The organism is Mycobacterium sp. E2699, from assembly GCF_001666745.1.
GTDB lineage: Bacteria > Actinomycetota > Actinomycetes > Mycobacteriales > Mycobacteriaceae > Mycobacterium.
This window is the reverse complement of the sequence record NZ_LZJH01000004.1, coordinates 1-51,939: the sequence shown is the minus strand read 5'-3', so window position 1 is coordinate 51,939 and position 51,939 is coordinate 1. Positions and strand designations below refer to the sequence as shown.

Sequence of the window (51,939 nt, the reverse complement as noted above, 5' to 3'; positions counted from 1 at the left end):
CCATCGGCGAGACCGACGAATACCTGCGCTGCCTGGACCTGCTCGACGACTGCGACCCGGCGGCCCGCGCGGCGCTGCGGATCCTGTCCGAGACGTCGCCGGCCCACATCGACGTGGAGGAGTTGCGCAGCGCGCTCGGCGCCGTCGACGGCGTCACCGAGGTGCACGACCTGCACGTGTGGACGCTGTCGCCGGGCAAGGACATGTGCACCGCGCACCTGACCAGCGACGGCGACTCGGCCCGGGTGCTGCAGGACGCCCGCGCGGTGCTGTCGGCGCGCGGGCTGGACCACGCGACCGTCCAGATCGAGTGCCCGGGCGGCGCCGAATGCTCGGAAAGCTATTAGGGAGCTACTGAAGCCCCAGCGCCGCGCGGGCCGCCGGGTCGCAGTCGTCGAGCAGGTCCAGGCAGCGCAGGTATTCGTCGGTCTCGCCGATGGTGTCGGCGGCCTTGGCCAGCGCCGCCACGCAGCGCAGGAAGCCGCGGTTGGGCTCGTGCGCGTAAGGCACCGGCCCGAAGCCCTTCCAGCCGTTTCGCCGCAGCTGGTCCAGCCCGCGGTGGTAGCCGGTGCGGGCATAGGCGTAGGCCGTGACGGCCGCGTCGACCGTCCCGGAAGCTAAAGCCGCCTCGGCCAGGGTTGCCCAGGCCACCGACGCCGACGGATGCGCGGCGGCGACGGAGCTCGGGTTTTCGTTGGCAAGCAGCTCCGCCTCGGCGTCGCTGTCGCCGGGCAGCAGGATCGGATCGGGTCCGAGGAGATCTCCCATCGACGTCATGGTGTCTATTTTGCCGTCCCCCCGGGACGGGTCGCTAAGCTCCTTGCATGCCCAATGCACCCGAGCCCGACCGCGGCCCCGCGCCGAGGCGCGGCGAACGGGCCTTCAACAGCGGCGAGGCGGCCGGTGAAGCGAGCGGCGACGAGGGGGCCGCGGGCCGGCCGATGGTGCCCAACGACCCCGAGACCGAGACCGTCGTGATCAACAAACCCGATCAGGGCAACGATCCCGAAGCGAATCCCGAAGGGGCGCAACGGGAACGCCGTTTCACCGCACCCGGCTTCGACGCGAAGGAAACCCAGATCATCGCGACCGCGGGGGAACCCGCGACGGAGGTGTTCGAGTCCTCGCCGGGCCCCGAGGGGGCGACGACGCAAATGGGCGTACCACCGAAAGCCGCTGTGCCCCAATCGATTCCGCCGCGACTCGGCGCGAAGCTGAAGACCACCCGGCAGGTCAACTGGGGCTGGGTGCTGGCGCTGGTGGTGGTCGTGCTGGCGCTGGCCGCGATCGCGATCCTGGGCACCGTGCTGCTGACCCGCGGCAAGCACTCGAAAGTCTCTGAGGAAGACCAGGTTCGGCACATCATCCAGCGGTACGACGTCGCGGTGCAGCGGGGCGACCTGACCGCCCTGCGCACCATCACGTGCGGGAACGCCCGCGACGGGTATGTGGACTACGACGAGCACGCGTGGCAGGAGACCTACCAGCGGGTGTCGGCGGCCAAGCAGTATCCGGTGATCGCCAGCATCGACCAGGTCGTCGTCAACGGCCAGCACGCCGAGGCGAACATCACCACCTTTATGGCCTACGACCCGTCGCTGCGCTCGACCCGCAGCCTCGACCTGCAATACCGCGACGACCAGTGGAAGATCTGCCAGTCCCCGAGCGGCTGACTTTCGATTGCGAGCAGACGCAAAAGCCCCCAATTCGTCGGCGTGTCGGGGGCTTTTGCGTCTGCTCGGCAATCTCAGCCGAGCGACCTGCCCGCGCAGTGCAGGTCGTTGCAGGCCTCCACGACGCGCGCGGTCATGCCGGCCTCGGCCAGCTTGAGGTAGGTGCGCGGGTCGTAGGCCTTCTTCACGCCCACCTCGCCGTCGACCTTGAGCACGCCGTCGTAGTTGCCGAACATGTGGCCCGCGATCGGGCGGGTGAACGCGTACTGGGTGTCGGTGTCGACGTTCATCTTCACCACGCCGTAGCGCAGCGCCTCCTCGATCTCCGACTTCAGCGAGCCCGAACCGCCGTGGAAGACGAAGTCGAACGGCTTGGCGTCATCGGGTAACCCGAGCTTGGCGGACGCCACCTGCTGCCCCCGGGCCAGGATGTCGGGGCGCAGCTTGACGTTGCCGGGCTTGTAGACGCCGTGCACGTTGCCGAACGTCGCGGCCAGCAGGTACTTCCCGTGCTCGCCGTGGCCCAGCGCGTCGATCGTCTTCTCGAAGTCCTCGGGCGTGGTGTAGAGCTTGTCGTTGATCTCGCCCACGACGCCGTCCTCCTCGCCACCCACCACGCCGATCTCGATTTCCAGGACGATCTTCGCGGCGGCGGCCTCCTTGAGCAGCTCCCGCGCGATGACGAGGTTCTCGTCGATCGGCACCGCGGAGCCGTCCCACATGTGCGACCCGAACAGCGGATCGCCGCCCGCGCTCACCCGCGCCGCCGAGATCGCCAGCAGTGGGCGCACGTAGCTGTCCAGCTTGTCCTTGGGGCAGTGGTCGGTGTGCAGCGCGACGTGGACGGGGTACTTGGCGGCGACGACGCGGGTGAACTCGGCCAGCGCGACGGCCCCGGTCACCATGTCCTTGACCCCGAGGCCGGAGGCGAACTCCGCGCCGCCGGTGGAGAACTGGATGATGCCGTCGCTGCCGGCGTCGGCGAAGCCCTTGATCGCGGCGTTGACCGTCTCCGAGGAGGTGCAGTTGATGGCCGGGAAGGCGTAGGAGTTCTGTTTGGCGCGGCCCAGCATCTCCGCGTAAACCTCGGGGGTGGCGACGGGCATGGGCTCCTCCTGGCGGCTGGGCCCATCCAGTATCGCAACAAAGGTATGTTGAAGCATCGTGAGCACCACCGTGACGGCCCTGCCGGACATCCTCGACCCGATGTACTGGTTGGGCGCGGGCGGCGTCTTCGGATCCGCGGTGCTGCCCGGCATCCTCGTCATCGTCTTCATCGAGACGGGGCTGCTGTTTCCGCTGCTCCCCGGCGAATCGCTGCTGTTCACCGGCGGGCTGCTGGCCGCGCACCCGAACCCGCCGGCGAGCATCTGGGTGCTGGCTCCGGCGGTCGCCGTGGTCGCGATCCTGGGCGACCAGTGCGGTTACTTCATCGGGCGGCGGATCGGGCCGGCGCTGTTCAAGAAGGAAGACTCCCGCTTCTTCAAGAAGCACTACGTGACGGAGTCGCACGCGTTCTTCGAGAAGTACGGGCCGTGGGCGATCATCCTGGCCCGGTTCGCCCCGTTCGTGCGGACGTTCGTCCCGCCGGTCGCCGGGGTGTCGTACATGCGCTACCCGGTGTTCCTCGGGTTCGACATCGTCGGCGGCATCCTGTGGGGCGCCGGTGTGACGCTGGCCGGCTACTTCCTGGGCACCGTGCCGTTCGTGCACCAGAACCTGGAGAAGATCATCCTGGGCATCCTGTTCGTGTCGCTGATCCCGGCGTTCATCGCCGCCTGGCGCGCCTACCGGGGGCGCCGGCGCCCGGCCGGACAGGAGCCCGAGTCAGGACACCCGACTTCTGCGGTACGCAACGAAAGCGTCTAGCAGGTCGGGCCGGTCGATCGAACTCTGCTGCACGGCCTCGTGCGGCGCGGTCCCGAGCAGGATCCGCTTGATCGGGATCTCCAGCCGCTTGCCGGTCAGCGTCCGCGGGATGCCGGGAACGTCGAGGATGTCGTCGGGCACGTGTCGCGGCGAGGCGTGCTGGCGGATCTCGGCGACGATCCTCGACCGCAGCGCGTCGCCGAATTCGACGCCGTCGGCCAGGTGCACGAACAGCGGCATCCAGTAGCCGCCGTCATCCTGCTCGACGCCGACCACCAGGCAGTCGGTCACCTCGGGCATGCGTTCGACGGCGGTATAGATCTCCGCGCTGCCCATCCGCACGCCCATCCGGTTCAGGGTGGCGTCCGAACGGCCATGCACCACAACCGATCCCCGGTCGGTGATGGTGATCCAGTCCCCGTGGCACCACACGCCCGGGTACTTGTCGAAGTAGGCGGCGCGGTAGCGACTGCCGTCGTCGTCGTTCCAGAAGAACACCGGCATCGACGGCATCGGCTTGGTCAGCACCAGCTCGCCCTCTTCCCCGATGACGGGGTTCCCCTCGCCCTGCCAGGCCTCGATCGCCGCGCCCAGGCACAGGCAGGACAGCTCGCCGGCCACCACCGGCAGGATCGAGCAGCCGCCGATGAAGGCCGTGCACACGTCGGTGCCGCCGCTCATCGAGGTCACCGGGACCGCTCGGCCGAGTCCCTCTTGCACCCAACGGAATCCGGACGCCGGCAGCGGCGACCCGGTGGATCCCACCGCACGCACGGCCTCCAGCGGGTACGACGCGCCGGGCTTCAATTCCTTTTTGGCACAAGCCAACAGGTATCCCGCGCCGGCGCCGAGCACCGTGACACCGGCCTCGGCGGCGACCCGCCAGAGGCCGTCGGTGCCCGGGTGCGTCGGGCTGCCGTCGTAGAGCACGATGGTCGCGTCGGCCAGCAGGCCGGACACCAGCAGGTTCCACATCATCCAGCTGGTCGACGAGTACCACAGGAAGCGGTCGCCGGGGTACAGCTCGAGTTGCAGGTTCAGGTATTTCAGGTGCTCGAGCACGACGCCGCCGTGCCCGTGCACGATGCCCTTGGGCTTGCCGGTCGTTCCCGACGAGAACATCACCCACAGCGGGTGCGCGAACGGGACCGCCGTGATGTCCAGGGGGGCCTCGTTTTCGACGGCCGCGGCCCACGGCACGATGCCGGCGGCGCCGTCGAGCCCGAGCCGCGGCACCACCACGGTGGCCTTCAGGGTGGGCATCGCCTGCCGGATCGTTTCCAGCTCGGCGCGCCGATCGATGCGCTTGCCGGCGTACACCGAGCCGTCGGTGGCCACCAGCACGGCCGGCTCGACCTGGCCGAGCCGGGCGATGACGCCGTCGACCGACACGTCCTGGTTGCACACCGCCCAGATCGCGCCGACGGCGGCCGCGGCAAGCGCGGCGACGACGGCCTCGCCGACGTTGGGCAGGTACCCGACGACGGCGTCGCCGGGCTTGACGCCGATGGTGCGAAGGTAGGCCGCGAACGCCGCCGTCTCGCGCTGCAGCCTCGCCCACGACCATTCGGTGAAGCCGTCCTCGCCGACGACGATCATGGCCGGGCGCTCACCGGTGGCGTGCCGGAATATCTCGGTGGCGTAGTTGAGCGTGGCGCCCGGGAACCACTCGGCGCCCGGCATGGACCGCTTGCCGAGCACCGCGCGGGGCGGGCTGTCCGCCCGGATGTCGAAGTAGGTCCAGACGGCGTCCCAGAACCAGTCGATGTCGTCCACCGACTTCGCCCACAGGGCCTGGTAGTCGCGGTACTCGCCACGCCCGGTCTCGGCCAGCCAGGCCATGAAGCGGGTGAGGTTGGCTTTGGCGAGCGTCGCCTCGTCGGGGATCCAGCCGCCGCCCAGTTCGCTCATGTCTCGCTCACGGCGGTGACGTTACAGGCGGCCTCCATCAGCATCCAGCCCGAAAGCTGCACCGACAGATCCCGCTCGGCGACCTCGGAGGCGTTCACCGCGCCCTCGACGAATTGCGCCTGTTCGCCGCCCGCGGCGTTTTCCGGGGGCAGTACGGCGTCGCGGTCCCAGAACGCGCCGAACAGCGGCAGCCCGTCGACCGTCTGCCGGTAGTCCCAGGCCGATTTCGCCGACGACAGCACGATGGTGCGTGCGGTGTCGCGGGCCACAGCGTCGTCGGCGGAGTCCCCCGGCAGGGCGGTGGCGACCAGCGCGAGGTAGCGGGCGGTGATGCCGGCGAACAGGCCGCCGTCCCCGCCGCCGGCGCCCCGCAGCACGCCCGCCGGCGCCATCTGCTCGCCGACCGCCGCGACCAGCCGGTGCACCCGGGCCCGGTGCCGGGTCCTGGCCTCCGCGCCGGTGCGCGCGGCGAGCTCCGTCTCCAGGCCCAGCACGACGCCCTGGCAGTAGGTGTATTGCGCGCGGACGAGCGAGCCGTCCTTGATGCCGTCGAACACCAGGTGCGTCTCGGGGTCGATCAGGGTGCGGTCGATCCAGTCGCTCATCTGGTCGGCACGTTGCAGGTGGTCGCCGTAGCGGGCGAGGAAGATGCCGGCCGGGCCGTTGGCCGGGGCGTTGAAGAACCGGTCCTGCTTGCGCCAGGGGATGCCGCCGCCGTGCTGGGGCGCCCACGCGGTGACGAACTGCTCGGCGAGCTTGGGCAGCGCGCGATGGCGCTCGACGCCGGCGAGCCGGGCGGCGCGTTCCAGCGCCAGCGCCAGCCACGCCATGTCGTCGTAATAGCTGTTGGTCCAACGCAGGTTGTTGCGTAGCCGGTGGGAGCGGACCTGACGGTTGATCATCGTGCGCCGGTGGGGTTGCGGGTCGCGGACCTGCGCGTCGGTCAGGCAGTCCAGCAGGTGCGCCTGCCACCAGTAGTGCCAGGTGCCGAACAGCCGGTCCTTGCGGTTCGACGGCCAGGCCACCACCCCCAGCTGGGTTCCGGGCAGCGCCCACAGCCGTTTCAGGTGTCGCTGCGCGACAGCGGCTTCGGAGCTGGCCGCCCGGTTGGCCCATAGCTGATCCATGTCTGCCGATCCTGCCCTAGCACGTCGCCGGAGGATGCTGGAGGCCATGGGAGAACTGACCGTGAATGGGCGTCGCCACGAGGTGGACGCGGAGGACGACACACCGCTGTTGTACGTGCTGCGCAACCACCTGGGGTTGAAGGGCACCCGGTTCGGCTGCGGGGTGGGGTTGTGCGGCGCGTGTTTCGTGCTGGCCGACGGCCGTCCCGTGTACTCGTGCGACACCCCGCTGTGGTCGGTGGCCGGCAAGTCGATCCGCACCGTCGAGGGCCTGGGCGACGACGGGCAGCCGCACCCGGTGGCGCGCGCCATGGTGGCCGGGCAGGCGGCGCAATGCGGGTACTGCATGTCGGGGATCGTGGTGGCCGCCGCGGCCCTGCTGGCCGACAACCCCGACCCGACGGAGGACGAGGTCCGTGCCGCCCTGGACTCCAACCTGTGCCGGTGCGGCTCGCACAACCGCGTGGTCGCGGCGGTGCTGCGCGCGGGGGCCGAGCTGCGGGGGTCGGCCCGTGCGTGACCTGCCGGAGTCGCTGGCGGCCAATCCCGTTTTGGGCGAATGGGTTCGGATCGGCCCGGACGGCATCGTGGAGGTGCGCTCGGGCAAGGTGGAGCTGGGCCAGGGGGTGTTGACGGCGCTGGCGCAGATCGCCGCCGAGGAACTCGACGTGGGTGTAGCGCGCGTGCGGATGACCGCCGCGTCGACCGATCGCAGTCCCGACGAGGGCTTCACCGCCGGGAGCCGGTCGATCCAGCAGTCGGGGGCGGCGCTGCGCCAGGCGTGCGCCGAGGTGCGGGCGATCTATCTGGACGCGGCGGCGGCCAAGCTGGCCGTCGCACCCGACGAGTTGGACGTCGTCGACGGCGAGTTCAGTGGCCCGCACGGCCTGGCCACCAGTTATTGGGAACTCGCCGACGATTCGCGGTTGGACCGCGTGGCGACCGGGGCGGCGACGCCCAAGCCTGAGTCGGAATACGCGGTCGTCGGCACCGAGGTCGCGCGGCTGGACCTGCCCGACAAGCTGACCGGGCGACCGCGCTACCTGCACGACCTGGTGCTGGAGGGGCAGCTGTACGGACGCATTGTCCGGCCGGCGTCGCGCGGCGCCCGGCTGCGGGATGTCGATACCGGCCCGACCCTGGCGCTGCCGGGCGTGGTGACCGTCGTGCGCGACGGCGAGTTCCTCGGTGTGATCGCCGAGCGCGAGGAGGTCGCGGTGCGCGCGGCCGAGCGGCTGCGCGCCGACGCCCATTGGGACCGGCGGCCGACCCTGCCCGACGAGGACGACCTGCCCGCGTTTCTGGTGTCGGCGGCGGCCGAGACGTCGGTGCTTGCCACGAAACAGGCTGGGGCGGTTGCCCGTACGGCGCGGTCGCACGCGGCCCGCTATCACCGCCCGTACCTGGCGCACGCCTCGATCGGCCCGTCGGCGGCCGCGGCGGTGTTCGGCGCCGACGGCGGCCTGGAGGTGTGGTCGCACAGCCAGGGCGTGCACGTGCTGCGGCGTGAACTGGCCACCGCGCTGGGCCTGCCGGTCGATGCGGTGGTGGTGCGCCACGTCGAGGGCGCCGGGTGCTACGGGCACAACGGCGCCGACGACGCCGCCATGGACGCCGCGCTGCTGGCGCGCGTGGTGCCCGGACGCCCGGTGCACGTGGTCTGGTCGCGGGCCGACGAATTGGCTTGGGCGCCTTTCGGTCCCGCCGCGGTTGTCGAGATAGCAGCCGACTGCGGCGACGACGGCGCCGTCGTCGACTGGCGCCACGAGATCTGGAGCGGCAGCTACATGGGTCGCCCCGGCACGACGCCGACGCCGGCGTTGCTGGCGGCGAGCGAGCGCGCCGGTGGCGAGCCGATCCGCGCGGGCGGCGAGCCGCCGGTCGAGTGGGGCGGCGGCACCGGGCGCAACTCGGTGCCGGGCTATGACTTTGCGTCCTACCGGGTGATCAACCACCTGCTGACCGAGATGCCGCTGCGCACCTCGGCGCTGCGTTCGCTGGGCGCGTTCGTCAATGTCTTTGCCGCGGAGTCGTTCCTGGACGAGTTGGCGCTGGCCGCGGGCCGCGATCCTCTCGAGTTCCGGTTGGCGCAGCTGTCGGACGAGCGCGGACGGGCCGTGCTGCGGGTGGCGGCTGAGCGGGCCGGCTGGGGTCACCGGACGCGGCGGGAGTCCGTCGGCCACGGCATCGGGTATGCGCGGTACAAGAATTCGGCCGCGTACTGCGCGGTGGTCGCCGAGGTCGAGGCGGTCGAGGAGGTCCGGGTGCGCCGGCTGGTCATCGCGGTGGACGCCGGGCTGATCATCAATCCCGACGGCGCGGCGAACCAGATCGAGGGCGGCGCGATCCAGGCCACCAGCTGGACGCTCAAGGAGCGGGTGCGGTTCGACGAGTTCAACGTCACCAGCGACACCTGGGAGACCTACCCGATCCTGCGGTTCTCCGAGGTGCCCGCGGTCGACGTCGAATTGGTTGCCGGACAAGGGAACCCGCCGCTGGGAATCGGCGAGTGCGCCCAGGGCCCGACGGCCGCCGCGATCGCCAACGCGGTGCACGACGCGCTCGGCGTGCGGGTGCGCTCTTTACCGCTGACGCCCGAGCAGCTCATCGCGGCGATCGACCGGCGTTAGGCCGCTGCCGCGGTTTCACCTCAGTTGCGGAAAGCCGAGGCTACGGCTGATCGTCAGCGCCGCCGTACGCACCGCCGATGCGACGCGGGCGGGCTGCATGCGGCCGGCCGGCCCGGTCACCGAAAGGGCGGCCACGCCGCGGTGCCCGTCGCGGCCGACGTAACCCTCGACCACGATCGGCGCGGCGACGCACACGATGCCGGCCGTCCATTCTTCACGGTCGTAAGCCACGCCGGCATCCCTGATCTTTTCCAGCTCGCGTGCCAACCGTAGCGGATCGGTGATCGTGGCGCCGGTCCGCTTCGGCATCGGCTCGGCGAGCGTCCGCTCCGCGGCCGACTCGTGGCTGTAGGCCAGGATCACTTTCCCCAGTGCCGTGCAGTAAGCGGGCAACCAGGAGCCGAAGGCCGCTTGCGCGGAACGGCGACCGGTGAGCCTTTCGATGCAGAGGATGCCCGTGCCCTCCAGGACACCAAGGTGCACGGTTTCGCCTGTCGCGGTGACCAGGTCGGACATGAAGGGTCTCGCGCTCGTTCGCAGGCGGCGTGAAGCGGGAACTTGCTGGCCGAGCTCGAATACATGCAGCCCCAACCGGTATCCGTAGGCGCCGCGTTCAAGCATGCGGTGAGCCAACAGATCGGAAGCCAGCCGGTGAACGGTCGCCTTCTTGATACCGGTCAGCCTGGCCAACTCGGTCAGGCCGACCTCGCCGGGCGCGGCCGCAACGGCGTCCATGATCAGCAGCAGCCTGTCACTGACGCTGCGCTGCTCATCGGCTTCCTCGGTGCTCAGCCGCATTCGCGCAGACTACCTCTCGGGTGACGGGAGTGTGTTCAACCGTTGTCTCAGAACCCTTTTGCCGCGAGCCACTGCAGGACGACGTCGGCCACCTCTTTCCATCCGTTGTCGATGGTCAGCGAGTGCCCGCGACCCTTGAAGGTGTGCAACTCGGTGTCCGAGTGCCCCTTCGCGTAAAGCCGATTAGTCGTCTTGGTGACCTTCAGCGGGACGACGTGGTCGTCGGTTCCGGAGGTCAGCAGCAGCGGGCCGCGGTCGGCGTTGCGGATGTCGACCTTGGCCGGCGAGTGCCTCGAGAAGTTCGCTGCCGCACCCTGGAAGAGCGGCCTTCCGGGGCCCGGGATGCTGACCGCGGCGTGCAGCGCGTCGGATTCCTCCCTGGACAGGGTGTTACCGAACGCGTAGTGGAACTGCTTGGCGTTCAGCGCGACCGTCGTGCGCCGCGTGCTCGGGTGCCCGAGGATGGGGAACCCTGAGCGCACCTGCGCCAGGGGCACCACCTTGACGCCCTTGATGGGCGCCGGATCGATCGCCGCCGCGGCGGCAGCGAGGCCCCTGTCGAGCAGGAGCTGCGCGATCAGGCCACCGAAGGAATGCCCGACGACGATCGGCCTCGCCTCGAACGAGCGGATGAGACCGGCGTAGTGGTTGACGATCTCGGCGATCCCGACGCCGTTCAGGGCCGCGGGGTTCCGACGGGTTTCGGACACCGTCGGGCCGTCACCGGGCCACCCGGGCGCCGAGACGGAATAGCCGTAGCTCTCGAAGAGCTCCAGCCACGGGCCCCAGGCCGCCGAGTGAATCCACAGTCCGTGGATGAAGACGACCGGGTTGTGCTTTCGTGGTGCTGACATGTTGTGTCCTTCGGTGTTAGGTGCCGCTATCGGTTCAGCGGTCGAGGAATTGGGCGACGTTGCCCGCTCCTCGGTACGGGGTTACTGAGGACAGCGTCATGGCGATCTGGGCGGCATTCATCCCACCGGTCCGCCCAGTGGACCGAACTCCTCGGGCTAGGCGGCCGCCAATTCGTGCAGCAATTCGCGCAGACCCGTCAGCGAGTGCGCCGGCAGGAACAGGTCGCAATAGGGCAGGGCCGCGGCCATCGAACCGGCCAGTGGCTGGAATTCGCCCTGCGCCGCACGGGGATTGAGCCACACCACCATCGCGGCGCGGCGCCGCAGCCTGGCCATCGCGTGGGCGAGTACCTCGGGCGGGTCGGCGTCCCAGCCGTCGGAGGCGATGATCACCACCGCGCCCCGCAGCGCGTTACCGTGCGGTGCGGCCAGCAGGGCGCCGAGGCTCCGGCCGGCGAACGTGCCGCCGTAGCGGTCGGTGACCTTCGCGTTGGCCTTCTGCAGCGCCACCTCGGCCGAGCGGTGCGAGAGCACCGGCGTGAGCCGGGTCAGCGACGTCGAGAACGCGAAGACCTCCGGGCGGACGCCGCCCCGGCGCAGCGCCGCCGCCCGCATGAGATGCAGATACACCGCTGCGTACGGCTGCATCGAGCGGCTGACGTCGCACGCCAGCACGACCCGCCGCGGCCGGCGGCGTGGCCGGGTTCGCGCCACTTTCACCGATTCCCAACCCGTCGCGCGCGAGGCGTTCATGGTGGCGCGCAGGTCGATGCGCTTGCCGCGTGGGCTGGGCTCGAATCGCATGGTGCGGCGGCGGGGCCAGCGCGCGACGGTCCGCTCCAGCCAGGTGCCGAGCAGCCGAAGGTCTTGGGCGTCGAAGCGGTCGAACGGTTCGTCGGCGCGCGCGGCGATGCGGCTGGGCATCAGATCGGGCAGCAGGACGCTCGCCTCCCTGCCGTCCTCGCCGGCGGCCGTCCTCGTGGTCCACGGCAATCCGCTTGTGCCGCCGGTGGATTGGCTCCCAGCCGGCCGCAGCGTCCCGGCGCCGGGTGCCTTGGGGCCCGGGAGGGGCAGGACCGGTTCGGGCTCTGGGGCGCCGTCGGCCGAGGCGCCGCCGAAAACCGCCGCGAAGACGGCGTCGAAGGCGCCCAGGTCTTCCACCCGGTTGACCAGGGTCAGCCGCGCCGCCCAATACAGCGCGGTCGTGGTGCCGGGAACCAGCTGCCGGAGCGCCTGGACGAAGCTCGCCTGCCCGTCGGCGGAGACCGGCACCCCCGCACCGCGCAGGCGCGCGACCACGGCGGCGGCGAACGCCGCCAGGTCGACGCCCCGCAACAGCAGTGGGATGCTCACCAGCCGCTAGTGTCTCCGGCCCAGCAACCAGCCCAGCACCAGCGCGGCGAGCAGTCCCAGCACGATGGGGGCGTACTTCTTGAGCTGGTCGCCGCCGGCGAGGTCGAGCAGGTCGATGGGTTCGGGCTCGGCCGCGGGGGCGGCGTGGCGTGGTCCCGGAACGGGTTCCGTCGGGCTCGGGGTGGCGGCGCCGGCCGGGGTCGGCGCATTTTGCGAGGCCAGCTCGGCCTCCAGCGATTCCACGAACTGGCCGAGCAGCTTCTCCGAAACCTGCTGCAGCATGCCGCTGCCGAATTGGGCCAGCTTGCCGACGATTTTCAGGTCGGTGTCGACGGTGACGCTGGTGCGGTCGCCGTCCTCGTGCAGTTGAGCGGTGACCGTGGCGGCGGCGTTGCCGGTCCCCCGCGATTCCTTGCCCTTGCCGTCGATGACGGCGCGGTGCTGGTCGCGGTCCAGCTCGACGAAGCGCACCTTGCCGCTGAACTCGCTGGTGACCGGGCCGACCTTGACCTTGACCTTGCCGAGGTAGTCGTCGCCCTCGTGGCCGGTCAACTGCGCGCCCGGCATCAGCGGGATCACCTGCTCCAGGTCGCACAGCACGTCCCAGGCCTGTTCGATGGGGGCGCTGACGGTGAACTGGTTGGCGATCTTCATCCGGTCGGTCCTCTCAGGTGCGGCTGTATTCGGTGAACGTGTCGCGAATCAGACTACGGTCGTCGGGTGTCTTGGCCAGCGCCCCCAGGCTCACGACCGCCGCCTCGTCAACCAGGTCCGCGACACCCAGCGACACCAGCGCGGCCACCCAGTCGATCGTCTCGGCCACCCCGGGCGGCTTGTCCAGGTCGAGACCGCGGACGTGGCCGATGAACTGCGTCGCGTGCTCGATCAGCGGTGCGGTCGCGCCGGGCACCGTCCGGCGGACGATCGCGGCGGCCCGGGCCGGCTCGGGGTAGTCGATCCAGTGATACAGGCAGCGGCGGCGCAGCGCGTCGTGCAGGTCGCGGCTGCGGTTGGAGGTCAGCACCGCGATCGGCGGGCGCTCGGCGACGAAGGTACCCAGCTCGGGCACGGTGACCGCGGCCTCCCCGAGGAATTCCAGCAGTAACGCCTCGAATTCGTCGTCGGCGCGGTCGATTTCGTCGATCAGCAGCACCGGCGGGGTTGGGCCGCGATGGCGCACACACTTCAGGATGGGCCGATCGACCAGATATTTCTCGGTGTAGAGGTCCGCCTCTTCGATGTTGGCGCCGCGCGCCTCGGCCAGCCGGATGGACAGCAACTGGCGCTGGTAGTTCCAGTCGTACAGCGCCTCGCTGGCGGTCAATCCCTCGTAGCACTGCAGCCGGACCAGCTCGGTGTCCAGCACGGCCGCAAGGGTTTTCGCCGCGGTGGTCTTGCCGACGCCGGGCTCGCCCTCCAGCAACAGGGGGCGCCCGAGCGTGACCGCCAGGAAGATCGCCGACGCGGTGCCGGTGTCGAGCAGGTAGTCGTGCGCGTCGAACCGCTTGATGACTTCGGCGACGTCGGTAAACGTCATGACGAGCCCACCAGCCGGCGGTAGTCGTCCCAGGTGTCGACGTCGAGCGGGATCCGGCCGTCGACGGCGAGCTCGCGCACCTCGTGGCGACCCGATTCCACCAGCTTCCAGACCGCCTTGTCGCCGTGCAGGTCGCGCAGGTCGTCGAACAGGTTGCGGCCCAACCAGAACGGGTGGCCGATGCCGTCGTCGTAGCGGCACACGGCGATGTCGGCCCCGGCCCCTTCGGCGGCCATGCGCTGCAGCGTGGCGGGTCGCACGCCGGGCTGGTCGCCCAGCATCAGCACGATCCCTTCGGCCCGCGCGTCCACCCGGTCCAGCGCGGCGCGCAGCGAGGCCGCGCATCCGGTACCGGCATCGGCGACGGTCACCACATCGATTCCGCCCAGCGGCACGGCTTCTCGCACCGCCCGGGCGGCGCCGCCGAGGGTGACGATGAGCTGGTCGAACCCTGCGCCGCGGGCGACCGCGAGGGTCGCCCCGAGCAGCGTCGTATCGCGGTACGGCAGTAGCTGTTTGGGCGTGCCGAGCCTGCGCGAAACGCCGGCCGCCAGCACGACACCGGTGACGGTCATGCTTTCCCGGCGGCGAACGCGGCGCGACAGCCGGGGCCGCAGAACCAGTGGTCCTCGCCGGCCAGCCGCAAATGCTCGGTGGCCGGGCCGACCGTCACGGTCATGCCGCACACCGGATCCACGGCCTCGGACGGGGCGGCCCGCGTCGCGAGGGAGCGGCACAGGTCGCCGCCGCGGATGCCGGCGATCAGCTCGGCCGCGATCGAGACCGCGATCTCCGCGGGGGTTTTGGCGCCGATCGGCAGGCCGACCGGCGTGTGCACGCGCGCCCGCTCGTCGTCGGAGAGGCCGAGCGCGTTCAGGATCGCGGCGCCGCGCACCTTGCTGGCCACCAGTCCGATGTACCCGACGCCGTGATCCAGTGCCGCGCGGATGATCTCGCCCTCCGGCCCGCCATGGCTGGCGATGACGACGGCGCTGGCATCGGCCAGATCACCGTCGCGGCGCACGTCATAGCCCAGCACCCCGCACAGCTGGGCCAGCGCGTCGGCGATCGGGGTGGCCCCGTAGATCTCAATCAGCGGCGCGGGCAGCTGCGGTGTCAGGAAGATCTCCAGCGACCCGCCGGACAGGCAGGGGTTGACGACGACGCAGGCGCCGGGCGCCTCGGGGAAGTGCACGTCGCCGTCGGGAAGCACCCGCAGCAGGACGCTTTCGTTCGTCTGCAACGCGCCGAGTGCCGCCTTGCGGACGGAGTTCTGGGCGCACTGGCCGCCGACGAAGCCCTCGATTGTGCCGTCCGCCAACAGGATTGCCTCATCACCCGGGTAGGACGAGGTGGGCGGCTGGGCGCGCACCACGGTCGCGTGCACGAACGGTGTCCGCGCCGCGATCAGTTGCCGAGCCCGTTCGCTGATCGTGATCAAATGGGTGGCCTCGCTCTGCCCTGCATGGCCTCCCACACCCGCGACGGCGTCAGCGGCATGTCGGCGTGCCGAACCCCGAAGGGCGCCAACGCGTCCACCACCGCGTTCACCACGGCGGGCGGCGATCCCACGGTGGCGGATTCGCCGATGCCCTTGGCGCCGATCGGGTGATGCGGCGACGGCGTCACGGTGTGGCCGGTCTCCAGGTGCGGCACCTCCATCGCGGTCGGGATCAGGTAGTCCATCAGCGACCCGCCCAGGCAGTTGCCGTCCTCGTCGAACGCGATCATCTCCATCAGCGCCATCCCGATGCCGTCGACGATGCCGCCGTGCACCTGGCCCTCGATGATCATCGGGTTGATGCGGGTGCCGCAGTCGTCGACGGCCAGGAACCGCCGCACCTTGACCACCGCGGTGCCCGGATCGACGTCCACCACGCAGAAGTACGCGCCGTACGGGTAGGTCAGGTTCTCCGGGTTGTAGCAGACCTCGGCGTCCAGGCCGCCCTCGATGCCCTCGGGCAGGTCGCCGGCCCCGTGGGCGCGCATGGCGATGTCGGCGATGGTCACCGACGCCGACGGGTCACCCTTGACGTGGAAACTGCCCTTCTCCCATTCCAAGTCGGCGACCGACACCTCGAGCATGCCGGATGCGATGATCTTCGCCTTGTCGCGCACCTTGCGGGCCACCAGCGCCGCCGCCCCGCCCGAAACCGGCGTCGACCGGCTGCCGTAGGTGCCCAGCCCGAACGGGGTCTGGTCGGTGTCGCCGTGCACCACCTCGATGTCCTCGGGCGGGATGCCGAGCTCCTCGGCGACGATCTGCGCGAACGTCGTCTCGTGGCCCTGGCCCTGCGTCTGAACCGACAGCCGCACAACGGCTTTCCCCGTCGGGTGCACGCGCAGCTCGCACCCGTCGGCCATGCCCAGGCCGAGGATGTCCATGTCCTTGCGCGGCCCGGCGCCGACGGCCTCGGTGAAGAACGACATGCCGATGCCCATCAGCTCGCCGCGCTCGCGCTTGGCGGCCTGCTCGGCCCGCAGCGCGTCGTAGCCGATCATGTCCATGGCCTTGCGCATGGTCGCCTCGTAGTCGCCCGAGTCGTACGTCCAGCCGGTCTTGCTCTGGTACGGGAATTGCTCGGGCCGCAACAGGTTTCGCAGCCGCAGCTCGGCCGGGTCCATCTTGAGCTCGAAGGCCAGGCAGTCCACCAGCCGCTCGACGAAGTACACCGCCTCGGTGATCCGGAACGAGCACGCGTAGGCCACCCCACCGGGCGCCTTGTTGGTGTACACGGCGGTCATGTGGCAGTAGGCGGCCTCGAGGTCGTAGCTGCCGGTGAACACGCCGAAGAATCCGGCGGGGTACTTCGTCGGCGCGGCCTGGCCGTTGAACGCGCCGTGGTCGGCCAGCACGTTGGACCGGATCGCCAGGATCTTGCCGTCGTTCGTCGCGGCGATCTCGCCGACCATGATGTAGTCGCGCGCGAAGCTGGTGGAGGTCAGGTTCTCGCTGCGGTCCTCCATCCACTTGACCGGCTTGCCCAGCACCAGCGACGCGACGATCGCGCACACGTAGCCGGGGTAGATCGGCACCTTGTTGCCGAATCCGCCGCCGATGTCGGGCGAGATCACCCGGATCTTGTGCTCGGGCAGGCCGGCCACCAACGCATACAGGGTGCGGTGGGCGTGCGGCGCCTGCGAGGTGGTCCACAGCGTGAGCTTGCCGGTCACCGGGTCCAAATCGGCCACCGCGCCGCAGGTTTCCATCGGCGCGGGGTGCACCCGGGGGTAGACCATCTCCTGGGAGACGACGACGTCGGCGCGCGCGAACGCCGCCTCGGTAGCCGCGGCGTCACCGGTCTCCCAGTCGAAGATGTGGTTGTCGGTCTTGCCGTCGAGGTCGGTGCGGATCACCGGCGCCGACGGGTCGAGCGCCGTGCGGACGTCGACGACGGGATCCAGCGGGTCGTAGTCGACGTCGATGAGCTCCAGCGCGTCGCGGGCCGAATACCGGTCCTCGGCGACGACGAACGCCACCTCCTGACCCTGGAAGCGCACCTTGTCGGTGGCCAGCACGGCCTGCACGTCGTTGGACAGGGTCGGCATCCAGGCCAGCCCCTTCTCGGCCAGGTCCGCGCCCGTGACCACCGCCTTGACCTTCGGATGGGCAAGGGCCGCAGTCGAATCGATGCCGACTATGCGCGCGTGCGCGTACGGCGAGCGCAGGATGGCCAGGTGCAGCATGCCCGGCAGCGCGACGTCGTCGACGTAGGTGCCGCGGCCGCGGATGAAGCGCGGGTCCTCCTTGCGCAGCATCCGGCCGTGGCCGCAGGGCTTTTGGTCGTTGTCCGCGGTGTCTTCGGGCGACGGCGGCCTTGACTCGATGGTGGTCATGACTCGGCCTTTACGGTGGAGTTGTTCGCGGCCCACTGAATGGAACGCACGATGGTGGTGTATCCGGTGCACCGGCAGATCTGCCCGGAGATCGCCTCGCGGATGGTTTCCTCGTCGGGATGGGGGTCGCGGTCCAGCAGGGCGCGGGCGGTGATCATCATGCCCGGCGTGCAGAAACCGCATTGCAGCCCGTGGCAGCGCATGAACCCTTCCTGCACCGGGTCCAACTGGCCGTCCACCGCGAGCCCCTCGACGGTTCGGACGCTGTGCCCGGACGCCATCGCGGCCAGCATCGTGCACGACTTCACCGGAACCCCGTCCACGTCGACCACGCACGTCCCGCAGTTGCTGGTGTCGCAGCCCCAATGGGTTCCGGTGAGCCGCAACTGATCCCGCAGGAAGTGCACCAGCAGCGTCCGGGGTTCGACCTCGGCGGTCACCTGTTCGCCGTTGACGGTCATGTTCACCTGCATGGCTAGTTTCCCCTTTGTTCGCGCACCCGTTCGGCCGCCCTGCGCAGCGTGCGGATGGTCAGTTCGGAGGCGAGGTGCCGCTTGTACTCCGCGGTGCCGCGCACGTCGGTCGCCGGGTCGCAGGCCTCCGCCGCGCGCCGGCCCGCCTCGGCGAAGGTCTCGTCGGTGGCCGGCCGGCCGACGAGGGCCGCCGACAGCTCGGCCAGCGCGGCCGGGTCGGGATTGACCGCCGTCAGTCCCACACGCGCGGCCACGATCTCGGCGCCGTCCAGCGTGACGGCCGCCCCGGCCGCCGTCACCGCCCAGTCCCCGACGCGCCGCTCCACCTTGGCGTAAGCGCTGGAGCTGTTGAGCCGCAAGGGGATTCGGGCCTCGACCAGGATCTCGTTGTGCGCCAGAGCGGTCTCGTACGGCCCGGCGACGAAATCGTCGATCGGTATTTCGCGTTCGCCCGCGGGCCCGCGGGCCAGGCACACCGCGTCCAGCACGGCGCACACCGTCACCAGGTCCTCGGCCGGATCCGCCTGGCACAGCGAGCCGCCCAGGGTGCCCCGGTTGCGGACCACCGGGTCGGCGATCACCCGTTCGGCGTCGCGGAAGATCGGGCACACGGCGGCCAGGGTGTCGGATTCGAGGATCTCGCGATGGCGGGTCATGGCGCCGATGCGCACCAGCGTCGGGTCGGTGATCACGTAGCCGAGTTCGGGGGCCAGGTCGTTGATGTCGACCAGGTACTCGGGGTTGGCGATGCGCAGCTTCATCATCGGCAGCAGGCTGTGCCCGCCCGCGATCACCCGCGCCCCCTCCCCCAGCCGATCCAGCAACCCGACCGCGTGGTCGACGCTGGTTGCACGTTCGTATTCGAAGGGTCCCGGTACTTGCATTGCAGCAGTGTCAGCCGCGCTGACATGGCCGTCAATAGCGAGTTAAGTAATCACTGAACTGGCTTCGACCTGCGCGTCGTGATGGATGCGCCCGGCGGTCTCGGTCAACGGACGACCCCCGCCGCCCCAGCGCTTGGCGATGATGTCGGCGGCGATCGACACCGCGGTCTCCTCGGGCGTTCGGGCGCCGAGGTCCAGCCCGATGGGGCTGGACAGCCGGCACAGCTCGGCATCGGTCAGCCCCGCCGCGCGCAGCCGGTCCATCCGGTCGTCGTGCGTGCGGCGCGATCCCATCGCACCCACGTAGCCGACGTCCAGCCGCAGCGCCACCTCCAGCACCGGCACGTCGAACTTGGGGTCGTGGGTGAGCACGCAGATCACGGTGTTCTCGTCGACGGCGCCCGCCTGCGCCTGGGCGGCGAGGTAGCGGTGCGGCCAGTCGACGACGACGTGGTCTGCCGTCGGGAAGCGCACCGGCGTGGCGAACACCTCGCGGGCGTCGCAGACCGTGACCCGGTAGCCGAGAAACGACCCCTGCTGCGCCAGCGCGGCGGCGAAGTCGATGGCGCCGAAGACCAGCATCCGTGGGCGCGGCGCGTAGCTGGACACGAACACCTCCATGCCGTCGCCCAGCCGCTGTCCGTCGGGCCCGTACTTGAGGACGTCGCTGCGGCCGACCGCAAGCAGGCCGCGCGCGTCGTCGGCGACCGCGGCGTCGGCGCGCGCCGAGCCCAGCGAACCGTCCAGCGCGTCCGGCCGGACCACGACCCGCCGCCCCAGCCACCGCGCGTCCGGGTGGGCGATGACGGTCGCGACCGCGACGGGACGGTTCTCCCCGATGTCGTCGGCGACCGCGGCGAGCTCGGGGAACGTGGTGCGCGACATCGGCTCGACGAAGACGTCGATGATCCCGCCGCACGTCAGCCCGACGGCGAACGCGTCGCCGTCGCTGACCCCGTAGCGCTCCAGCCGCGGCGTGCCCGTTTTGGCCACCTCGGTCGCGGCGTCGTACACCGCGCCCTCCACGCAGCCGCCCGACACCGAGCCGGCCACCGACCCGTCGGGCGCCACCACCATCGAGGCCCCCGGCGGCCGCGGCGCGGACCGGAAGGTCCGCACCACCGTCCCGAGCCCGGCGGTGCCGCCGGCACGCCAGATCGCCGTCAGCTCGGCAAGCACGTCGCGCACCCCTTCAAAGTAAGCCAGAAGTAGGCTCGTGACGTGACTCCGGCTCAACTTCGGGCCTATTCGGCGGTGGTCCGTTTGGGCTCGGTGCGGGCCGCCGCCGCGGAGCTCGGTGTTTCCGACGCCGGCATCTCGATGCTGGTGGCGGCCCTGCGCAAGGAGCTCGACGACCCGCTGTTCACCCGGACGGGTGCGGGGCTGGCGTTCACGCCCGGGGGGCTGCGCCTGGCCAGCCGCGCGGTCGAGATCCTGGGATTGCAGCAACAAACCGCGATCGAGGTCACCGAGGCCGCGCACGGGCGCCGGCTGCTGCGGATCGCGGCGTCCACCGCTTTCGCCGAACACGCCGCGCCCGGGCTGATCGAGCTGTTCTCGTCGCGGGCCGACGACCTGTCGGTGGAGCTGAGCGTGCATCCGACGAGCCGGTTCCGTGACCTGATCTGCTCGCGCGCCGTCGACATCGCGATCGGCCCGGCGAGCTCGATCGGTCCCGACGACACGATCTTCGTGCGGCCGTTCCTGAAATACCAGATCATCGCCGTCGCGGCGCCCAACAGCCCAGTCGCGGTTGGCATTCCGACGGCGGCACTGCTGCGCCAGCAGCAGTGGATGCTCGGCCCGTCGGCCGGAGGCGTCGACGGAGAGATCGCAAACATGTTGCGCGGCTTGGCAGTTCCGGAGTCACAGCAGCGCATCTTCCAGAGCGACGCCGCCGCGCTCGAGGAGGTGCAGCGGGTCGGCGGCGTCAGCCTGACGATCGGTTTCGCCGTCGCGAAGGACCTCGCGGCCGGGCGGCTGACCCACGTGTCCGGCCCCGGCCTGGACCGCTCCGGCGAGTGGTGCGCGGCGACGCTGGCACCCTCGGTCCGCCAGCCCGCCGTGTCCGAGCTGGTCCGCTTCATCACCACCCCGCGATGCACGCAGGCGATGATCCGCGGCTCGGGCGTCGGCGTGACCCGATTTCGGCCCAAAGTGCATGTGACGCTGTGGAGTTGAGTGTGAACTCAGGGCTTTCCGTGTGCATCCTGGGCTTTCCGTGTGCATCCTGGGCGGGAAAAACGCCGAAATCCCGCCCTCACTTCACACCGAAAGCCATAGGCTCACACTGAAGGCCGCTGATTCACACTCGAGGTCACGCATTCCCACTCACCAGGCGCGCGAGAGGTCCGCGTGCTGGCGGATCCAGGCGTGCATCGCGATCCCCGCGGCCACACCCGCGTTGATGCTGCGCGTCGAGCCGAACTGGGCGATCGACACCGTCAGCGCCGCGCCGGCCCGCACGTCGTCGGTGATGCCCGGACCCTCCTGGCCGAACACCAGCAGGCACTCCCGCGGCAGCGCCGCCTCCTCCAGCCGGGCCGCGCCCGGCACGTTGTCCACGCCCACCACCGTCAGGCCCGCGCCCGCGGCGAAGTCCAGCATGTCGGCGACGCTGTCGTGATGGCACAGCCGCTGATAGCGGTCGGTCACCATGGCGCCGCGGCGATTCCACCGCCGCCGCCCCACGATGTGCACGGTGTGCACCGCGAAGGCGTTGGCGGTGCGCACCACCGACCCGATGTTGGCGTCGTAGCCGAAGTTCTCGATCGCCACGTGCAGGGCCTGGCGCCGCCGGTCGATGTCGGCGATGATCGCCTCCCGCGTCCAGTACCGGTAGGCGTCGACGACGTTGCGAGTATCGCCGTCGCGCAGCAGGTTCGGGTCATAGCGCGGATCATCGGGCAGATCGCCGGGCCAGGGCCCGACGCCGGCCGTCGTTCCCCATTCGGTGGGCCCGGGTTCGCTCATCGCTGCGTCCACACCCCGGCGTGGGTGCCGTCGATCGCCACCGTCGCGTAGAGCAGCGCCTGGTTGATCTCGCCCTGGGTGCACAGCGACGCGTTGACGTGCACCGAATCCAGCGAGGCGTCGGGCAGGATCAGCACCGACGACCCGTATGCCGCGCACGCCGGGTTCAGGCCCGGGGCGGGCAGGGTGGGCGACGCGAGCAGCATCATCGGGCCGCCGCGCCTGGCCGAGTCGTCGCGATACCGCTCCGCGAGGGCGTCGGCCTGCAGGCCCAGCAACATGTAGCCGTTGCCGTTGAACGCGGCCGGGTCGCCGAGCTGGGCCTTCGTCACCGGGGCGCCGTCGGCGCGCCAGGCCGTCAGGCTGACGGTCTTGACCACCAGGCCGGTGTCGTTGGAATTGGTGGGCGGCAGCCCGACCGGGAACGCGACCGGGTAGGCCGACGAGGTGTTCGGGATCCGGTCGCGCGGCGAGTAGCCGTACACCCCGCGCACCTGGCTCCGATCCTTGAGCGGCCCAAGGCAAACCGTGCCCACGAGCCGGTCGGGAGGCGCAGCAAGCGCGTGCTGGATATCGTGCACGCCGGCCACGGCCTGGTCGCAGCTGCCCAGGCCGTTCGACTCCAGCGGGTGCGCCAGCGCGCCGTAGAGGCCGAAGCGAATGTCCTCGGGTTTGGCGTGCGGCGCTTTCGGATCCGCGGGCGAGGCGTCCACATCGATCAGCACGTAATCGCCGTCCCAGCGCAGGTTCGACACCGACATGTTCCAGCCCAGCAGCGCCAGCGATTCGCCGAGCCTGGCACCCTGCGCGCCGTAGGGCCGGACGGGATGGTTGGAGCCCGAACAGCCCACGACGCAGGCGGCGATGGCGAGCAACGCGATGAGACTGCGCATACCGCCCGCGGCCTAAGCCAGCCCCAGATCGGCCAGGCCCAGCAGGCTGCGGTACGAAAAGCCCTCGGCCTCAATGGCTTCGGCCGCGCCGGTGGCGCGGTCCACCACGGTGGCCACCCCGACCACCTCGCCGCCCGCGTCCTGAACCGCGCGCACCGCCGTCAGCGCCGAGTTCCCCGTGGTGCTGGTGTCCTCCACCACCAGAACCCGCTTGCCGGCGACGTCGGAGCCCTCGATAAGGCGTTGCAGCCCATGGGTTTTGGCGGACTTACGCACGACGAACGCGTCGATCGGGCGCCCGGGCGCGTGCATGATGGCCGTCGCGACGGGGTCGGCGCCCAGGGTCAGGCCGCCGACGGCCGCGTAGTCCCAGTCGGCGGTGAGGTCGCGCATCAGCTCACCGATCAGCGCGGAGGCGCGGTGGTGCAGCGTGGCCCGGCGCAGGTCGACGTAGTAGTCGGCCTCCTTGCCCGACGACAATGTCACCCGGCCGTGCACCACCGACAGCCGTCGCACCAGCTCGGCGAGCTCGGCGCGCGGGTCAGGTTCGCCCACGACCGCCCCCTACCCGTCGGGTCGCGGCCCGCGCCAGGCCCCGCGGGATCAGCCGCCCGGCGGTGACGATCGCCTTGTACTGCAGGCCCGGAACGCTGATCACCTTGCCGGCGGCGATGTCGGCCAGGCTCTTGGTGACGACGTCGTCGACCTCGAGCCACAGGAACGACGGCAGCTTGGCCATCTCGATGCCCGCCCTGGCGTGGAACTCGGTGTGCACGTACCCCGGGCACACGGCGTGCACGCCGACGCCCGTGCCCTGCAGGCCGACGGCCAGGCCCTCGCTGAACGAGATCACCCACGCCTTGGACGCCGAATACGTCGACCCGCGCCCCGGCACCAGCCCGGCAACGCTGGCGATGTTGATGACGGTGCCCGCGCCGGCGTCGAGCATCGCCGGCAGCGCGGCGCGGGTGAGGTGCATCACCGCGGTGACGTTGACGTCGAGTTGGGCCTGCAGCAGCGCGGGGTCGGTGGCCCAGAAGTCACCGGACGTGCCGAAGCCGGCGTTGTTCACCAACACCCGGACTCCTGCGGCGAGGCGATCGCAGACCTTGCTCCGGCCGGCGGGGTCGGCCAGGTCGGCGGGCAGAACCTCGACGCTCCCGGCCGCGCCCTCGAGCTCCGCCGCCAATCGCGTCAGCCGGTCGACGTCGCGGGCCACCAGGACCAGGTCGTAGCCGTCGCTCGCGTAGCGTCGCGCGTAACCGGCGCCGATCCCGGACGTAGGCCCGGTGATCAGGGCTACGGGGCGAGGCATGAGCGACAGTGTAATGACGGGGCGCTAACCGCCCCCGGACCCACCCCGCGCTATCAGCGCTGGTAGTTGGAGGCCTGATTGCCGTTGCGGCCGGTGGGCGGCGGGCGGCGCAGGGCGTCGGTGCGGCCCTGCTCCCGGCGCACCGGCTCGGGGGCGCGGCGGGCCGCGTCACCGAGCAGCCCCGACACGTCCTGCTGGGCCCGCCGGGAAGGCAGCTCGGCGCGAGCGGCGGGCGCAAGGGGACGACTCGGCGCGGCATTGCGAAGTCCCGCAGGCGATCCCGTCTCGGCGGGGGTCTCCTGGGGCACCGGCGGCAACACCCGCAGCAGGTCGTTGAACTGCCGGACGGTGCGCAGGCCCTCGTCCCACTGGGCGCGCGTGCTGGCGATCGGCATCGCGACCAGCGTCCAGTTCTGCTCGTTCCACATGATCTCGGCGCAGTCGGGCGCGGTGTGGGCGAAAGTGACCATCCGGCGGTCGCACGCCCGCCGGGCGGCGTCCAGGTTGGTGGAGTACACCATCCGGGGCCCGATCGCGCCCAGCAGCCAAATGTCGCTCTCGCGTGGCTCTTTGAGCCCTTTGAGCCGCAGGTCCACCACGACGTTGGTGCCCACCTTGCGGTGCAGCGCGATCACGGTGGCGACCTCCTCGAGGTCGAAGATGTACACCGCCTCGCCACGGATCTGGCCCAGGACGACGTTGTGGGCGGGCACGTCGCCCACCGTGGAGATCACGCCGCGCTTCCAGCGCTTGAGGATGTCGGATGATTCACGCTCGTAGTCGAATCCGTGCGAGCGCGCCCACGACCTGCGGCGCCTGCTCCGGCCGCGGCGTCGATCGAGGTCGACGTACAGCAGCACGCCCGCACCGACAAAGCACAGTGCGGAGAGCGTGAACCAAAGGGGGACCATCCCACACAGGGTATCTGCTGTTGGGCCGGAACACAGAATTCGACCAGGTCACAACCGCGTCACAGGTGTGGCGATCGCGAGCGCGGCGAAGCCGCCGCCAGCAGACGCAAAAGCCCCCAATTTCGGGGGGAAATGGGGGCTTTTGCGTCTGGTCGCCGAGCTGACTCAGCCCAGGACCAGCGAGTCGCCGTCGGGGCTGACGTTGACGGGCACCACGTCGCCGTCGTGCACGTCGCCGGCCAGCAGCATCTTGGCGAGCTGGTCGCCGATGGCCTGCTGGACGAGCCGGCGCAACGGCCGGGCGCCGTAGACCGGATCGAAGCCGCGCTGCGCCAGCCAGCGCTTGGCCGGCAGCGACACCTCCAGCTGCAGCCGCCGCTGCGCCAGCCGCTTGCCCAGCTGCTCGAGCTGGATGTCGACGATCTGCACCAGCTCCTCGGGATTGAGCCCCTCGAAGATCAGCACGTCGTCGAGGCGGTTGATGAACTCCGGCTTGAACGCCGCGCGCACCGCCGCCATGACCTGCTCCTCGCTGCCGCCCGACCCGAGGTTGGACGTCAGGATGAGGATCGTGTTGCGGAAGTCGACCGTGCGGCCCTGCCCGTCGGTCAGCCGGCCCTCGTCGAGCACCTGCAGCAGCACGTCGAACACGTCCGGGTGCGCCTTTTCGACCTCGTCGAACAGCACCACCGTGTAGGGCCGGCGGCGGACCGCCTCGGTCAGCTGACCGCCCTGGTCGTAGCCGATGTAGCCGGGGGGCGCGCCGACCAGGCGGGCCACCGAGTGCTTCTCGCCGTACTCGCTCATGTCGATGCGGACCATGGCCCGGTCGTCGTCGAACAGGAAGTCGGCCAGCGCCTTGGCCAGCTCGGTCTTACCGACGCCGGTCGGGCCCAGGAACATGAACGAACCGGTGGGCCGGTTGGGGTCGGCGACCCCGGCGCGGGAACGCCGCACCGCGTCGGACACGGCCTGCACGGCCTTGCGCTGCCCGACGACGCGCTTGCCCAGCTCGTCTTCCATCCGCAGCAGCTTGGCGGTCTCCCCCTCCAGCAGCCGGCCGGCAGGGATGCCCGTCCACGCCGACACCACGTCGGCGATGTCGTCGGGCCCGACCTCCTCCTTGAGCATCACGTTCTCGCGGGCCTCGGCCAGCGGCAGCGCGGCGTCGAGCTTCTTCTCCACCTCGGGGATGCGCCCGTACCGCAGCTCGGCGGCCTTGGCCAGGTCGCCGTCGCGCTCGGCGCGCTCGGACTCCCCGCGCAACGCCTCCAGCTGTTCCTTGAGCTCGCGGACGATGTCGATCGCGCTCTTCTCGTTCTGCCACCGGGTGGTCAGCTCGGCCAGCTTCTCCTTCTGGTCGGCCAACTCGGCGCGCAGCTTGTCCAGCCGCTCCTTGGAGGCCTCGTCCTCCTCCTTCTCGAGCGCCATCTCCTCGATCTCCAGGCGGCGCACCAGGCGTTCGACCTCGTCGATCTCGACGGGCCGGGAGTCGATCTCCATCTTCAGCCGGCTGGCGGCCTCGTCGACCAGGTCGATGGCCTTGTCCGGCAGGAACCGGGCGGTGATGTAGCGGTCGGACAGGGTGGCCGCGGCGACCAGCGCGGAGTCGGTGATCCGCACGCCGTGGTGCACCTCGTAGCGGTCCTTGAGGCCGCGCAGGATGCCGACGGTGTCCTCCACCGACGGCTCGCCGACGAACACCTGCTGGAACCGCCGCTCCAGGGCGGCGTCCTTCTCGATGTACTTGCGATACTCGTCGAGCGTGGTGGCGCCCACCAGCCGCAACTCGCCGCGGGCCAGCATCGGCTTGATCATGTTGCCGGCGTCCATCGCGCCCTCGCCGGTCGCCCCGGCGCCGACGATGGTGTGCAGCTCGTCGATGAAGGTGATGATCTGCCCGGCGGAGTTCTTGATGTCGTCCAGGACGGCCTTGAGCCGCTCCTCGAACTCGCCGCGGTACTTCGCGCCCGCCACCATCGAGCCCATGTCCAAGCTGATGACGGTCTTGTCGCGCAGGCTCTCGGGCACGTCGCCGGCGACGATGCGCTGGGCCAGGCCCTCCACGATCGCGGTCTTGCCGACGCCGGGCTCGCCGATGAGCACCGGGTTGTTCTTGGTGCGACGCGACAGCACCTGCACGACGCGGCGAATCTCGTTGTCGCGGCCGATGACCGGGTCGAGCTTGCCCTCGCGGGCCCGGCCGGTCAGGTCGGTGGAGTACTTCTCCAGCGCCTGGTAGGTGGCCTCCGGGTCGGCGCTGGTGACCCGCGCGCTGCCGCGGACCTTGACGAACGCGTCCCGCAGCGCCTGCGGGGACGCGCCGTGGCCGGTCAACAGCTTGGCGACGTCGGAGTCGCCCGTGGCCAGCCCGACCATGAGGTGCTCGGTCGAGACGAACTCGTCGTCCATCTCGGTGGCCAGCTGCTGGGCGGCGGTGATGGCCGCCAGCGATTCACGCGACAGCTGCGGTTGCGAGCTGGCGCCGCTGGCCTGGGGCAGTTGGTCGAGAATCCGCTGTGCTTCGGCGCGGATGGTGGCGGGCTCGACACCGACGGCCTCCAGCAGCGGCGCGGCGATCCCGTCGTTCTGCGTCAGCAGCGCCAACAGCAGGTGGGCGGGCCTGATCTCGGGGTTGCCCGCGGCCGAGGCCGCCTGCAGCGCCGACGTCAGGGCCGCCTGCGTCTTGGTGGTCGGGTTGAAAGAGTCGCTGGCCAATCCAGGCCACCTCCGTTCGGTCACGTAGAGAAAATGCTTGTCGCGTTGTTCAACGCCGTCAAGGTTGAGTCTGTTCCGCTCAACTCTAGTGGATTTTGCGCACCTCGGGATAGAGGCTTAAGTCGCCATCCCGCCTAGAATCGGCGCCCGTGAGCCTCGAGGACCGGGATGCGTTGCGGGTTTTGCGCGACGCCTTCGAGGACGAGCTGGTCCGCCACTTCTATACCCACTGGTTCGCCCTCGACGCCTCGGTGCGCGACCTGTTCCCACCGGAGATGGATGCGCAGCGGGCCGCCTTCGCGCACGCGTTGCACTGGGTTTACGGCGAGCTGGTCGCGCAGCGCGCCGCCGAGCCGGTGGCCTTCCTGGCCCAGCTGGGCCGGGATCACCGCAAATTCGGCGTGCTGCCGGGCCATTACGACTCGTTGCGGCGCGCGCTGCACGCCACGCTGCGGAATCACCTCGGCCAAGCCTGGACCGAGGCCGTGGACGCGGCCGCCACCCAGTCGCTCAACCTGATCATCGGGGTGATGCGCGGGGCCGCCGACGCCGACGAAGGACCCGCCTGGTGGGACGGCACCGTCATCGAGCACCAGCGGGTCTCGCGCGACCTGGCCGTCGTTCGGCTGCGACTCGACCGCCCGATGCACTACTACCCCGGCCAGTACGTCAACGTGCACGTTCCGCAGTGCCCGCGGCGTTGGCGTTACCTCTCGCCCGCGATCCCGGCGGACCCGGACGGCGGGATCGAGTTCCACGTCCGCCAGGTCCCGGGCGGCCTGGTCAGCACCGCGGTCGTCGACGAAACGCGGGCCGGCGACCGGTGGCGGCTGTCCAGTCCGCACGGCGGTCTGCGGGTCGACCGCGACGGCGGGGACGTGCTGATGGTCGCCGGCAGCACCGGGCTGGCACCGCTGCGTGCGCTGATCATGGACCTGTCCCGCTACGCGGTGAACCCGCGGGTACACCTCTTCTTCGGCGCGCGCTACCGCTGCGAGCTCTACGACCTGCCCGTCCTGTGGCAGGTCGCGCAGCACAACCCGTGGCTGTCGGTCACGCCGGTCTCGGAGTACCGCCGCGACCCGGCGTGGGCCGCCGACTATCCCGACCCCACCCCGCCGCGCGGGCTGCACGTGCACCAGACCGGCCGCCTGCCCGACGTGGTGACCAAGTACGGCGGCTGGGGCGACCGGCAGATCCTGATCTGCGGCGGGCCCGACATGGTCCGCGCCACCAAAACCGCCCTGATCGCCAAAGGGGCACCGCCCGAACGCATCCAGCACGACCCCCTGTGGAGGTAGGCATGCGCCCGATCACCCTGACCGACCCGTCCGCGCCGGTGGCCGCGACGTTCGTGCCGGACGCCGGCATGATCGGCACCTCCCTGACCGACGACGGCGCGGAGTTGCTGGGCCAGCGGCGCGGGCTGGACGCGTACATCCAAGCCGGCAAGACGATGGGGATCCCGATCCTGTACCCGTGGGCCAACCGGCTCGGGGACGCCCGCTACACGGCCGAGGGCGTGACGGTGACGCTGACGCCGGGCGAGCACGGGGTCCGGCCCGACCCCAACGGGCTGCCGATCCACGGCACGCTGGCCGCCTATCCCGGATGGCGGGTCACGGCGCAGACCGCAAACGAGCTGACCGCCGAGGTGGACTTCGGCGCCGACCCCGAGTTGCTGGCCGCCTTCCCGTACCCGCACGTGCTGACGGTCGCGGTGACCCTGGCCGACCGCGCGCTGACCGTGCGCGCCACGGTCACCGCGACCGGCGACCTGGCGGTCCCGCTGTGCTTCGGCTTCCACCCCTACCTGTGCCTGCCGGACGTGCCGCGCGCCGAGTGGGTGATCGAGACCCCGCCGCTGCGGCACCTGGCCCTGGACGAGCGGGGGCTGCCCACCGGCGCGGCCGAACCGGAGCCCGCGCGACGGGAGGCGTTGGGCAACAACGCCTTTGACGACGCCTACGACCAGGTCGGCGAGGGCGCGGTGTTCGCGGTGTCCGGCGGCGATCGTCGCGTCGAGGTGCATTTCGAGCGGGGGTTCTCGGCGACCCAGATCTTCGCGCCGGCCGGCGACGAGCCGGAGAAGCAGGTGGTGTGCTTCGAGCCGATGGCGGCGCCGACGGACGCGCTGCGCCGCGGCGGATACCGCAGCGCCCGCCCGGGCGAGCCGGCGGTCGCCCAGTTCTGCATCCGGGTGTGACCAGAGTTGCGGAACGGTCATTTTCACATGCGCTGAACCGGGCCGGCGAGTAGTCTGACGCCCAATCCCGGGCAGGAGGAGCAGGTTGAGCCCCGGCAACAGCGAATCGATCGACGACTTGCTCGATCGCGCGGTGCGCGCCCTCAACGAGGGCGACCGCGAGACCGCCACCTCGCTGGCCGGGCGGGTTCTTGCGGTCGACCGGGGCAACCCCGAGGCGGAGGACCTCCTCGCCGCGCCGGCTCATCACGGTGAGATTCGCCGCCTGACCATCATGTTCGTCGATCTGGTCGAATCCACGGCGCTGTCCACCCGATTGGAACCCGAGCCCTACCACACCCTCGTCGGGCGATACCGCGCCGAGGTGCACCGGGCCGTCGATCGCTACGGAGGCCACATCGGTTCCATCAAGGGCGACGGGCTGCTGGTCGTGTTCGGCCATCCCACTGCGCACGAGCACGACGTCCGCCGCGCCGTCGCAGCCGGCCTCGAGATCACCCGCGCGGTTGCGCAGCTCAGCGAGCGGGCCCAACGCACCTTCGGTGTGGCCATCGACGTGCGGGTCGGCGTTCACCGTGGGCTGGTGTACCTCGACACCGAGCAGGACGACGTCTACGGCTTCGCCGCCAACCTTGCCGCGCGCCTGTGCAGTGTGGCCGAGCCCGGCACGGTGGTGGTCTCGGAGGCGGTCGCCCCGCTGGTGCGCGACGCGTTCGAGCTGCAGACCCGGCCGGCCGTCGCGGTCAAGGGCGTCGACGCGCCCATCACGCCGCATCTGATTCTGGGCGAGCGATCCGAGGCGCCGCCTCCCGGGTCACCGCCGCTGATCGGGCGCGACGCCGAGCGCGGCCGGCTGCAGCACGCCTGGGACCTGGCCCGCGCGGGAACGCTGAGCACCCCGGGCATGGTGCTGCGCGGCGAGCCGGGAATCGGCAAGACGCGGCTGGCGACCGAGATCGCCCGGATCGTCGGGGACTCCGGCGGCGCCGTCGTCGAACTGAGGGGCTCACCGCTGCACACCGACACCGGGCTGCACCCGGTGCGCAGGCTGATGGAACGGCGCTGCAAGATCACCCGGGTGACCGAAGGCGCCGAGCGGTTGCGCCTGCTGGAGTGCGAATTGAGCTCGCACTCAATGGATCCGGCTCGCACGGTGCCACTGCTGGCGCCGGTGCTGGGCATCGCACCCGAGCACGGTTATCGCCCGGTCGCGGTCGAGGGCCGCACCCTTTACCAATTGATCGGCCAGACGGTGCACCAGTACGTGATGGCATGCTTGCGACACCAACCCGGCCTGGTGGTCGCCGAGGACGTCCACTGGTTCGACCCGTCCACCGTGGAACTGCTCGGCGCGCTGATCGCGGGCGCGGACGGGCGGGTGCTGGTGCTGATGACCGGGCGTGAGGGCGACTGGGTCCAAACAGGTTGGGCGGCAGAGGTGTTGGAGCTGCAACCGCTGACCGACGCGGAATCGGATGCCTTGATCACGGCGCTGGACCCGACGCTGTCGCACGCGCGCCGCGGCCAGGTGCGGGACCGGTGCGACGGGATTCCCCTCTACATCGAGCACGTCGTGGCGGGCATGCGCGCGGCCGACGACGAACCGGACGTGCCGGAGGCGCTGTACGCGCCGCTGTTCGCGCGGCTGCACGCGCGCCCCGACGTGGTGCCGGTGGTCGAGGCGGCCGCCGTGATCGGGCGCGCCGGTGACCTGCAGCTGCTTCGGGCGGTTACCGGGGGCCGCACCGCCGACGTCGACGACGTCGTTGCCGAGCTGGTGCGCGCGCGTGTGTTCGAGCGGCGCGACACCGACGGCTGGCGGTTCCGCCACGAGCTACTCCGGCAAGTGGCGACCGAATTGGCCCCGCCGTCGCTGCGGCGCTACCTGCACGGCCGGGCCGCCCGCGCGTTGGCCGACAGCGCGACCGCCGCCGAACCGGACTGGCGGGTGGTCGCCGCGCACTTCGCGGAAGCGCACGAGTACGCCGACGCCGTCGACGCCTATCGGAAGGCCTCGATCGCCGCCAGGCGCCGTGGGGCGCTACATGAGGCGCTCGCCTGCCTCACCATGGCGCTCGACCAGCAGGCGCACTGCGCCGCGGGCCCGGCGAGGGACCAGACGGAAATCGCCATCCGACTTGAGCGCGGCTTCCTCGCAGGCATGGTCCAAGGCAGCATGAGGGGAGAGGGGCCCGCTGATTTCGAACGCTGCCTCGCATTGGCCAGCAGCGGCGACTTCGAAGACGAACTGTTCAGCACGCTCATCGCGCTGACGAGCTATTACGTTCCGCGTGCGGAGCTGCACCGTGCCCATAACTTGTTGGATTCGCTATCTGCCCGGATCACCAAGGACCGCCCCTGGAGTTACCCGGCGATAGCCGCAGTATTGGGCTCTGTCATCTGGCTGGAAGGCGACTTCATCGCCGCCCGTACATTGCTGCTGCGCGCTTTGGCAAGCCGCTCCGCGGCTGATCCGCGCGTTCTGGACAACGCCTGGTGGGTAAACGTCGACCCGATCTCGCTAGCTCATACGTACTTGGCACTGAACCATACTGTTGGCGGCGACCTCGACGCCGCCAGCGCGCATATGGACGAATCCTTCCGGCGCTGCGAGGTTTTGGGATTTCCCCAGGACGCCTACAACAGGGCAAACACCTACTTCATGGCGTCCTGGATGCGGCTGGAAAGCGGCCAGAACGCCGAAGCCGCCAATGTCGTCGCAGAACTTCGAACGCTCAGCGAGGAGGCAGGCCTGGACGTGTGGCAATGGGTCGGCAGGACCCAACACGCCACTGTCAAGGCATTGGACGCCTTGGCCGCCGCGGCCGACGCCGACACGCTGATCACCCGGGCGGAGAGGGTCATGCGAGGCGTGGACGGGTCGCGCCTTCTGCACCTCAACATGTTCCTCACGTATCACGACGCGGTCATCGGGCGCCTCCTGGTGGCCGCCGGTCAGCCGGAGAAGGCGCGCGAGCGGCTGGACATGTCGTTGCGCCACTCGCAGGAAACGGGCATGCGCTTCTACGACGCCGAGGTACTGCGCGTGCGCGCGCACACCCTCGCCGAACCGGCGGAACGCCGCGCCGCGCTCGCCGACGCGATCCAGTGCGCCCGTCACCAGGGCGCGTCGCTGTTCGAATTGCGTTGCCTGATCGACTCTTTCGATCTCCTCGGGGAGGGCAGCCGGTCGGAGCTGGCCGAGGCCGTGCGGCGATTCGCCGGTGCCGGTCCCTGGCCGGAACTGGAACGGGCGCGCCGCCTGCTGTCGTGACTCACCCACACGACGCGATCAAGCGCGAGCCTTCGCCGCCTTCTCGGGGCGCCTCGAGACTGCCTCCAGCGCATCGAGGTTGCTTCGTACCTCGCGGGGCTCGTGTTTGGCGACGGCCCGGATGAGCCGGGGCACCGGTGACCACCGACCCGAGGGTTGCAGGTACCAGGAGCTCAGCGTCGCCGTCCAGGCCTCCTGATGCACCGCCTTCTGCTTCGCGTTCGGCGGGTTCGTCGCCACGTAGCGGGCGAAAAGCCAAGCGCCCTCACGCATCGCGGTCAACCACCGCTGCATGAGTTGGATTTCGTCGGGTATCAGCAACCGGAGCCAGCGAAGCTCCGGGGAGAGCTGCTGCACCTCCTTGTTGATGCCCGGAATCTGGGCGCACAGCAGGTCGTTGACCCGGTGGTAATCCTCCCTCAACGAGTCCGGCCAGCCATCCGCGACGGTCAGCAGCGCGAGGCCCAGGTCGAAGCTGATGTGCGCGTTCAGCCCGGCCAGCATGTGCTGCACGATGACCGCCTGGTGGTCGGGGTCGCCGACGAACGCGACCTCCCAGGGCAGGGTCGGCGTCTTCGACTCGTCACGATGGAAGTGGGCGTTCAACGCGTCGAAGTAGCGTTTGGCGAAGGCCACGTCGAGCCGCTCGATGCGAGGCCCGTCGACGAACCTGCCTTCCTTGATCGCCTCGCGGATGGCGAGGGTGATCCGGCGGTAGAGAACGGCGAAGTACCCGATGCTGCTCTGCGCGTCCTTGGCCCAGTCGACGACCTCGTCGATATTGCGCACGACGTCGTCGATGGTGCCGGGTTCTCGCAGCCGGTGCAGCGTCAGCGGGTCGGCAGGCGCGGGGGCGGACATGTCGAAAGAACCTCCTTTTAGGTAGATCCAGGTCGGTGCGCGCATGGCGCCGTCAGCCCGACAGCTCCCAGCTGCGGGCGAGTCGATCGGGCATGGCGAACGGCGCGCGCTCCCCGCCGCGCTCGAGCCGGAACAACCCGTGGACCAGGTCGTAGCCGAAGGGGCGAGCGATGCGCGAGACCAGTTCGTAACGGGGGGTGGCACGCTCGGTGCGGCCGAAGACGCGCGCGTAGACCCACTTGTTGAGTTGGGCGAGCCGCCCGATCTCGGGGAGGTCGGACTTCGGCACGTTCAGCAGGTCGGCGACGTCGTCGCCGATCAGGTGCCGAACCAGGGGCGGGATCGTGTCGTCGAAACGGTGGAAGGGGGTCATCTCGTCCATCAGCTCGAGCAGCGCCCTGGTCATGTCCTGCCCCTCGGGCGACGCCCTGAACTGCCTGCGCCGGATCGCGTCGACGAGTGCCTCGGCATCGCCGATCCCGTGCACGCGCAGCGCGTCGTCGATGCCCATCAGGTGCCCGATGACGTTCCACAGGTGCAGGTAGGCGTCGACGTCGTTGGCGGGCAGGCGAACTCCCAACCGGGGCAGCGAGTCCGCGACGATGTAGGAGAACACGAGCTTCGTCCCGGCGAGGTCCTCCTGGTTGATCGGAGTGCCCCACTCGGGATGCCACAGTGGCGGCTCGCCCGTGCGCGCCGCCTGCTCGTTGCGGGCCTCGATCAGCTGCCGCACTGCGGCGTGCATCAGGCGGACGCGCTGGACGGTGCGCCGGCCCCTGCCGTGTTCGTCGAGGCCGCCGACGCTCAGTACGTCCATGAGGAACTGGCCGGTCTCGATCACCCGCCGCCGGGCGTCGGTGTCGAGCCGCGCGGTCAGGTAAAGCACCTTCACGCCGTCGGCCGCCGCGTACGACGCCGGCAGGGAGGCGCAGAACAGGCACAGAGTGATCAGCACGCCCCAGGTCTCGTACAGCTGCTGGCCCCGCCTGATCTTGCCCATGTCGGCCCAGTCGGGCAGGGCGTGCGTCTCGGCCAGGTAGGCCCTGATTTCTTCCGGCAATTCGCCGGGCGGCGGCTGGTCGTTGCGCACCAGCGTGCGCATGAGCGCGTTGACCGCGTCGACGCCGTGCGACTCGAGGACCGCCCTGACCGGCTTGTCCGCCACGTCATCGCCGGTGTGCCGCATGCGATCCAGCAGCGCGTCCGTCCATCGGGACCTCTTCGTGGTGCTCGACATGGACGCAGCTTGGCAGCCGGCGCGCGCCCCGATAAGCGTAGTCCGCTACTCCACCAGGCGTCCCTTGCGCGGCTGCCAGACCACGACGGCGGTGCTCTTGGGCACCACCGCAAGGTCGCGGCGCTGACCGGCGCGGGCCTGCGCCAGCTCCTCGGTCAGCTCCTTCACACGCGCCTGCAGGGCCTCCACGTGGTTGGTCAGCTCGATGATGCGCTTGATGCCGGCCAGGTTGACGCCCTCGTCCTGCGACAGCCGCTGCACCTCACGCAGCAGGTCGACGTCGCGCTCCGAATAACGGCGTCCCCCGCCGGGGGTCCGCCTCGGGCTGACCAGCCCGAGGCGGTCGTAGGTGCGCAGCGTCTGCGCGTGCATGCCGGCCAGCTCAGCGGCCACCGAGATCAGGAAGGTGCGGGCCTCGTCTTTGCGGTTCTTGGCCATCAGCGGTTACCCGCCCATCCCGCGCGTGGGTTGAACCCGCTGGACCGCTCGGCGGCCGCATAGGCCTCCAGCGCCTCCTGGGCGGCGCCCTCGACGTTCGGCGGCACGGCCACCTTCACGGTGACGAGCAGGTCGCCGTTGCCCCCGCCGCGCTTGGGCACGCCGCGCCCGCGCACCCGCAGGATGCGGCCGTCGGCGGTGCCCTTGGGCACCCGGACGCCGACCTTGCCGTCCAGCGTGGGAACCGAAAGCGTTGAGCCCAGAGCCAATTCGGTGAAGCTGACGGGAACGGTCACGGTGAGGTCGTCGCCGTCACGGCCGAAGACGTTGTCCGGTCGCACGTGCACCGTCACGTACAGGTCGCCCGACGGCGCCCCGCGCAGCCCCGCCTCGCCCTGCCCGGGCAGCCGGATCCGCTGCCCGTCCTCCACGCCGGGCGGGATCCGCACGTTGATGGTTCGGGTGCGGGTGGTCACGCCGGTGCCTTTGCACTCGTCGCACGGGTGCTCGATGATCGACCCGCTGCCCCGGCAATCGGTGCAGGGTTCGGAGAACCCGAACGCGCCCTGGTTGCGGTTGATCACCCCGGACCCGTTGCAGCTGGGGCACACCTTGGGGCTGGTGCCCGGGCGCGCGCCACTGCCGTGGCAGTTGGTGCACGGCGCGGGGCTGGTCAGCCGCAGCGGCATCGCCACGCCCTTGGCCGCCTCGACGAAGTCGAGCTCCGTCTCGGTTTCCAGGTCGTTGCCGCGCCGCGGCCGGCTGGGGCGGGGACCACCTGCGCCGCGGCCGAACAGGCCGCCGAACAGGTCGCCGATGTTGGCGCCGCCGCTTCGGCCGGCGGCGTCGAACAAGTCGCTGAGGTTGAACTCGGCGCCGTCACCGCCGACATTGAAGCTGAAGCCGCTGCCCCCGTCGAACCGGCGCCCACCGAAGCCGCCGCCTGCGAACAGGCGGCGGGTCTCGTCGTACTCCTTGCGCTTGGCCGGATCCGACAGCACGTTGTGCGCCTCCGACACCGCCTTGAAGCGTTCGCCGGCGGCGGGGTTGTCGGGATTCGCGTCCGGATGCAGGTCGCGCGCCAGCTTGCGGTAGGCGCGCTTGATCTCTTCTGGGCTGGCGTCGGAGGAGACGCCCAGCTCCTTGTAGAAGTCCTTTTCGACCCATTCACGCTGGGCCATGTCGCGTCACCCCCTTTCACCTTTCTCTATCCATTTGTCGTAACTGATTTTTGTGCCTACTCGACCGGAGTGTCGGCGTTATCGCCCGTGTCGGGCTCTCGAGTTTCGGCTGCGACCGCTTCCTCGCAGTCGCCGGAGACGGTGTCTGGGATGGTGTCGATGACGCCGACCAGCGCGTGCCGCAGCACCTGGTCGCCCAGCTTGTAGCCCTGCCGCATGACGGTGCCGATCACCGGCTTGGAGCCGTCGGCGCCGTCGCCCTCGTGCTGCACGGCCTCGTGCAGCACCGGGTCGAAGTCCTCGCCCTCCTCGCCGAACGCCGTCAGGCCGAGGCCCGTCAGCGCGCTGTCCAGCTTGTCGGCGACCGACTTCAGCGGGCCGGATTCCAGGTCGCCGTGCTTGCGCGCCCGCTCGAGATCGTCGAGCACGCCCAGCAATTGGCTGACGACGGCGGCCTTGGCCCGGTCCGCGGCGGCCTGCTGGTCGCGCAGCGCCCGCTTGCGGTAGTTGGTGAAGTCGGCCTGCACCCGTTGCAGGTCGGCGGTCAGCTCGGCGACCTTGTCGGCACCCTCACCCTTGCCGGCCGGCGCCGCCCCACCCGGCGCTGCCGCGCCGGGGGGAACGTGCCGTACTTCGCCGGTCTCGGGATCGATCCGCCGCTTGTCGGTGACCGTCACCTGTTCCTGGGGGTTGCCCTCCGTCACTTGGCCTCCCGGTCGTCGTCGACCACCTCCGCGTCCACGACGTCATCGGCGGAGCCGGGCTGCGGACCACCGGCGTCACCGGCGGCCTGCCCGCCGGCGGCCTGGGTGGCCTCGTAGATCGCCTGGCCGAGCGCCTGGGACTCCTGGCCCAGCTTCTCCATCGCGGACTTGATCGCGCCGATGTCGGTGCCGCCGAGCGCCGTCTTGGCCTCGGCGATCGCGCCGTCGACCTTGGACAGCGTCTCCTCGGGAACCTTCGACCCGCCCTCGGCTTCACGCTGGTCCTTGACGAACTTCTCCGTCTGGTACACCAGCGATTCCGCCTGGTTGCGGATGTCGGCCTCCTCGCGGCGCTTGCGGTCCTCCTCGGCGTGGGCCTCGGCGTCCTTGATCATCCGGTCGATCTCCTCCTTGGACAGGCCGGAGCCCTCCTGGATCTTGATCGTGTTCTCCTTGCCGGTGCCCTTGTCCTTGGCCGTGACGTGCACGATGCCGTTGGCGTCGATGTCGAAGGTGACCTCGATCTGGGGCACGCCGCGCGGAGCCGGCGGGATGCCGGTCAGCTCGAAGGAGCCGAGCAGCTTGTTGTGCGAGGCGATCTCGCGCTCACCCTGGTAGACCTGGATCTGCACCGACGGCTGGTTGTCGTCGGCCGTGGTGAAGGTCTCCGACCGCTTGGTCGGGATCGTGGTGTTGCGCTCGATGAGCTTGGTCATCACGCCGCCCTTGGTCTCGATACCGAGGCTCAGCGGCGTGACGTCCAGCAGCAGAACGTCTTTCACCTCACCCTTCAAGACACCTGCCTGAAGAGCCGCTCCCACCGCCACAACTTCATCGGGGTTGACGCCCTTGTTGGGCTCCTTGCCGCCGGTGAGCTCCTTGACCAGCTCGGTCACCGCGGGCATGCGGGTGGAACCGCCCACCAGCACCACGTGGTCGATGTCGGCGACCGAGATGCCGGCGTCGGAAATGACCGACTTGAACGGCTGCCGGGTGCGGTCCAGCAGGTCCTGGGTGATCTTCTGGAACTCGGCGCGGGTCAGCTGCTCGTCGAGGAACAGCGGGTTCTTGTCCGCGTCGACGGTGATGTAGGGCAGGTTGATCGACGTGCTCTGCGAACTCGAGAGCTCGATCTTGGCCTTCTCGGCCGCCTCACGCAGCCGCTGCATCGCCATCTTGTCCTTGGTCAGGTCGATGCCGGCGGTGCCCTTGAACTTGTCGACGAGCCAGTTGACGATGCGGTCGTCCCAGTCGTCGCCACCGAGGTGGTTGTCACCGCTGGTGGCGCGGACCTCGACCACGCCCTCGCCGATCTCGAGCAGCGAGACGTCGAAGGTGCCGCCGCCCAGGTCGAAGACCAGGATGGTCTGTTCCTTCTCGCCCTTGTCCAGGCCGTAGGCCAGCGCCGCGGCGGTCGGTTCGTTGACGATGCGCAGCACGTTCAGGCCGGCGATCTGGCCGGCTTCCTTGGTCGCCTGCCGCTGGGCGTCGTTGAAGTAAGCGGGCACGGTGATCACCGCGTCGGTGATGTCCTCACCGAGGTACGCCTCGGCGTCGCGCTTCAGCTTCATCAGCACGCGGGCGCTGATCTCCTGCGCGGTGTACTTCTTGCCGTCGATCTCGATGGACCAATCGGTGCCCATGTGCCGCTTGACCGACCGCACGGTGCGGTCGACGTTGGTCACCGCCTGGTTCTTGGCGGGCTGGCCTACCAGCACTTCACCGTTGCGTGCGAACGCAACGATGGACGGAGTCGTCCGCGAGCCCTCGGAGTTGGCGACGACGACGGGGTCACCGCCCTCCAGAACTGCGACGACGGAGTTGGTGGTCCCGAGGTCGATGCCGACCGCACGAGCCATAGTGATTCCTCCTGAGTGTGTAGAGCATTTGTGGTGCCACTATGCTGAGTGAACCCCGCTCAAGCCTGCCCCTTCGGGCACCCTGGTGTCAACCCAAGGTTGAGTGGGATTCACTCAAGTTGTTGACCATGCCAACGGCGGGCGCCGCCGTCTTGTTCCCGGGGGTCGCCCACTCGGTGTGAATTCGGGGCTTTGCGCGTGCATTCAGGGTCGAAATGCGCCCGGATTCCCGCCGTCAGTGCACACCCGACGCCGTCAGCTCACATTCGACGGGTCGGGGTCCTATTCCACGGGCGTAGCGCGTTGGGTGTGAACTGAGGTCTTTGCGTGGTGCGCCAGGGTCGAAAAGCGCCCGGATTCCCGCCCTCAGCTCACACCCAAAGCCCTCAGCTCACACTTAAAGCCGTCAGCTCACACGCAGACGCCGTCAGCGCACACTCGACGCGCCGGGTTCCGGGATCATCTCCTCGATGAGCGAGAACACCGCGCGGGTGGCCGCGCTGGTCGGGCGGACCGCCGACATCGCGACGTACAGCCGCCAACAGATCTCCTGATCGGAGATCCGGACCGTAGCCAGACCGTCATCGCCGATCTCGTCGAGGATGAACCGGCTGAGAAATCCGATTCCTATGCCGTTGCGGATGTGGGTCGCGGTGGTGGCGATGTCGGCGACCTCCAGGGCGACCGTGCGCTGCACCCCGGCGGCGGCGAAGGCCCGGTCGACCACCTCCCGGTTGCCGTACCCCGGCGGCCCGTCGACGAACGACATCCCGCCCAGCTCGGCCAGGGTCACCGATCCCCGGACCGCCAGCGGATGAGTCACCGTGACGACCAACAGCAGCTCGAACGCGGCGACGAGTCGGGTGTGCAGTTCGGCCGGCGGCCCGTCGGGCAGGACTAACAGGGCGACGTCGAGGTTGCCGTCGCGGAGTTGCTGCGCCAGGCCCGCGGAGCCGGCCCGTGCGAAACGGACCTGGACCAAAACGTCGGGATGCCGCGTGTACAGGTCGGCCAGCAGCGTCGGCAGGTCGATGTTGTTGATCGACATCAACGTCCCGAGCCGCACGGTGCCGCGGACGGCCCCGACCGTGGCTGCGACTGCATCCTTGGCCGCGCGGGCGGCCTCGATGGTGGCGCGGGCGTGGGGCGCCAGCTCCTGTCCGGCCGGGGTGAGCGTCACCCCCGCCGGGCCGCGGACGAACAGTTCCGCGCCGAGCTCGCGTTCGAGCGCCTTGATGGTCGCGGACACCCCGGACTGGACGACGTGCAGCCTCTTGGCGGCGCGGGTGAAGCTGAGGGTGTCCGCGACGGCCAGGAAGTAGTCCAACTGGCGAAGCTCCACCGAGCAATTATCACCGGGGGTGATGGCTTCCATCAGAAATTTTCGTTGGCGCCTGACGGTTGAGGCAATTTAGCGTTCGCAATTGGCTCGCGTCGATCCCAAACCCCTCAACCGGACGGTGCGCTTTATGAATTTGCAAGCTCCCAGTCTCACGCGGACTAGGACCCGCTGGTCCTCGGCGTCCACTGACGACCAATTCGTCGTGCAGAACCCGGCGACGGGTCAGACGGTCACGGTCGTCCAGGGCGCGGGGCCCGAGGAGGTGGACCAGGCCGTCCGCCGGGCCCACGCCGCGCACCTGAACTGGAAGCAGCGCCCGGCCCGCGAACGCGGCCGCTACCTGCGGCAGATCGCCGAGGTCATCCGCGCCCACGCCGACGAGATCGCCGCCCTGGAAACGCTGGAAATGGGCAAGCCGATCACGCAGACGCGCAATTTCGACGTGGAAGCCGCGATCGCCGTCTTCGAGTACTTCGGCGGCTTGGTGGAGGCGCTGCCCAGCCAGGCCCGCGACTACGGGCCCGTTCTGGACGTGACCACGCTGGAACCCTACGGCGTGATCGCGTGCATCGTGCCGTTCAACTGGCCACCCATCCACACCGCCGGAAAGATCGCGCCGGCCCTGGCCGTGGGCAACGCCGTCGTGGTCAAACCACCCGAGCAGGCGCCCTCGGTGGTGCTGCGCATGGTCGAGCTGATCCAGTCGGTCCTGCCGGACCACGTGGTGCAGGCCGTGCCGGGCAAGGGCGAGGTGGGCGCCGCGCTGGCCGGACACCGGTTGGTGGGCAAGGTTTCCTTCACCGGATCGCCGCGCACGGGCGCGGCGGTGCTGCGCACCGCCGCCGGCAACCTCACCCCGGCGCTGATGGAGCTCGGCGGGAAGAACCCGCTGGTGGTCTTCGACGACGCCGACCGGCACGAGGCGCTGCTGGCCGCCGTCGACGGCGGCTTTTTCAACCAGGGCGAAGCCTGCACCGCGGCCTCGCGAATCCTGGTGCAGCAGAGCGCATATGAGGAGTTCGAGGCGAAGTTGTGCGCGGCGGTGAGCCGGCTGCGGGTGGGTGACGGCGCCGACCCGGCCACCGACGTCGGGCCGCTGGTCACCCGCAAGCAGCAGAAGCAGGTTCTGGACTACCTGCGGATCGGCGTTGCCGAAGGCGCCCGCATCGCCGCTCAGGCGCCGCTGCCCGAGGATCCCCGGTTGGCCGACGGCTTCTACGTGGCACCGACCGTCCTGACCGACGTCACCCCCGCCATGCGGGTGGCCCGCGACGAGATCTTCGGGCCGGTGGTCACCCTCATTCCGTTCACCGACGAGGACGAGGCGGTCCGCATCGCCAACGCCACGCCGTTCGGACTGGTCGCGGCCGTGTTCACCCAGGACGGTGATCGGGCGCTGCGGGTGAGCCGGCGGATCCGGGCCGGCGCCGTGTTCGTCAACAACTATCACCGCATTTCGATCGGCACCGGGTTCGGCGGGGTGGGCCACAGCGGGTTCGGGCGCGAGCACGCCCAGGAGACGCTGGCCGAATACGGCTACACCAAGACGATCCGGCTGGCCGCCAAACGCGACGAGCTGTCGTACTGGAGCGCCGCGGCCAGGGTGCTGGCGGGCTAGTGCGGACAATAGCCCTCGAAGAGCATTACGCCACAACGGAATTCCTGAACGGCCCGGGCCGGTGGCTGGCGACCCGCGCGGGCCTCGTCGAGCCGATCCGCGATCTCGGTGACGGCCGGATCGCGGCGATGGACGAGGCGGGCGTCGACGTGGCGGTGCTGTCGCTGGCCGCGCCGGGCGTCGAACAGCTCGACGGGCCGCAGGCCGTGCAGCTCGCGCGCGACTGCAACGACGAGCTCGCGGCGGCCTGCGGGCGGTTCCCGGATCGGCTGTCCGGCTTTGCCGCGCTGCCCATCAGCGCGCCCGAGGCGGCCGCCGAGGAGCTGGAGCGGGCGGTGCGCGGGCACGGCTTCGTCGGCGCCGTGATCAACGGGCACAGCCAGGGCCGCTACCTGGACGACCCGTTCTTCGACCCCGTGCTGTCGCGGGCGGCGGCGCTGGGCGTCCCGATCTACCTGCACCCGACCATCCCGCCCGCCCGCGTCATCGAGGCCAGCTACGCCGGGTTCTCCGCGGACGTCACGTTCGCGCTGGCCACCGTGGGCTGGGGATGGCACATCAACACCGCCACGCATGTGCTGCGCGTGATCCTCGGAGGCGTGTTCGACCGCTACCCCGGGCTGCAGTTCATCATCGGGCACATGGGCGAGGCGACGTCGTTCATGTTGCCGCGGTTCGACGCGACGCTCAAACCGGAGCTGACCGGCCTGCGGCAGCCCGTCAGCAGCTATCTGCGGCAAAACCTCAACTACACCTTCGCCAACTTCAACGACGAGCCGACCTACGCCAACCTCATCGCCCAGGTCGGCCTTGAGCGCGTGTGCTTTTCGGCCGATTACCCGTTCGGGTCGATGGTCGCCGCCCGCGCATTCCTCGACGGACTGCCGCTGGGCGACGACGAGCGGGCGCTCATCAGCCACCGCAACGCCGAACGGTTGCTGCGCCTCTGACGCCCGTTTGCTGCCGGCAAGCATGCGCAACCTTGATGGGTTAGCCTGAGCTGTCCCGAAGCCACCAGGGCAGGAGCTCGATGTCAGAGCAGAACAGCGCCGCCGCACGGCTCGCGCGCGAAGAGGCGGGCTATCACAAGGGCCTCAAAAACCGGCAGATCCAGATGATCGCCCTGGGCGGCGCCATCGGAACCGGCCTCTTCCTGGGTGCGGGTGGGCGGCTGGCGTCGGCGGGACCAGGATTGTTTTTGGTCTATGGGGTGTGCGGCATCTTCGTGTTCCTGATCCTGCGCGCCCTCGGCGAGCTGGTGCTGCACCGCCCGTCGTCGGGATCGTTCGTGTCCTACTCCCGCGAATTCTTCGGGGAGAAGCTGGCTTTCGTCTCCGGCTGGATGTACGTCCTGAACTGGTCGATGACGGGAATCGTGGACACCACGGCGATCGCGCACTACTGCCACTACTGGCGTGCCTTCCAGGCCATCCCGCAGTGGACCCTCGCGCTGATCGCGTTGCTGCTGGTGTTGTCGATGAACCTCATCTCGGTCAAGGCGTTCGGTGAGCTCGAGTTCTGGGCCTCGCTGGTCAAGGTGCTGGCGCTGGTGACCTTCCTCGTCGTCGGCACGGTCTTTCTGGTCGGACGGTTCAAGGTCGACGGTCACGACACCGGGCCGGGCCTGTGGGACAGCCACGGCGGGCTGCTGCCCACCGGCCTGCTGCCGTTGGTACTCGTCACCTCGGGGGTGGTGTTCGCTTACGCCGCAATCGAACTGGTCGGCATCGCGGCCGGCGAAACGGCGAACCCGGAGAAGATCATGCCGCGCGCGATCAACTCGGTGGTGTTCCGCATCGCGGTCTTCTACATCGGGTCCACCGTCCTGTTGGGCCTGCTGCTGCCCTACACCGCCTACAAAGCCAACGTCAGCCCGTTCGTGACGTTCTTCTCCAAGGCCGGTGTCAGCGGTGCGGGCAGCGTGATGAACGTGGTGGTTCTGACGGCCGCGCTGTCGAGTTTGAACGCGGGCCTGTATTCCACGGGCCGCATCCTGCGCTCGATGGCGATCAACGGAAGTGGCCCGAGGTTTACCGCGCCGATGTCGAAGAGGGGGGTGCCCTACCGCGGGATCCTGCTCACCAGCGCCGTGGGGTTGTTGGGCATCGTGCTCAACGCGGTCAAACCCAGCCAGGCCTTCGAGATCGTGCTGCACATCGCCGCCGTGGGCATCGTGTTCGCCTGGGGGACGATCGTGGCGAGCCAGCTGCAGTTCTACCGACTAGCGAAGGCCGGGAGGGTGCAGCGGCCCAAGTTCCGGATGCCGCTGTCGCCCTACAGCGGCTACCTCACGCTGGCCTTCCTGGTCGGCGTGGTCATCCTGATGTACTTCGACAAGGTCCAGGGACCGTACCTGCTCGGCGCGACGATCATCGGCGTCCCCGCGCTCATCGCCGGCTGGTTCCTGGTGCGCGGTCGGGTCCGGGCCGCCGCCGAGGAGACGGGCGTGCCGGCCACCCCCGCTCAGGGTTCGTCGATGTCCTGACCGCCGGCGAGGTCGCCGCATTCGACGTTGTCCACGTCGGGCCTGCCGCGCAGGAAGGCCGCCGCGCCCCGATCCCCCGACAGCCCGCGCAGCAGTTCCGGCCAGTGCCGGCGCGGGACGACGACGGGATGGCCGGGCCGGCCGGCGAAGCAGGCGCGCGCCAGCCCGCCGGGCGACGACGCCGCCCGGGCCAGGACACGGGCCACCACGGCCGGACCGACGTCGGGTGTGTCGACGACGTGCAGCACGGCGTAGTCCGCCTGCATGCGGTCGGCGGCGGCCAGGCCGGTGCGCACCGAGGCGCTCAGCCCGTCGCGCCAGTCCGGCGCCACGACGGGGGTCACCCCGGGCGGGGCGGCGGCTCCCCACGTCGGCACGGCGGCGCCCAGGACCAGCACGACGGCGCCGCAGCCGCCGTCCTGCAGCGCGTCGATCGCCGCGTCCAGCCAGCCCTCCACCAGGACTTTCGGCTTGCCGTAGCGCCGCCCCGCCCCAGCAGCGAGCAGCACTCCGACGGCTATCGACTGCGATAACGTCACTCTCCTATGATGGCATCGTGGTTCTCATCAGGCGACAACCGGATGGAGCGCGATGACTCAGGACCTACAAGCCCCCTCCGCTGCCGCGCCCCGGTACGCCGGCACCCGCGTGCAACGGGTGGAGGACGGCCGGCTGCTGACCGGCCGCGGCGGCTTCGTCGAGGACATCGCGCGACCCGGCATGCTGCACGCCTGCTTCGTGCGCAGCCCGTTCGCGCGCGCGAAGATCAACGGCATCGACGCCTCGGCGGCGCTGGCGCTGCCCGGCGTGCGCGCGGTGTTCACCGCCGCCGACCTCAACCCGGAGGTCAAGGAGGCGTGGCACGCCGTCGCGGGCAAGGACGTCCCGGACACCCCGCGCCCGCCGCTGGCCGAGGGCGAGGCGAAGTTCGTCGGCGACCCCGTCGCGCTGATCGTCGCCGAGAGCCGGTATGTCGCCGAGGACGCGCTGGAACTGGTCGACGTCGACTACGAGCCGCTGCCCGCGATCGTCGACGTCACCCGGGCGCAGTCCGCCGACGTGCTGGTGCACGACACCTACGCGAACAACGTCGCGGGCGGCATGGGCGGCGCGCCGCCGGACGAGGAGCTGTTCGCGTCGGCGGCCTGCGTCGTGAAAGAGAATATCTACCAACAGATTTACGCGCCGGTGCCGATCGAGACCCGCGGGCTGGTCGTCGAGTGGTCCGCGGCCTCCGAGGAGCTCACCCTGTGGGCGTCCACGCAGACGCCCCACGAGTTGCGGGCCTTCTGCGCGCGGCTCTTGGGCATTGCGGCGCAACGGGTTCGGGTCATCATGCGCGACACCGGCGGCGGCTTCGGCCAGAAGGTCGTCCCGATGCGCGAGGACATGTGCATCATGCTGGCCGCCCGCAAGGTGCCGGCGGCGCTCAAGTGGATCGAGGACCGGCGCGAGAACCTGATGTCGGCCGGGCAGGCCCGCCACGTCGACGGCACCGGGCGGCTGGCGTTCGACGAGGCCGGCAACATCCTGGCGGCCGACATCGACTTCGTGCAGGACGTCGGCGCCTACCCGACGCCCTACCCGGTGCTGACCACGGCCGCCATCGGCATGTTCTTCCCGGGTCCCTACCGCGTGCCCAAGGCCAGCTTCAACTACAAGACGGTCTTCACCAACACCAGCGGCCTGGCCGCCTACCGCGGGCCGTGGCAGTACGAGACGCTGGCGCGCGAGATCCTGCTCGACGTCGCCGCGCGGAAGATGGGGGTGGATCCCGTCGAGCTGCGCCGCCGCAACCTGTTGCGCCGCGACGAGATGCCGTACTTCAACCCCAACGGCATGCCCTACGACCACGTCGCCCCCAGCGAAACGTTCGAGCAGGCGGTGAAAATCCTTGACCACGAAGGGTTTCGCAAGGAGCAGCGCGAGGCGCTGGCGCAGGGCCGCTACCTGGGCCTGGGCTTCTCGGCCTACATCGAGCCGACCGGGGCGGCGACGGGCCACCTGGCCACCGAGGGTTGCACCATGCGGATGGAGCCGACCGGCAAGATCAACGTCTACGTGAACGGCGGCTCCAGCGGAAACAGCTTGGAAACCACCGTGATTCAGCTGACCGCCGACGCGCTGGGCGCCGACATCGACGACGTCGCCACCATCCAGGGCGACACGGCGATCACGCCTTACGGGGCGGGGACCCAGGGCAGCCGCAGCGGCCCGATGACCGCCGGGGCCGTCGCGGAGGCCGGAACGATCCTGCGCGGGAAGATCGTGGCCCTGGCGGCCCACCAGCTGAAGGTGGCCGAATCCGAAGTGGTGCTGGAGCATTCGACCGCGGCGGTGCGCGACGACCCGTCCAGGCGGGTGAGCTTCGGCGAGCTGGCCTACGTCGCCTATTACTCGCCACAGGCGCTGCCGCCCGGCATGTCACCCGAGCTGGAGGCCAGCGCCCGCTACGTCGCCAAGGCGCCCATCCTGTGGTCCAACGCGACCCACGCCTGCACCTGCGAAGTGGACGTGGCCACCGGCAAGGTCACGCTGCTGCGCTACATCGTCAGCGAGGACGTCGGGCCGATGATCAATCCGGCCATCGTGGAGGGCCAGATCGCCGGCGGCACGGTGCAGGGCATCGGCGGGGCGCTGATGGAGGACCTCGCCTACGACGACGACGGCAACCCGCTGGCAACGACTTTCGTCGACTACCTGCTGCCGACGGCCACCGAGGTGCCGCCGATCGAATTCGGCCACGTCGAGATCCCCGGCCCCGGGCCCGGCGGCTACAAGGGCGCCGGCGAGGGCGGGGCCATCGGGTCGGTGCCCGCGGTGATCAACGCCATCAACGACGCGCTGGCGCCGCGGGGCGTGACGATCACCCGGCTGCCCGCCAGCCCCGCGTCGATCGCGGCGCTGCTCAGCGAGGCGGCCCGGTGAAACCCGCCTCGTTCGACTACCACCGGCCCGACACCGTCGACGACGCCGTCGCGCTGCTGGCCGAGCTGGGCGACGACGCCAAGATCATCGCGGGCGGTCAGAGCCTGGTCCCGATGCTGGCCATGCGGCTGGCCTACTTCGACCACCTCATCGACATCTCGCGGCTGGCCGAGCTGCGGGGCATCGAGCGCCGCGGCACCGAGCTGTGGATCGGCGCGGGCACCACCGAGGCCACCGTCGGTGCCGACGACCAAGTGCGCCAAGCGGTTCCGCTGCTGACGCGCGCGACGCCGTTCGTCGGACACTTCCAGATCCGCAACCGCGGCACCCTGGGCGGGTCGATCGCCCACGCCGACGCCGCGGGTGAGTACCCGGCGGTCGCGCTGGCACTCGACGCGGTGATGGAGGTGCTGTCCCCGCGCGGTCGGCGGGAGATCGCCGCCGCGGACTTCTTCGCCGGCCTGTGGGAAACCACGATGGATCCAGACGAGGTGCTGACCGGCGTCCGATTCCCCGTGTGGAACGGCCGGTCCGGGTTCTCGGTGCGCGAATTCGCCCGGCGCCACGGCGATTTCGCGATCGCCGGAGCCCTGGTCGCCGTCCGGCTCGACGACGCCGACCGCGTGTCGCGCTGCGGGATCGGGTTGCTGGGCCTGGGCGCCACGGTCCGACGCGCGACGGCGGCCGAGGCCGCGGCTGTCGGGCAGCCGGTCGGCGAGCTGGTGGCCGAGGACATCGGCCGGGCGGCGATGCAGGACCTCGATGACGTCCCGACCGACCTGCAGGGGTCGGCGCCGTATCGCACCCAGGTGGGCGCCACGATGGTCGCGCGCGCCTGGAACGAGGCAGTCACGGAGGCACGCAATGCATGAGCAGCCGATCCAGTTGTCGGTGAACGGAACCCCGATCAGCGACGCGGTCGAGCCGCGCATGACGCTGGCGGACTTCCTGCGCGACAAGTGCGGGCTCACGGGCACGCATCTGGGCTGCGAGCACGGGGCGTGCGGCGCCTGCACCGTGCTCGTGGACGGCGACGCCGTCCGGTCCTGCCTGATGTTCGCGGTCCAGGCCGACGGCCTGGAGGTGACGACGGTCGAGGGCATCGCGTCGCCGGACGGCACGCTGTCGCCCGTGCAGTCGGCGCTGCGGGAGTGCCACGGGCTGCAATGCGGCTTCTGCACGCCGGGCTTCGTGATGTCGCTGACGGCGTTGCTGCGCGACAACCCGAATCCCACCGACGACGAGATACGCGAGGGACTGTCCGGAAACTTCTGCCGCTGCACCGGTTACCAGGGCATCGTCGCGGCCGCGCATCGGGCCGCCGAGCTCGGGTCGGTCACGCAGCGGTAAACCTGCGCCATCGGCTCGGCATCGATAGGGCCGTGGTTACAGTAACTTTCGCCGCTTGTTGCGTACTCTGAGCGCTGAATCTGAGAATTTTCGGGAGCGGCGGGTGCAGTTATCGCAGAAGGCGCGGCGGAGCCTGGCCGGTGGCTCGCTGCTGCTCATCCCCGTGCTGGCCAGCCCCGCGTTGATTGACGGCTGCACCTCCACCATCGAGGGCAAGCCGGTCGCCGCGCCGGGGGCCGGGCCGGTCGAACCCACCTTCCCCACCCCGCGGCCGAGCATCACGACGCCGGCCCCCAGCGCAACCGCGGCCCCGCCGCCGGGCACCACCGGGCCTGCGACCCCGACCACGCCGCCCGTCGGCGCCATCCCGCTGCCGCCGGACCACAACGGCTACGTCTTCATCGAGACCAAGTCCGGCGTGACCCGCTGCCAGATCAATAAGGAGACCGTCGGCTGCGAGGCGCCGTTCACCAACTCCCCACTGCAGGACGGTGAACACGCCAACGGCGTGAGCGTCAGCGCCGGCGGCAACGTTCAGTGGGTGCTGGGCAACCTGGGCGCCATCCCGACGGTCACCATCGACTACAAGACCTACTCGGCGCAGGGCTGGACCATCAACGCGACCGAGGAAGGCACCCGCTTCACCAACGACCGCACGCAGCACGGCATGTTCGTCAGCGTGGACAAGGTCAACACCTTCTGAGCGCGACGCCGTCAGGGCACCAGGTTGCCCAGATCGCCGACGACCGTTGAGGCCTGGCCGATGACGGCGAACGCTTCGAATGCCCCGGCCAGCGGGATGAGGTACGTGTCGGTTGCGATCGGTTGGCCGATGGCTGCGACGAGGTTGCCCGACTGCAGTCCGTTGGCGAAGAGGGTCAAGTCGTACGCGGGCAGGCTGGTCAGCAGGGCGTTCGCGACATCGGCGGTGGGCAGCAGCGTCGCGTAGCCGTCCGCGGCCGCGCCCGACAGCGTGTTGACCGCGTTGTAGATGTTGTCGGCGACGTTGACCGGGGAGAGCGCGGAGACGAGGTCGGCCGGGCTGGGCAACGTGAGCGCCGACGGCCCCGACGAGGGCATGCTGAACGAGTTCAGGGATGTCCCGAACGACCCGGTGCCGGAGAATTCCGCGGAGACGTCGTGCATGAAATCGGTGATGCCCTGCTGGGTTCCGGAGACGAGCAGGCCCGGCACCTTCGCCACGTCGCTTATGGGCGGGAACAGGCCGAATTGGGTGGGCACGTTGGCGGGACCCTGCGACCAGCCGTAATTCGGGTCGCCGTAGCCGAGGTTGACCAGCACTTTCATGTCGGGTTGGAGGAGGTCGGCGATGGGGTTGCCGACCACCGGGATGGATCGCAGCGGCTCCAGCAGCGGCAGGTTCTGGGTCGGGATCATGTTGTAGGTCGTCATCGTGGGGCCGACGGTCGGCAGCTGGATCGCCGTGGCGAGCTGGCTGGACGTCAGGTCCGTGTAGGTGGGATGCACGTAATAGATGCCCGCAAGCGAGTTGAGATCCGACAGCAGATTGATCGGGTACTGCGGGACGTCGGCGAAGCCGTCGTATTCCTGAGTCCAGATGGTGGTCGGGTACAGGTTGGAAGGGGTGGCGCCGTTGAACGTGATGCCGAGAGCCGGGATGCTCAGGGGGTAAAGCCGTTCGAACAGGCCGCCGTTGGGGGCGTTGGGATCGCCGGTGAGGACGAACGAGACCGCCGAGGTCGGCACGTGCTGGGCCGCCAGCAGCGGCATCACCATCGACGAGATCGTCGAACTCTGCGACTCGCCTTTGACGACAATGGTGTTGCCGGCGTTGTAATTCTGCAGGATCGCGCTGTCGAGAATTTGAACGCCCTGGGCTTCCGACACGTCCAGCGTCAAACTCTTGACCCCGGTGTAGAGCCCGTAATTGCCTTCCGGTGTGAACAGCGCCTGTGGCGTGAAATTCTGGAAGAACGGCTCGATGTACAGGGCGAAATTCTTCGCGATGAAGTCGGGGGTGGGGATCGGCTCCCCGCTGCCGCCCATGATCAGCGCCACGTTCGCGGCGCTGGTGGCGCCGCCCCCGGCGAGTAGTCCGGTCGCGGCGTCGACCGCGGTCAGGAGCTGCCCCAGACGCGAGGCGCCGGCCGCCTCGGCGCCGGCGAACGCGTCCGCGGCCGCCGTCAGCGTCTGCGTGAACTGCTTGTGAAACGCCGCCGCCCGCGCGTTGAGCGCCTGGAACTCCTGTCCCTGGCTGGAAAACAGCGAGGCGATCGCCGCCGACACCTCGTCACCCGCGGCAGCCACCACATTGGTGGTCGGGGCCGCAGCCGTCGCATTGGCCGCGGTCAACGCCGAGCCGATGTTTTCCAATTGCCCGGCCGCCTGGTCAACGAACTCCGGCAGCACCATCACGAAGGACATGGCCCGTCTCCCTCGACATTCAGCGATCCCCTGGTGACCCGAGGAAAAGCGTACTCGCGGGCGGTCTTTCGGTCCCGGCTTTCGCTCGGGACGGCGTTCAAGTTTGTTCGTGTCCGGCCGATTGGGTCAGATGGCCGACGATTCGGGGTTCGCCGCGGTCGAGCGGCTCAAACTTGTCGTACCCGGCTGTGATGATGGGGTCATGTTGTCGACGGCACCGCCTCGGTTGGGGGTGAACCATAAAGAGCGGTTGGCGGTGTTGTTTGAGGAGTTGGCGGAGTTGGCCGGGCAGCG

Annotated in this window: 45 protein-coding genes and 1 pseudogene; 16 read left to right on the top strand and 30 right to left on the bottom strand. The window is 70.0% G+C overall.

Annotated elements, in window-relative coordinates:
• Nucleotides 1-347: pseudogene (locus A5696_RS00245) on the top strand (hypothetical protein); the annotation flags it as partial.
• A 4-nt stretch (nt 348-351) separates the two neighbouring features.
• Here A5696_RS00245 and A5696_RS00240 read toward each other — a convergent pair.
• Nucleotides 352-777 carry a DUF3151 domain-containing protein gene (locus A5696_RS00240; RefSeq protein WP_067871579.1) on the bottom strand — a complete coding sequence of 142 codons (426 nt, stop codon included), beginning with the start codon at nt 775-777 and terminating at the stop codon, nt 352-354.
• Nucleotides 778-824: 47 nt separating this feature from the next.
• On the opposite strand from A5696_RS00240, the gene A5696_RS00235 reads away from it, so the two are divergent.
• Complete coding sequence (locus A5696_RS00235; protein WP_067871576.1) at nt 825-1,673, top strand: hypothetical protein; 849 nt, start codon at nt 825-827, stop codon at nt 1,671-1,673.
• 74 nt (nt 1,674-1,747) lie between these two features.
• Here the strand turns inward: A5696_RS00235 and fbaA are convergent, their stop codons facing one another.
• Nucleotides 1,748-2,779, bottom strand: a complete 1,032-nt coding sequence (gene fbaA / locus A5696_RS00230) for a class II fructose-bisphosphate aldolase (protein WP_067871595.1) — start codon at nt 2,777-2,779, stop codon at nt 1,748-1,750.
• Between the two features lie 58 nt (nt 2,780-2,837).
• On the opposite strand from fbaA, the gene A5696_RS00225 reads away from it, so the two are divergent.
• Complete coding sequence (locus tag A5696_RS00225; protein WP_067871573.1) at nt 2,838-3,542, top strand: VTT domain-containing protein; 705 nt, start codon at nt 2,838-2,840, stop codon at nt 3,540-3,542.
• On the opposite strand, the gene A5696_RS00220 is transcribed toward A5696_RS00225, so the two are convergent.
• Both A5696_RS00220 and A5696_RS00215 read right to left on the bottom strand, forming a co-directional pair.
• Complete coding sequence (locus A5696_RS00220) at nt 3,501-5,453, bottom strand: acetoacetate--CoA ligase (RefSeq protein ID WP_067871570.1); 1,953 nt, start codon at nt 5,451-5,453, stop codon at nt 3,501-3,503. The genes A5696_RS00225 and A5696_RS00220 overlap by 42 nt on opposite strands.
• Nucleotides 5,450-6,580: a glycoside hydrolase family 76 protein gene (locus A5696_RS00215; RefSeq protein WP_067871567.1), complete on the bottom strand. Its 1,131-nt coding sequence runs from the start codon at nt 6,578-6,580 to the stop codon at nt 5,450-5,452. The genes A5696_RS00220 and A5696_RS00215 overlap by 4 nt, the downstream gene beginning before the upstream one ends.
• Nucleotides 6,581-6,626: 46 nt before the next feature.
• On the opposite strand from A5696_RS00215, the gene A5696_RS00210 reads away from it, so the two are divergent.
• Nucleotides 6,627-7,100, top strand: coding sequence for a (2Fe-2S)-binding protein (locus A5696_RS00210; protein ID WP_067871592.1), 474 nt, complete (start codon nt 6,627-6,629; stop codon nt 7,098-7,100).
• Complete coding sequence (locus tag A5696_RS00205) at nt 7,093-9,210, top strand: molybdopterin cofactor-binding domain-containing protein (protein WP_067871564.1); 2,118 nt, start codon at nt 7,093-7,095, stop codon at nt 9,208-9,210. Before A5696_RS00210 ends, A5696_RS00205 begins: the two co-directional genes overlap by 8 nt.
• A gap of 15 nt (nt 9,211-9,225) precedes the next feature.
• On the opposite strand, the gene A5696_RS00200 is transcribed toward A5696_RS00205, so the two are convergent.
• The 11 genes from A5696_RS00200 to A5696_RS00150 form a co-directional block, all read right to left on the bottom strand.
• Complete coding sequence (locus tag A5696_RS00200) at nt 9,226-10,008, bottom strand: IclR family transcriptional regulator (protein ID WP_067871561.1); 783 nt, start codon at nt 10,006-10,008, stop codon at nt 9,226-9,228.
• 47 nt (nt 10,009-10,055) lie between these two features.
• Entirely contained in the window at nt 10,056-10,862 is an 807-nt protein-coding gene (locus A5696_RS00195; protein WP_067871558.1) for an alpha/beta hydrolase, read from the bottom strand.
• Between the two features lie 156 nt (nt 10,863-11,018).
• A complete protein-coding gene (locus A5696_RS00190; RefSeq protein WP_067871555.1) occupies nt 11,019-12,215 on the bottom strand; it encodes a VWA domain-containing protein in 1,197 nt (398 codons plus the stop codon).
• 6 nt (nt 12,216-12,221) lie between these two features.
• Nucleotides 12,222-12,869, bottom strand: a complete 648-nt coding sequence (locus tag A5696_RS00185) for an SRPBCC family protein (protein WP_067871553.1) — start codon at nt 12,867-12,869, stop codon at nt 12,222-12,224.
• Between the two features lie 13 nt (nt 12,870-12,882).
• Nucleotides 12,883-13,752 (bottom strand): MoxR family ATPase, encoded by an 870-nt coding sequence (locus A5696_RS00180; RefSeq protein ID WP_067871551.1) that lies wholly within the window; start codon nt 13,750-13,752, stop codon nt 12,883-12,885.
• Nucleotides 13,749-14,327 (bottom strand): NTP transferase domain-containing protein, encoded by a 579-nt coding sequence (locus tag A5696_RS00175; RefSeq protein ID WP_067871549.1) that lies wholly within the window; start codon nt 14,325-14,327, stop codon nt 13,749-13,751. Before A5696_RS00175 ends, A5696_RS00180 begins: the two co-directional genes overlap by 4 nt.
• On the bottom strand, nt 14,324-15,190 hold the full coding sequence (locus A5696_RS00170) for an XdhC family protein (RefSeq protein ID WP_067871585.1): 867 nt from the start codon (nt 15,188-15,190) through the stop codon (nt 14,324-14,326). The genes A5696_RS00175 and A5696_RS00170 overlap by 4 nt, the downstream gene beginning before the upstream one ends.
• Nucleotides 15,190-17,589, bottom strand: a complete 2,400-nt coding sequence (locus tag A5696_RS00165) for an aerobic carbon-monoxide dehydrogenase large subunit (protein WP_067871547.1) — start codon at nt 17,587-17,589, stop codon at nt 15,190-15,192. The genes A5696_RS00170 and A5696_RS00165 overlap by 1 nt, the downstream gene beginning before the upstream one ends.
• The gene (locus A5696_RS00160; protein WP_067871545.1) at nt 17,586-18,062 is read right to left on the bottom strand and encodes a (2Fe-2S)-binding protein; all 477 of its coding nucleotides are present in this window, start codon (nt 18,060-18,062) and stop codon (nt 17,586-17,588) included. The genes A5696_RS00165 and A5696_RS00160 overlap by 4 nt, the downstream gene beginning before the upstream one ends.
• Before the next feature lie 2 nt (nt 18,063-18,064).
• Nucleotides 18,065-18,946 (bottom strand): xanthine dehydrogenase family protein subunit M, encoded by an 882-nt coding sequence (locus A5696_RS00155; RefSeq protein WP_067871543.1) that lies wholly within the window; start codon nt 18,944-18,946, stop codon nt 18,065-18,067.
• A gap of 42 nt (nt 18,947-18,988) precedes the next feature.
• Complete coding sequence (locus A5696_RS00150; RefSeq protein ID WP_156738190.1) at nt 18,989-20,134, bottom strand: XdhC family protein; 1,146 nt, start codon at nt 20,132-20,134, stop codon at nt 18,989-18,991.
• Between the two features lie 33 nt (nt 20,135-20,167).
• On the opposite strand from A5696_RS00150, the gene A5696_RS00145 reads away from it, so the two are divergent.
• Complete coding sequence (locus A5696_RS00145) at nt 20,168-21,127, top strand: LysR family transcriptional regulator (RefSeq protein WP_067871541.1); 960 nt, start codon at nt 20,168-20,170, stop codon at nt 21,125-21,127.
• 150 nt (nt 21,128-21,277) lie between these two features.
• Here the strand turns inward: A5696_RS00145 and A5696_RS00140 are convergent, their stop codons facing one another.
• The 6 genes from A5696_RS00140 to clpB form a co-directional block, all read right to left on the bottom strand.
• On the bottom strand, nt 21,278-21,919 hold the full coding sequence (locus A5696_RS00140) for an RNA methyltransferase (protein ID WP_067871539.1): 642 nt from the start codon (nt 21,917-21,919) through the stop codon (nt 21,278-21,280).
• Nucleotides 21,916-22,812 carry a hypothetical protein gene (locus A5696_RS00135; RefSeq protein WP_067871537.1) on the bottom strand — a complete coding sequence of 299 codons (897 nt, stop codon included), beginning with the start codon at nt 22,810-22,812 and terminating at the stop codon, nt 21,916-21,918. Before A5696_RS00135 ends, A5696_RS00140 begins: the two co-directional genes overlap by 4 nt.
• A 12-nt stretch (nt 22,813-22,824) precedes the next feature.
• Nucleotides 22,825-23,367, bottom strand: coding sequence for an orotate phosphoribosyltransferase (gene pyrE, locus A5696_RS00130; protein ID WP_067871534.1), 543 nt, complete (start codon nt 23,365-23,367; stop codon nt 22,825-22,827).
• Complete coding sequence (locus A5696_RS00125; RefSeq protein ID WP_067871532.1) at nt 23,354-24,127, bottom strand: SDR family oxidoreductase; 774 nt, start codon at nt 24,125-24,127, stop codon at nt 23,354-23,356. The genes pyrE and A5696_RS00125 overlap by 14 nt, the downstream gene beginning before the upstream one ends.
• A gap of 53 nt (nt 24,128-24,180) precedes the next feature.
• Nucleotides 24,181-25,038 carry a trehalose monomycolate transport factor TtfA gene (gene ttfA, locus A5696_RS00120; protein ID WP_067871529.1) on the bottom strand — a complete coding sequence of 286 codons (858 nt, stop codon included), beginning with the start codon at nt 25,036-25,038 and terminating at the stop codon, nt 24,181-24,183.
• Between the two features lie 165 nt (nt 25,039-25,203).
• On the bottom strand, nt 25,204-27,756 hold the full coding sequence (gene clpB, locus A5696_RS00115) for an ATP-dependent chaperone ClpB (RefSeq protein ID WP_067871527.1): 2,553 nt from the start codon (nt 27,754-27,756) through the stop codon (nt 25,204-25,206).
• Between the two features lie 149 nt (nt 27,757-27,905).
• Here clpB and A5696_RS00110 point away from each other — a divergent pair, with 149 nt between their 5' ends.
• From A5696_RS00110 to A5696_RS00100, 3 genes are all read left to right on the top strand, one after another.
• Complete coding sequence (locus A5696_RS00110) at nt 27,906-29,057, top strand: FAD-binding oxidoreductase (RefSeq protein ID WP_067871524.1); 1,152 nt, start codon at nt 27,906-27,908, stop codon at nt 29,055-29,057.
• Nucleotides 29,058-29,059: 2 nt separating this feature from the next.
• Nucleotides 29,060-29,962, top strand: a complete 903-nt coding sequence (locus A5696_RS00105) for an aldose 1-epimerase (protein ID WP_067871522.1) — start codon at nt 29,060-29,062, stop codon at nt 29,960-29,962.
• Between the two features lie 85 nt (nt 29,963-30,047).
• Nucleotides 30,048-33,236 carry an adenylate/guanylate cyclase domain-containing protein gene (locus A5696_RS00100; protein WP_067871520.1) on the top strand — a complete coding sequence of 1,063 codons (3,189 nt, stop codon included), beginning with the start codon at nt 30,048-30,050 and terminating at the stop codon, nt 33,234-33,236.
• A gap of 18 nt (nt 33,237-33,254) precedes the next feature.
• Here A5696_RS00100 and A5696_RS00095 read toward each other — a convergent pair whose 3' ends face one another.
• From A5696_RS00095 to A5696_RS00065, 7 genes are all read right to left on the bottom strand, one after another.
• Nucleotides 33,255-34,097, bottom strand: coding sequence for a DUF5995 family protein (locus tag A5696_RS00095; RefSeq protein ID WP_067871518.1), 843 nt, complete (start codon nt 34,095-34,097; stop codon nt 33,255-33,257).
• 52 nt (nt 34,098-34,149) lie between these two features.
• Complete coding sequence (locus tag A5696_RS00090; protein ID WP_067871515.1) at nt 34,150-35,334, bottom strand: oxygenase MpaB family protein; 1,185 nt, start codon at nt 35,332-35,334, stop codon at nt 34,150-34,152.
• Nucleotides 35,335-35,379: 45 nt separating this feature from the next.
• The gene (locus tag A5696_RS00085) at nt 35,380-35,772 is read right to left on the bottom strand and encodes a heat shock protein transcriptional repressor HspR (RefSeq protein WP_067871513.1); all 393 of its coding nucleotides are present in this window, start codon (nt 35,770-35,772) and stop codon (nt 35,380-35,382) included.
• Nucleotides 35,772-36,953 (bottom strand): molecular chaperone DnaJ, encoded by a 1,182-nt coding sequence (dnaJ, locus tag A5696_RS00080; protein ID WP_067871511.1) that lies wholly within the window; start codon nt 36,951-36,953, stop codon nt 35,772-35,774. The genes A5696_RS00085 and dnaJ overlap by 1 nt, the downstream gene beginning before the upstream one ends.
• Before the next feature lie 56 nt (nt 36,954-37,009).
• The gene (gene grpE, locus A5696_RS00075; RefSeq protein ID WP_067871509.1) at nt 37,010-37,657 is read right to left on the bottom strand and encodes a nucleotide exchange factor GrpE; all 648 of its coding nucleotides are present in this window, start codon (nt 37,655-37,657) and stop codon (nt 37,010-37,012) included.
• Nucleotides 37,654-39,516: a molecular chaperone DnaK gene (gene dnaK, locus A5696_RS00070; protein WP_067871507.1), complete on the bottom strand. Its 1,863-nt coding sequence runs from the start codon at nt 39,514-39,516 to the stop codon at nt 37,654-37,656. Before dnaK ends, grpE begins: the two co-directional genes overlap by 4 nt.
• 427 nt (nt 39,517-39,943) lie before the next feature.
• Nucleotides 39,944-40,891: a LysR family transcriptional regulator gene (locus A5696_RS00065; RefSeq protein ID WP_231964168.1), complete on the bottom strand. Its 948-nt coding sequence runs from the start codon at nt 40,889-40,891 to the stop codon at nt 39,944-39,946.
• Nucleotides 40,892-40,985: 94 nt separating this feature from the next.
• Between A5696_RS00065 and A5696_RS00060 the strand changes: the two genes are divergently transcribed.
• The 3 genes from A5696_RS00060 (at nt 40,986) to A5696_RS00050 (ending at nt 44,961) form a co-directional block, all read left to right on the top strand.
• On the top strand, nt 40,986-42,476 hold the full coding sequence (locus A5696_RS00060) for an aldehyde dehydrogenase (RefSeq protein WP_067871505.1): 1,491 nt from the start codon (nt 40,986-40,988) through the stop codon (nt 42,474-42,476).
• On the top strand, nt 42,476-43,426 hold the full coding sequence (locus A5696_RS00055; protein WP_067871503.1) for an amidohydrolase family protein: 951 nt from the start codon (nt 42,476-42,478) through the stop codon (nt 43,424-43,426). The genes A5696_RS00060 and A5696_RS00055 overlap by 1 nt, the downstream gene beginning before the upstream one ends.
• An 80-nt stretch (nt 43,427-43,506) precedes the next feature.
• Nucleotides 43,507-44,961 carry an amino acid permease gene (locus A5696_RS00050; protein ID WP_067871501.1) on the top strand — a complete coding sequence of 485 codons (1,455 nt, stop codon included), beginning with the start codon at nt 43,507-43,509 and terminating at the stop codon, nt 44,959-44,961.
• On the opposite strand, the gene A5696_RS00045 is transcribed toward A5696_RS00050, so the two are convergent.
• The gene (locus A5696_RS00045; RefSeq protein ID WP_067871499.1) at nt 44,940-45,500 is read right to left on the bottom strand and encodes an NTP transferase domain-containing protein; all 561 of its coding nucleotides are present in this window, start codon (nt 45,498-45,500) and stop codon (nt 44,940-44,942) included. The genes A5696_RS00050 and A5696_RS00045 overlap by 22 nt on opposite strands.
• 52 nt (nt 45,501-45,552) lie before the next feature.
• Here A5696_RS00045 and A5696_RS00040 point away from each other — a divergent pair, with 52 nt between their 5' ends.
• The 4 genes from A5696_RS00040 to A5696_RS00025 all read left to right on the top strand — a co-directional run bounded on the left by A5696_RS00040 (nt 45,553) and on the right by A5696_RS00025 (nt 49,942).
• Complete coding sequence (locus A5696_RS00040) at nt 45,553-47,889, top strand: xanthine dehydrogenase family protein molybdopterin-binding subunit (protein WP_067871497.1); 2,337 nt, start codon at nt 45,553-45,555, stop codon at nt 47,887-47,889.
• Nucleotides 47,886-48,761, top strand: coding sequence for a xanthine dehydrogenase family protein subunit M (locus tag A5696_RS00035; RefSeq protein WP_067871495.1), 876 nt, complete (start codon nt 47,886-47,888; stop codon nt 48,759-48,761). The genes A5696_RS00040 and A5696_RS00035 overlap by 4 nt, the downstream gene beginning before the upstream one ends.
• Nucleotides 48,754-49,239, top strand: coding sequence for a (2Fe-2S)-binding protein (locus A5696_RS00030; RefSeq protein ID WP_067871493.1), 486 nt, complete (start codon nt 48,754-48,756; stop codon nt 49,237-49,239). Before A5696_RS00035 ends, A5696_RS00030 begins: the two co-directional genes overlap by 8 nt.
• Before the next feature lie 103 nt (nt 49,240-49,342).
• Nucleotides 49,343-49,942 carry a hypothetical protein gene (locus tag A5696_RS00025; RefSeq protein WP_067871491.1) on the top strand — a complete coding sequence of 200 codons (600 nt, stop codon included), beginning with the start codon at nt 49,343-49,345 and terminating at the stop codon, nt 49,940-49,942.
• Nucleotides 49,943-49,953: 11 nt separating this feature from the next.
• Here A5696_RS00025 and A5696_RS00020 read toward each other — a convergent pair whose 3' ends face one another.
• A complete protein-coding gene (locus A5696_RS00020; protein ID WP_067871488.1) occupies nt 49,954-51,645 on the bottom strand; it encodes a PE-PPE domain-containing protein in 1,692 nt (563 codons plus the stop codon).
• Nucleotides 51,646-51,939 lie beyond the last annotated feature (294 nt).

What these genes read in the sequence shown, in the direction of transcription:
- A5696_RS00240 (WP_067871579.1), bottom strand. Translation starts at nt 777, where the DNA reads ATGACGTCGATGGGAGATCTCCTCGGACCCGATCCGATCCTGCTGCCC.
- A5696_RS00235 (WP_067871576.1), top strand. Translation starts at nt 825, where the DNA reads ATGCCCAATGCACCCGAGCCCGACCGCGGCCCCGCGCCGAGGCGCGGC.
- fbaA (WP_067871595.1), bottom strand. Translation starts at nt 2,779, where the DNA reads ATGCCCGTCGCCACCCCCGAGGTTTACGCGGAGATGCTGGGCCGCGCC.
- A5696_RS00220 (WP_067871570.1), bottom strand. Translation starts at nt 5,453, where the DNA reads ATGAGCGAACTGGGCGGCGGCTGGATCCCCGACGAGGCGACGCTCGCC.
- A5696_RS00215 (WP_067871567.1), bottom strand. Translation starts at nt 6,580, where the DNA reads ATGGATCAGCTATGGGCCAACCGGGCGGCCAGCTCCGAAGCCGCTGTC.
- A5696_RS00210 (WP_067871592.1), top strand. Translation starts at nt 6,627, where the DNA reads ATGGGAGAACTGACCGTGAATGGGCGTCGCCACGAGGTGGACGCGGAG.
- A5696_RS00200 (WP_067871561.1), bottom strand. Translation starts at nt 10,008, where the DNA reads ATGCGGCTGAGCACCGAGGAAGCCGATGAGCAGCGCAGCGTCAGTGAC.
- A5696_RS00195 (WP_067871558.1), bottom strand. Translation starts at nt 10,862, where the DNA reads ATGTCAGCACCACGAAAGCACAACCCGGTCGTCTTCATCCACGGACTG.
- A5696_RS00185 (WP_067871553.1), bottom strand. Translation starts at nt 12,869, where the DNA reads ATGAAGATCGCCAACCAGTTCACCGTCAGCGCCCCCATCGAACAGGCC.
- A5696_RS00180 (WP_067871551.1), bottom strand. Translation starts at nt 13,752, where the DNA reads ATGACGTTTACCGACGTCGCCGAAGTCATCAAGCGGTTCGACGCGCAC.
- A5696_RS00175 (WP_067871549.1), bottom strand. Translation starts at nt 14,327, where the DNA reads ATGACCGTCACCGGTGTCGTGCTGGCGGCCGGCGTTTCGCGCAGGCTC.
- A5696_RS00165 (WP_067871547.1), bottom strand. Translation starts at nt 17,589, where the DNA reads ATGACCACCATCGAGTCAAGGCCGCCGTCGCCCGAAGACACCGCGGAC.
- A5696_RS00160 (WP_067871545.1), bottom strand. Translation starts at nt 18,062, where the DNA reads ATGCAGGTGAACATGACCGTCAACGGCGAACAGGTGACCGCCGAGGTC.
- A5696_RS00155 (WP_067871543.1), bottom strand. Translation starts at nt 18,946, where the DNA reads ATGCAAGTACCGGGACCCTTCGAATACGAACGTGCAACCAGCGTCGAC.
- A5696_RS00140 (WP_067871539.1), bottom strand. Translation starts at nt 21,919, where the DNA reads ATGAGCGAACCCGGGCCCACCGAATGGGGAACGACGGCCGGCGTCGGG.
- A5696_RS00135 (WP_067871537.1), bottom strand. Translation starts at nt 22,812, where the DNA reads ATGCGCAGTCTCATCGCGTTGCTCGCCATCGCCGCCTGCGTCGTGGGC.
- A5696_RS00125 (WP_067871532.1), bottom strand. Translation starts at nt 24,127, where the DNA reads ATGCCTCGCCCCGTAGCCCTGATCACCGGGCCTACGTCCGGGATCGGC.
- ttfA (WP_067871529.1), bottom strand. Translation starts at nt 25,038, where the DNA reads ATGGTCCCCCTTTGGTTCACGCTCTCCGCACTGTGCTTTGTCGGTGCG.
- A5696_RS00105 (WP_067871522.1), top strand. Translation starts at nt 29,060, where the DNA reads ATGCGCCCGATCACCCTGACCGACCCGTCCGCGCCGGTGGCCGCGACG.
- A5696_RS00095 (WP_067871518.1), bottom strand. Translation starts at nt 34,097, where the DNA reads ATGTCCGCCCCCGCGCCTGCCGACCCGCTGACGCTGCACCGGCTGCGA.
- A5696_RS00090 (WP_067871515.1), bottom strand. Translation starts at nt 35,334, where the DNA reads ATGTCGAGCACCACGAAGAGGTCCCGATGGACGGACGCGCTGCTGGAT.
- A5696_RS00085 (WP_067871513.1), bottom strand. Translation starts at nt 35,772, where the DNA reads ATGGCCAAGAACCGCAAAGACGAGGCCCGCACCTTCCTGATCTCGGTG.
- dnaJ (WP_067871511.1), bottom strand. Translation starts at nt 36,953, where the DNA reads ATGGCCCAGCGTGAATGGGTCGAAAAGGACTTCTACAAGGAGCTGGGC.
- dnaK (WP_067871507.1), bottom strand. Translation starts at nt 39,516, where the DNA reads ATGGCTCGTGCGGTCGGCATCGACCTCGGGACCACCAACTCCGTCGTC.
- A5696_RS00065 (WP_231964168.1), bottom strand. Translation starts at nt 40,891, where the DNA reads ATGGAAGCCATCACCCCCGGTGATAATTGCTCGGTGGAGCTTCGCCAG.
- A5696_RS00060 (WP_067871505.1), top strand. Translation starts at nt 40,986, where the DNA reads ATGAATTTGCAAGCTCCCAGTCTCACGCGGACTAGGACCCGCTGGTCC.
- A5696_RS00050 (WP_067871501.1), top strand. Translation starts at nt 43,507, where the DNA reads ATGTCAGAGCAGAACAGCGCCGCCGCACGGCTCGCGCGCGAAGAGGCG.
- A5696_RS00040 (WP_067871497.1), top strand. Translation starts at nt 45,553, where the DNA reads ATGACTCAGGACCTACAAGCCCCCTCCGCTGCCGCGCCCCGGTACGCC.
- A5696_RS00030 (WP_067871493.1), top strand. Translation starts at nt 48,754, where the DNA reads ATGCATGAGCAGCCGATCCAGTTGTCGGTGAACGGAACCCCGATCAGC.
- A5696_RS00020 (WP_067871488.1), bottom strand. Translation starts at nt 51,645, where the DNA reads ATGTCCTTCGTGATGGTGCTGCCGGAGTTCGTTGACCAGGCGGCCGGG.